Origin of the sequence: Pseudonocardia sp. TRM90224 (assembly GCF_021245725.1) — a bacterium.
Taxonomy (GTDB): Bacteria; Actinomycetota; Actinomycetes; order Mycobacteriales; family Pseudonocardiaceae; genus Pseudonocardia.
Genome location: NZ_JAJGSX010000044.1, coordinates 1 through 57,136, shown reverse-complemented (window position 1 = coordinate 57,136; position 57,136 = coordinate 1). Strand labels below are relative to the sequence as shown.

Annotated in this window: 47 protein-coding genes; 25 read left to right on the top strand and 22 right to left on the bottom strand. The window is 71.7% G+C overall.

Annotation, left to right across the window (positions count from 1 at the left end):
- Positions 1-2,693: hypothetical protein (locus LL648_RS36640; protein WP_232667435.1), on the bottom strand; the 2,693-nt coding region annotated here is incomplete at its 3' end.
- Positions 2,694-3,732: 1,039 nt separating this feature from the next.
- On the opposite strand from LL648_RS36640, the gene LL648_RS36635 reads away from it, so the two are divergent.
- The 3 genes from LL648_RS36635 (at position 3,733) to LL648_RS36625 (ending at position 6,226) form a co-directional block, all read left to right on the top strand.
- On the top strand, positions 3,733-4,479 hold the full coding sequence (locus LL648_RS36635; protein ID WP_232667434.1) for a hypothetical protein: 747 nt from the start codon (positions 3,733-3,735) through the stop codon (positions 4,477-4,479).
- Between the two features lie 94 nt (positions 4,480-4,573).
- On the top strand, positions 4,574-5,767 hold the full coding sequence (locus LL648_RS36630) for a DUF6745 domain-containing protein (RefSeq protein ID WP_232667433.1): 1,194 nt from the start codon (positions 4,574-4,576) through the stop codon (positions 5,765-5,767).
- 12 nt (positions 5,768-5,779) lie between these two features.
- Positions 5,780-6,226: a hypothetical protein gene (locus tag LL648_RS36625; RefSeq protein WP_232667432.1), complete on the top strand. Its 447-nt coding sequence runs from the start codon at positions 5,780-5,782 to the stop codon at positions 6,224-6,226.
- A gap of 655 nt (positions 6,227-6,881) precedes the next feature.
- Here LL648_RS36625 and LL648_RS36620 read toward each other — a convergent pair.
- Entirely contained in the window at positions 6,882-7,997 is a 1,116-nt protein-coding gene (locus LL648_RS36620; protein WP_232667431.1) for a CU044_5270 family protein, read from the bottom strand.
- Complete coding sequence (locus tag LL648_RS36615) at positions 7,994-8,536, bottom strand: RNA polymerase sigma factor (protein WP_232667430.1); 543 nt, start codon at positions 8,534-8,536, stop codon at positions 7,994-7,996. The genes LL648_RS36620 and LL648_RS36615 overlap by 4 nt, the downstream gene beginning before the upstream one ends.
- Positions 8,537-8,558: 22 nt before the next feature.
- On the opposite strand from LL648_RS36615, the gene LL648_RS36610 reads away from it, so the two are divergent.
- The 3 genes from LL648_RS36610 to prfH all read left to right on the top strand — a co-directional run bounded on the left by LL648_RS36610 (position 8,559) and on the right by prfH (position 10,973).
- Positions 8,559-9,047, top strand: a complete 489-nt coding sequence (locus tag LL648_RS36610; RefSeq protein WP_232667429.1) for an ester cyclase — start codon at positions 8,559-8,561, stop codon at positions 9,045-9,047.
- 148 nt (positions 9,048-9,195) lie between these two features.
- Positions 9,196-10,359: an RNA ligase RtcB family protein gene (locus LL648_RS36605; RefSeq protein WP_232667428.1), complete on the top strand. Its 1,164-nt coding sequence runs from the start codon at positions 9,196-9,198 to the stop codon at positions 10,357-10,359.
- On the top strand, positions 10,356-10,973 hold the full coding sequence (prfH, locus tag LL648_RS36600; RefSeq protein WP_232667427.1) for a peptide chain release factor H: 618 nt from the start codon (positions 10,356-10,358) through the stop codon (positions 10,971-10,973). Before LL648_RS36605 ends, prfH begins: the two co-directional genes overlap by 4 nt.
- Here the strand turns inward: prfH and LL648_RS36595 are convergent.
- The gene (locus LL648_RS36595) at positions 10,970-11,755 is read right to left on the bottom strand and encodes a sporulation protein (protein WP_232667426.1); all 786 of its coding nucleotides are present in this window, start codon (positions 11,753-11,755) and stop codon (positions 10,970-10,972) included. The two genes, prfH and LL648_RS36595, sit on opposite strands and share 4 nt — an antisense overlap.
- Before the next feature lie 390 nt (positions 11,756-12,145).
- Here LL648_RS36595 and LL648_RS36590 point away from each other — a divergent pair, with 390 nt between their 5' ends.
- Together LL648_RS36590 and LL648_RS36585 are read left to right on the top strand one after the other, a co-directional pair.
- On the top strand, positions 12,146-12,865 hold the full coding sequence (locus LL648_RS36590; RefSeq protein ID WP_232667425.1) for a hypothetical protein: 720 nt from the start codon (positions 12,146-12,148) through the stop codon (positions 12,863-12,865).
- A 109-nt stretch (positions 12,866-12,974) separates the two neighbouring features.
- Positions 12,975-16,130, top strand: coding sequence for an AfsR/SARP family transcriptional regulator (locus LL648_RS36585; RefSeq protein WP_232667424.1), 3,156 nt, complete (start codon positions 12,975-12,977; stop codon positions 16,128-16,130).
- Positions 16,131-16,152: 22 nt separating this feature from the next.
- Here LL648_RS36585 and LL648_RS36580 read toward each other — a convergent pair whose 3' ends face one another.
- A complete protein-coding gene (locus tag LL648_RS36580) occupies positions 16,153-16,977 on the bottom strand; it encodes an alpha/beta fold hydrolase (protein WP_232667423.1) in 825 nt (274 codons plus the stop codon).
- Between the two features lie 401 nt (positions 16,978-17,378).
- Here LL648_RS36580 and LL648_RS36575 point away from each other — a divergent pair, with 401 nt between their 5' ends.
- Positions 17,379-17,741, top strand: coding sequence for a hypothetical protein (locus LL648_RS36575; protein WP_232667422.1), 363 nt, complete (start codon positions 17,379-17,381; stop codon positions 17,739-17,741).
- Here LL648_RS36575 and LL648_RS36570 read toward each other — a convergent pair.
- Both LL648_RS36570 and LL648_RS36565 read right to left on the bottom strand, forming a co-directional pair.
- Entirely contained in the window at positions 17,721-19,079 is a 1,359-nt protein-coding gene (locus LL648_RS36570) for an APC family permease (RefSeq protein WP_232667421.1), read from the bottom strand. The two genes, LL648_RS36575 and LL648_RS36570, sit on opposite strands and share 21 nt — an antisense overlap.
- The gene (locus tag LL648_RS36565; RefSeq protein ID WP_232667420.1) at positions 19,076-19,972 is read right to left on the bottom strand and encodes a carbon-nitrogen hydrolase family protein; all 897 of its coding nucleotides are present in this window, start codon (positions 19,970-19,972) and stop codon (positions 19,076-19,078) included. Before LL648_RS36565 ends, LL648_RS36570 begins: the two co-directional genes overlap by 4 nt.
- A gap of 104 nt (positions 19,973-20,076) precedes the next feature.
- Between LL648_RS36565 and LL648_RS36560 the strand changes: the two genes are divergently transcribed.
- Positions 20,077-20,883, top strand: coding sequence for a FadR/GntR family transcriptional regulator (locus tag LL648_RS36560; protein ID WP_232667419.1), 807 nt, complete (start codon positions 20,077-20,079; stop codon positions 20,881-20,883).
- On the opposite strand, the gene LL648_RS36555 is transcribed toward LL648_RS36560, so the two are convergent.
- A complete protein-coding gene (locus tag LL648_RS36555) occupies positions 20,829-21,269 on the bottom strand; it encodes a VOC family protein (protein ID WP_232667418.1) in 441 nt (146 codons plus the stop codon). The genes LL648_RS36560 and LL648_RS36555 overlap by 55 nt on opposite strands.
- Positions 21,270-21,311: 42 nt before the next feature.
- Positions 21,312-22,259 (bottom strand): LysR family transcriptional regulator, encoded by a 948-nt coding sequence (locus LL648_RS36550; protein WP_232667417.1) that lies wholly within the window; start codon positions 22,257-22,259, stop codon positions 21,312-21,314.
- Between the two features lie 119 nt (positions 22,260-22,378).
- Between LL648_RS36550 and LL648_RS36545 the strand changes: the two genes are divergently transcribed.
- The gene (locus LL648_RS36545) at positions 22,379-23,344 is read left to right on the top strand and encodes a YncE family protein (protein ID WP_232667416.1); all 966 of its coding nucleotides are present in this window, start codon (positions 22,379-22,381) and stop codon (positions 23,342-23,344) included.
- A 31-nt stretch (positions 23,345-23,375) separates the two neighbouring features.
- Here LL648_RS36545 and LL648_RS36540 read toward each other — a convergent pair whose 3' ends face one another.
- A complete protein-coding gene (locus LL648_RS36540; RefSeq protein ID WP_232667415.1) occupies positions 23,376-24,476 on the bottom strand; it encodes an NAD(P)/FAD-dependent oxidoreductase in 1,101 nt (366 codons plus the stop codon).
- 324 nt (positions 24,477-24,800) lie between these two features.
- Between LL648_RS36540 and LL648_RS36535 the strand changes: the two genes are divergently transcribed.
- Both LL648_RS36535 and LL648_RS36530 read left to right on the top strand, forming a co-directional pair.
- Positions 24,801-25,805, top strand: coding sequence for a class I SAM-dependent methyltransferase (locus LL648_RS36535; RefSeq protein WP_232667414.1), 1,005 nt, complete (start codon positions 24,801-24,803; stop codon positions 25,803-25,805).
- A 67-nt stretch (positions 25,806-25,872) separates the two neighbouring features.
- Positions 25,873-27,276 (top strand): glutamate decarboxylase, encoded by a 1,404-nt coding sequence (locus LL648_RS36530; RefSeq protein ID WP_374112158.1) that lies wholly within the window; start codon positions 25,873-25,875, stop codon positions 27,274-27,276.
- 34 nt (positions 27,277-27,310) lie between these two features.
- On the opposite strand, the gene LL648_RS36525 is transcribed toward LL648_RS36530, so the two are convergent.
- Positions 27,311-27,712: a nuclear transport factor 2 family protein gene (locus LL648_RS36525; protein WP_232667413.1), complete on the bottom strand. Its 402-nt coding sequence runs from the start codon at positions 27,710-27,712 to the stop codon at positions 27,311-27,313.
- A 92-nt stretch (positions 27,713-27,804) separates the two neighbouring features.
- On the opposite strand from LL648_RS36525, the gene LL648_RS36520 reads away from it, so the two are divergent.
- Positions 27,805-28,359, top strand: a complete 555-nt coding sequence (locus LL648_RS36520; protein WP_232667412.1) for a TetR/AcrR family transcriptional regulator — start codon at positions 27,805-27,807, stop codon at positions 28,357-28,359.
- Between the two features lie 175 nt (positions 28,360-28,534).
- On the top strand, positions 28,535-29,770 hold the full coding sequence (locus tag LL648_RS36515) for an MFS transporter (protein ID WP_232667411.1): 1,236 nt from the start codon (positions 28,535-28,537) through the stop codon (positions 29,768-29,770).
- Positions 29,771-29,776: 6 nt separating this feature from the next.
- Here LL648_RS36515 and LL648_RS36510 read toward each other — a convergent pair whose 3' ends face one another.
- From LL648_RS36510 to LL648_RS36500, 3 genes are read right to left on the bottom strand one after another with little or no spacing between them, the layout of a single operon-like run.
- The gene (locus tag LL648_RS36510) at positions 29,777-30,514 is read right to left on the bottom strand and encodes a phosphotransferase family protein (RefSeq protein WP_232667410.1); all 738 of its coding nucleotides are present in this window, start codon (positions 30,512-30,514) and stop codon (positions 29,777-29,779) included.
- A gap of 5 nt (positions 30,515-30,519) precedes the next feature.
- Positions 30,520-31,809, bottom strand: coding sequence for an alpha-amylase family glycosyl hydrolase (locus LL648_RS36505; protein WP_232667409.1), 1,290 nt, complete (start codon positions 31,807-31,809; stop codon positions 30,520-30,522).
- A complete protein-coding gene (locus LL648_RS36500; RefSeq protein ID WP_232667408.1) occupies positions 31,806-32,147 on the bottom strand; it encodes a MarR family winged helix-turn-helix transcriptional regulator in 342 nt (113 codons plus the stop codon). The genes LL648_RS36505 and LL648_RS36500 overlap by 4 nt, the downstream gene beginning before the upstream one ends.
- Here LL648_RS36500 and LL648_RS36495 point away from each other — a divergent pair.
- The 3 genes from LL648_RS36495 to LL648_RS36485 are packed head-to-tail and all read left to right on the top strand — an operon-like array spanning position 32,134 to position 34,351.
- On the top strand, positions 32,134-33,411 hold the full coding sequence (locus LL648_RS36495) for an FUSC family protein (RefSeq protein WP_232667407.1): 1,278 nt from the start codon (positions 32,134-32,136) through the stop codon (positions 33,409-33,411). The two genes, LL648_RS36500 and LL648_RS36495, sit on opposite strands and share 14 nt — an antisense overlap.
- A 5-nt stretch (positions 33,412-33,416) precedes the next feature.
- Positions 33,417-33,560: a hypothetical protein gene (locus LL648_RS36490; protein WP_232667406.1), complete on the top strand. Its 144-nt coding sequence runs from the start codon at positions 33,417-33,419 to the stop codon at positions 33,558-33,560.
- An 11-nt stretch (positions 33,561-33,571) separates the two neighbouring features.
- Positions 33,572-34,351, top strand: coding sequence for an NAD(P)-binding domain-containing protein (locus tag LL648_RS36485; protein WP_232667405.1), 780 nt, complete (start codon positions 33,572-33,574; stop codon positions 34,349-34,351).
- Positions 34,352-34,355: 4 nt separating this feature from the next.
- On the opposite strand, the gene LL648_RS36480 is transcribed toward LL648_RS36485, so the two are convergent.
- Positions 34,356-35,093 carry a PIG-L deacetylase family protein gene (locus tag LL648_RS36480; protein ID WP_232667404.1) on the bottom strand — a complete coding sequence of 246 codons (738 nt, stop codon included), beginning with the start codon at positions 35,091-35,093 and terminating at the stop codon, positions 34,356-34,358.
- 78 nt (positions 35,094-35,171) lie between these two features.
- On the opposite strand from LL648_RS36480, the gene LL648_RS36475 reads away from it, so the two are divergent.
- Positions 35,172-35,789, top strand: coding sequence for a zinc-ribbon domain-containing protein (locus LL648_RS36475; RefSeq protein WP_232667403.1), 618 nt, complete (start codon positions 35,172-35,174; stop codon positions 35,787-35,789).
- On the opposite strand, the gene LL648_RS36470 is transcribed toward LL648_RS36475, so the two are convergent.
- From LL648_RS36470 to glgA, 5 genes are all read right to left on the bottom strand, one after another.
- Complete coding sequence (locus tag LL648_RS36470; RefSeq protein WP_232667402.1) at positions 35,713-37,026, bottom strand: HNH endonuclease signature motif containing protein; 1,314 nt, start codon at positions 37,024-37,026, stop codon at positions 35,713-35,715. The genes LL648_RS36475 and LL648_RS36470 overlap by 77 nt on opposite strands.
- Before the next feature lie 816 nt (positions 37,027-37,842).
- Positions 37,843-38,967 carry a DUF6585 family protein gene (locus LL648_RS36465; protein ID WP_232667401.1) on the bottom strand — a complete coding sequence of 375 codons (1,125 nt, stop codon included), beginning with the start codon at positions 38,965-38,967 and terminating at the stop codon, positions 37,843-37,845.
- 69 nt (positions 38,968-39,036) lie between these two features.
- On the bottom strand, positions 39,037-41,025 hold the full coding sequence (locus LL648_RS36460) for a HelD family protein (RefSeq protein ID WP_232667400.1): 1,989 nt from the start codon (positions 41,023-41,025) through the stop codon (positions 39,037-39,039).
- 67 nt (positions 41,026-41,092) lie between these two features.
- Positions 41,093-42,280 (bottom strand): MFS transporter, encoded by a 1,188-nt coding sequence (locus LL648_RS36455; RefSeq protein ID WP_232667399.1) that lies wholly within the window; start codon positions 42,278-42,280, stop codon positions 41,093-41,095.
- Between the two features lie 113 nt (positions 42,281-42,393).
- A complete protein-coding gene (glgA, locus tag LL648_RS36450; protein WP_441344312.1) occupies positions 42,394-43,569 on the bottom strand; it encodes a glycogen synthase in 1,176 nt (391 codons plus the stop codon).
- Between the two features lie 30 nt (positions 43,570-43,599).
- Between glgA and LL648_RS36445 the strand changes: the two genes are divergently transcribed.
- Positions 43,600-44,781, top strand: coding sequence for an ROK family protein (locus tag LL648_RS36445; RefSeq protein ID WP_232667398.1), 1,182 nt, complete (start codon positions 43,600-43,602; stop codon positions 44,779-44,781).
- Entirely contained in the window at positions 44,778-45,578 is an 801-nt protein-coding gene (locus tag LL648_RS36440; RefSeq protein ID WP_232667397.1) for an inositol monophosphatase family protein, read from the top strand. Before LL648_RS36445 ends, LL648_RS36440 begins: the two co-directional genes overlap by 4 nt.
- Before the next feature lie 12 nt (positions 45,579-45,590).
- Here LL648_RS36440 and LL648_RS36435 read toward each other — a convergent pair whose 3' ends face one another.
- Positions 45,591-46,913, bottom strand: a complete 1,323-nt coding sequence (locus LL648_RS36435) for an MFS transporter (protein WP_232667396.1) — start codon at positions 46,911-46,913, stop codon at positions 45,591-45,593.
- An 83-nt stretch (positions 46,914-46,996) separates the two neighbouring features.
- Between LL648_RS36435 and LL648_RS36430 the strand changes: the two genes are divergently transcribed.
- Positions 46,997-49,855 carry an ATP-binding protein gene (locus LL648_RS36430; RefSeq protein ID WP_232667395.1) on the top strand — a complete coding sequence of 953 codons (2,859 nt, stop codon included), beginning with the start codon at positions 46,997-46,999 and terminating at the stop codon, positions 49,853-49,855.
- A gap of 401 nt (positions 49,856-50,256) precedes the next feature.
- A complete protein-coding gene (locus LL648_RS36425; RefSeq protein ID WP_232667394.1) occupies positions 50,257-54,294 on the top strand; it encodes a serine protease in 4,038 nt (1,345 codons plus the stop codon).
- A gap of 5 nt (positions 54,295-54,299) precedes the next feature.
- On the opposite strand, the gene LL648_RS36420 is transcribed toward LL648_RS36425, so the two are convergent.
- Positions 54,300-55,283 (bottom strand): GlxA family transcriptional regulator, encoded by a 984-nt coding sequence (locus LL648_RS36420; protein WP_232667393.1) that lies wholly within the window; start codon positions 55,281-55,283, stop codon positions 54,300-54,302.
- 71 nt (positions 55,284-55,354) lie between these two features.
- Between LL648_RS36420 and LL648_RS36415 the strand changes: the two genes are divergently transcribed.
- Both LL648_RS36415 and LL648_RS36410 read left to right on the top strand, forming a co-directional pair.
- A complete protein-coding gene (locus tag LL648_RS36415; protein WP_232667392.1) occupies positions 55,355-55,504 on the top strand; it encodes a hypothetical protein in 150 nt (49 codons plus the stop codon).
- 643 nt (positions 55,505-56,147) lie between these two features.
- Positions 56,148-57,136, top strand: a 989-nt coding sequence (locus LL648_RS36410) for a DUF222 domain-containing protein (protein WP_232667391.1), incomplete at its 3' end; no start/stop codon positions are given.

Below are 57,136 nucleotides of genomic sequence, written 5' to 3'. Positions count from 1 at the left end.
GCCGTCCCGGTCGAGGTGCGCGGGCCGCCGACGGCCGCGTCGGTTCCGGTGGCCGTCGTGGTGACCGCGCCGGTGCAGCCCTTCGGGCAGTCCAGCGTCGCGTTCGAGCTCGACGTGCTCGACGGACCGGTCAGCGGCTGACCCTCGGCCGGCTTCCCGGTCGCCGGGTCGATCACGACGTGGTCGGGCGCGCTCGACGCCGCCGACGTCGTGCCGCCCTTGCAGCCACCACCGGTCACGACGCACCCCGCCGTCGCCGACGTGCCGCGCGCCTCCGGAGTGACCGCGGTGTCGCGTGCGGTGGTGGCCGACGCCGCGGACCCGCCGCACTCCGCCCTGCCGCCGGTGCAGGCGATCGTCGCCGCCGCGTCGGACACGCTGACCGGCCCGCTGACCGGCACGACCCCGCCGGCCTGGACCACCTTGGCCGCGGCCCGGTCGGTGACCTTGCTGCCGGACTGCGCGCCGCACCTGCCGCCCACACCGTTCGCGGCGCAGTCGGCCGAGGCCGCGCTGTCGCGGATGCCGACGATGTCGCCCGACGCCGCACCCGAGGTCGCGGTTGCGGCGGTGCCCTTGCATGCCGCTACGGCACACTCGACGGTCGCGCCTGCCGCGCTCGACACCACCGGCTTGATCACCACCGGCTTGATCGCCACCGCGCCGCTCTTGCGGTTGACCGGGTTCGCACCGGCCGCGCGGTTGGTCACCGACGTCCCCGACTCGGCCGAGCAACCACCGGAGGTGGCGGTGCAGGTCGCCGAGGCGGCCGTGTCACGGGCGGCGGCCGGCTCGGCTGCAGCGGCCGCGGTGGCGGTGGTGGTGGCCGCCCCACCCGTCGTGGTGTTCGCCGTGCCGGTGCACCCGATGGTCTTGCCGCACTCGACGGTGCCGGCGGCATCGGCGGTGCCGGCCTTGCCGGAACGGATGTCCGCAGCGCGGGCGCCGCTCTCCACCCCGCAACCGCCGGCGGTCACCGAGCAGCTCGCGGCCGCCTTCGTGGTCGCGGTGTTCATCTTCTCGACAGCGGCGTCCGTGTTCGCGCTGGTGTCGGCGGCGCCGGTGCAGCCGGTTGCGCCCGAGCGGCACGACACGGCCGCTTCGGCCATCGGCTGCGCCGGGTCGAGGTCGACCTCGGCCGTGATGCCACAACCCCGCGCCGTCGCGGTGCACGTCGCCGACGCCGCTGCCTTGCCGGCGCTCGTCTGCCTGTCCACCACGGCAACGGCACGCACGTCCGCGTCGGTGCCGTCCTTTCGTTCGGTGAGCGGGCCCGGCTTCTGCTCGGCGGGTCCTTCCGTGGAGCCACGACACGTCCCCGCGTCGGTCTCACACGTCATCTCCGCGCCACGCTTGCCTGCGCCGCTGGACTGCTCGCAGTCGCCTTCACCGGTCGAGCACCATGCGGATGCCGTCACGTCACCCTTGGAGGTGGTGCTGCCACAGCCCTGGTCCGCGCCGGTCAGCACGCACGACGCCGAGCCTTTCGCGTCGCCCGACTCGCTGGACGCACCACACCCGGACGACACCCCGGCAATGGCCACACACCTGTCGCGGTCCTTATCGCCGTCCGATTCGCTGACCGAGCCGCACTCGACGAACACCCCGCTCTTCCCGCAGCCGGCCGCGGCGCCGTCACCGTCCGGCGCGTGGCCGGGGACGTCCGGGCGGTCCCGGTTCGTCGCTTCCCGCAGCTCGTCGGTCGACTTGTAGAGCTTCTGCTTGTCCGCGTCCAACTGCGCGGCGTTCCGCTCGTGCTGCTCGGCCGTGACTGCGCCGGAGGCGACCTGCTCCTCCTCGGCGTCGAACGCCGCCTGCCGCACGGAGATGTCGCGGTGCCCGTCGACGACCTCGTCGATCAGCTCGGCGTTGCGCTCCGACACCTCGGCCTTGTCGGCGTCGGCCTGGTCGGCCAGCTCCTGATGGGCGGTCTCGCGCTGCGCCAGCTCGTCGGCCGTCAGCTCGCCGGCGGCTGCCTGCTTGCGGCTCTCCTCGAGCTCCGCCGCCGAACGGTCCTTCTCGATCCGGCCCTCGAGCGCCTTCTCGACCTGCTCCGCATCGTCGTCCGACCACCGGTCGGACCCGTGCTCGTGCTCCTGCTCATCGCGATCGTGGTCGTCGCGGTCCCGCGGCGGGCCCCGGGGGTCGTCCTCATCGCCCATGCGGGCGCGCAGCTGCGCGAGGACTTCCTCGCTCGACGGCGACCCGGACTCCAGCCCTGCCGTCTCCGGCTGGGCCTCGGTCGGCGCCTGGCGGTCGTTGTGGTGGTGGTCGGCGTCGTGGCCGTCGTTCACGGTGTCCGGAGCCGCTGCACCGGTCGCCGCGGTGTCCGCGTCGTCGCGCTCGCTGTGCCGGTCGGCGACCTTCATCGCCCAGTCGACGATGCGCTCGACGGCGTCACCGTCTGCCCACTCTTCGGCGTTCCCGTCGCGGTCCGCCCATTCCTTGATCCGCTCGTCCAGTTCGCCGGAAACACGCTCCCGCACCTCGTCGGCGAATGCCTTGCCCGACTCCGTGGAATCGGACTGCTCGTCGGCATCGGTCGACTCCGAAGTGCGCTGCTGCGCGTCGTCGTCCTCGGGCTCGGTGACCGGCTCTTCCGAGCGGTGTTCGCTGCGCTCTCCGGAATCCTGTTCCGTCGACTCGTACTGACGGTCGTCCTCGGTCCGGTCGGATTGTTCATCGTCGGCCACGACCGTGGGCTCCTGATCGGAACCCGCTTTCTCCTCGTCGCGATCCGGAGCTGTTTGCTCCGCCGCGCCGGAGTCCTCGGTCTCGGCATCGTCCGAGTACTCGCCCGCACCGGACGAATCCTCACCGCTCCCTGAATCAGTGCTCTCCGATTCCGGCTCGCTCGAATCATCCGAACTCTCCGCATTGCCGGAGTAGCCAGAGCCTTCCGAGCCTTCCGAGCTTTCCGCGCCATCCGAGCTGGCGGAGTCACCGGAGCTGTCGGAGCTTTCCGAGTTCTCGGATCCCTCCGAGCTGTCGCCCGACCCGCTGTCGTCATCCGATCCGGCAACACGAAGCCCCGCAGGCCGTTCCTTTCCTGCTTTCAGGAGGCCCTGCGATCCGACCATCACCGGAACCGCGGCCGCCGACGCCGGTGTCGCGAGGAGTGCTGCCCCCATCCACAGCGCCAGCACTCCGCCGGCCATGAAGAGCGTCCACCTCAGCATCCCGACGACCCGCCACCCGAGCGAGGGCCGCAACCGCACGACACAGGCGGCACCGCACACGGCAGGGCCGAAGCCCGCGCCGTGGTCGTGTTGCCTGCACATGAGGTCCGCTCCCAGCTCGATAATGGAGAATGAGGAATGAGGGCCGGCTGCGTCACGTCAGCAACCACGGCCCACGCCGGCGAGCGGCGCTGAACAAAGCGGTGCCAGTACCTCCAGGGTGCGCTGCGTCAGCAACCTGCAGAACCGGCCACGCTCACCACCCGGCTGAGCTGGTCACGCAGCTTCAGTGACCGATCAGACGGATGACCAGTGCCATCCGGAACTCTCCGGTAAGCACGCTGACTATCTAATCAGACGCTCTCCGCGATGTCCAGTCACCCCTACAGACGCCTCTGACCAGCAGAAACGACCCCGCCTGCCCGTGAGGACACCGGCGACATTAAGAGGACTGAAAACCTTCCTGATTTCCGCTGGATATCCGCCCGGCGAGTCGCTGGAGCCGGTGTGCTCATGTCCGACGATCCGGCCCCGAAGCAGAGGACGGCTGACAATGGGCACCACCAGCCTGATTACCCGACGCCTGCGACGGCACCGCGCCTGGCGCCGCACGGCTTGGGCCGGTCATGGCGGCATGGCGACGGCCATCACCGGGATGATGGCCGTCGGCCCGGTGCAAGCCGCCGGTATCGCAGCTGTCTTCGCGACGATCACACCGCTGTTGATCCTCGTGTGGCGCGAGCACCGAACACCGTCGACGGCCACCCCTTCCGTGTTCCGCAACCGCTCGATCGGCGTGGCGACAACACAAGGCGCCGGGCTCTGGCTCCTCGTCGGCGGCGCAATCGCGTGGCTGGCCGCACCGGCCGCCGCAGTGGCGCTCGCATTCCCGGCCGTCGCGGCGTTCCGGGCGGTCCGATATCCGCTGTCCGCCGAACTCGGCGAGACGGACGTCGAGATCCGCGTGCGGATACGCACCGTCGGCCTCCAGCCCTCGTGGTCGAGCCCGCATTCGGCGACGCTGACGGGTACCGATATCACCATCACCGCACAATCCAGCCCGACGCGGATCTATCAGGAGCGCATTCCGCTCGGCGACGTGCTCGACATCGATATCCGATCCGCCGACCCGACCGACGACCCGTGGTTCAGCTTCGACGGCTTCTGGCTCGCCACACCGCCTGGCGAAGTGATGGTGGTCAGGCACACGAAAGGCAAGCGGGTGCTGCCCGTCCTGCACGCGGCGGAGTTCGGCGCCGTGGCCCGCGCGCGGGCCGTTGCGGCCACGAAGACCGCTTGATCCGTCGAGGTTCCGATCGGGGTTGCGCTGCACCCGACCCGGTTGCGATCATCGCGGTCGTGACCAACGGAAAGGGCTTGAACGCCCTCGCGCGGTGAGTGCCCGTCGACGGCGGATCAGCCGTCCCGTCCCCATCCCGCACGACCCCACCCATGATCTCGAGATCTGGTCGAGAGCCGTCGACATCCGGACCGAATGGCTCGGCCACGCGCTGAGCTGCGAGCCGGCCGATCGTGATACCGCCGAGGCGGCCATCCAACGGCTGTATGCGCTGGTCGGGCGGCCCTCGCCGAGCTTCGTCTGGGCCGACTCGCCGGCCGCTGCGCTGCAGGTGCGGCCACCGCCTTCGTCGTCGGAGACGTTCGCCGACCCGTCGTCCGTGGCGCACCGGATCGCATCCGCGGTGTCCTCGATGCGCGAACGGCTGGATCGCCAGGGGCGTGTGCGGCCACCGCCATGGCCGGCCCGGCAGATCGATCCGCTGTCGGCGTTGCGGTCGGGCACGGACCTCACGACGGTGCTGGAGGCGGGCGGCGCGGCCGTGCTGCGCCGGGTGGTGCACGACTCGATCGTCGGTCATCTGCGGGCCGAACTGGCGCTGCCCAGGTTGGGTCTGCACTGGTCCGGACAGCACGACGTCGACTGGATCGCCCGCTGCGAGATCAACCGGCGGCTGTTCGGCACGCAGTTCGGGGCGGCCGACACGGCTCAGCTCGAACTCCGGGCCGCGCTGGCCCGCTCGTGCGGCTGGTGGTGGCCGCACGACGACGTGTGCATCGTGGTGGAGCGTCCGCTGGTGATGCACGTCGAACCCGTGCCCGGCCTCGAGCGCGACGAGGTGCGACCGCACCACGGGAGCGGTCCCGCGGTCGTCTACCCCGACGGCTGGGCGGTGCACTCCTGGCACGGGACGCGGGTTCCGCAGTGGGTGATCACGGAGCCGACCGCGGACCGCATCGCCGAGGAGCGCAACGTCGAGATCCGCCGGTGCGCCATCGAGCGCATGAGCTGGCCGGACTTCATCGCAGAGGCCGGCCTCACGCTCGTCGCGCAGCGCCCGGACCCCGGTAACCCCGGTCATTCGCTGCAGCTCTACGAGCTGCCCTACCACCGTTGGGCCGCCCGGACCCGGCTGCTGCTCGCCGTGAACGGCTCGGTGGAACGCGACGGCACCCGGCGCAGGTACGGGCTGCACGTCCCGAACATGTTCAGCGACCCGATCGACGCCGCTGCCTGGCCCTACGGGCTCACCGGCGACCAGTACGCGCAAATGCAACGCCGAACCTGAAACGAGGTGACCATGATGAATCTCGACGCACTGCTCGACATCACCGGACTCGACGTCCTCGACCACCTGGACCGGCAGGTCGCCGTGCCGGTGGTCGACGGGCTGCAGGCGCAGGGTGACCTGATCGTCATCCCGGCGGGGATGACCCCCACCGTCACGACCTGGCCGAGCTCCCGCTGGCGGCCACTTCCCGCCGAGGGGTTGGAGCTGGTTCGCGGGATCGCCGGCAACAACCCGCACACCCTCGTCGCCGAACCGGGCACGTGCGAGCTCACGCCCGACGTCGAGGACCCGCTGCGGCTCGCCATCGCGATGTTCACCAACACCGCGCCCGCCTACCTCATCCACCCCGAACACGGAGGCACCGGGATCGCGCCGGGCCGCTGGCTCGTCCGACGGCAGCGGGAGCGCGGGAACAGCCGGGGGCGCGGAACCGGCGTCGTCCTGGTCGCCGACTGATCAGTAGCCCGCACGGGTCGGGAAGGGCGGGAAAGTCGGCCATGGCCCTCTGGACCACCACGAGGGATGAAATTCCGTGCTGAGGTTGGGATGTGTGCGTTCCGCACGCAAGGGCAGGAAAGCCACCTTCAGGCCCTGTGAGGGCAGGAAAGTGGCTTTCCTGCCCTCAACACACACCCGGGGGCAGGTGGCCGGCCGTGCGCCATGCGCCTCATGGAACCGTGTGGTCGTCGCGGCCAGTCCGTGCGACGAGGTGGGTGCACGGACAGCAGCCGTAGGGCGCTCGTGCACAAGTTGATGCCTTCGTGCACACGTTCGAACCTGTGCAAGAGGTGGCGAACCTGTGCACGACCAACCCTCGGACGTCAGGACGGGGTGCAGGTCCAGTGGCAGATGCACTGCTCCGGCTTGCCGCCACCGCAGTACACGCACTTCCAGTAGAGACTGCAGCCGGGCCGCCTTACCTCGCACGTCGTCGTGCACTTGCCGGCGACCGCCGCGGCCTTCACACCAGGCACGATCCGGCTGAGCAACCGGTCACTCAGTGCTCCGATGATTTTCATCAGGATTCCTCCGATTCAGAACGATAACTGCAACCTTGCAGGAGTGTTTCGTTCGGTAAGGTAATTTACCAATCGAAACATCCGATCACAAGTCAGCGGCCATCTGGGACCGCGGGCGGCCGCTCGTCGGTCCAACCCACCGACTCGACGACCGTCGAGTGCCAACGCTGCCCTGCCGGTGGCAGTCCGGTGTGTCCCGGGATCGGCTCGACGACGACGGTCTCCTCGCCGAGCGCGATCCCCGCACCGACGTCGATCAGCACGCGGTGCTCCAGCACTCCGCCGCCCTCGACCGCCTGCCGCATGGACACTGCGGTGCCCGCCCGGCCCAGCACGTCGTGCGCGTGCGGGTCCACGGTCATGCCCGGCAGCGCCGCCAGCATCCGGAACGCGGCCGCCCGGACCTCGGGTCGCACCGGCTGCTTCATGATCAGCCCGGATCCGGTGGTGAACAGCCAGGTGTCGGGGTCCATCGGGTCACCGGCGGCCGCCGGGTTGTCCCCCGTGTAGCTCTTGAGCAGGTGCTCTCGCAACGCCTCCTGGTCGGTCGGCAGCTGTTGCAGCTGGGCCGGTGAGATGCCGTCGCCGGCCTCGACCGGGAAGGCGAGCGGCGGCTCCGACGCCGCCGGTACGACGCGTTCCGTGCACGGTTCTCGCGGAACGCAGAGCGCCTCGGTGAACCGATCGGGCGCGCCCGCATTGCGCCACGCCTCCTCATCTGCCGGCGACAGCGGTGCCGCGCCCAGGTTGGTGCTGATCCATGCACCCGGATCCGTCGGCGACTTCGCGGTCCAGGTGTCGAAGCGATGACGCTCCTCGACGAGGTAGCCACCCGGCCCGGGGGTGCGGAAGACGGAGCTCGACAGCTCGCTGCTGCGCCAGAACGCACCGTCCGTCGCCGGCAGGGCCTCGGCCGACATCGCGGCGGCGAGCAGCACCTGCGGGGCCGAGACCACGATCGTCGGTCCGCTGCTGGACGGAGCGAACGCACCCTGGCCGAGGAGCGGAATGCCGACCGCGGCCGCGGCGGCCAAACCGACGGCCGCGATGAGCATCGGGCGACGATTGGCCGGGCGACGCAGTCGCGACGGCCGGTCGGTGGCGAAGGCGCGCTCCAGGTCACGCCGGCGCCGGCCGGGATCCGGACGCGGATCGAGCTGCGGAGGGCGGGCGTCGGCGAGGCGCTGGAGGGAGTGGTGGGTGTTCATCGGCCCGTCCTCGTGGTCGCGGGTTCAGTGCATTCCGCCTCGTGCACGACGGCACGGTCGAAGCGACGACGGGCGCGGTGCAGGCGCACGGCGAAGGTCGCCGCGCTGCAGCCGAGCACCCGCGCGGCGTCGGCCGGGCCGAGGCCGTGCCACGCCACCAGCGTCAGCAGCTCCCGGTCGGCGTCGGACATGCGGGCGAGCGCGCGCAACACCTCGGCCCGATCGGCGACGTGCTCTGCGATGTCGCTGCCGGCCTGATCCGTCGCGTCGGCCCACCGTTCGAGATCGGACGCGAGCGCGGCGCGCCGCAGCTCTTTGCGGTAGGAGTCGTGCAGCACGTTGCGTGCCACGGTGAGCAGCCACGGCACGACGGCCGTGGCCGGGATGTCGTCGAGCCGCCGCCAAGCCACCATGAACGTCTCGCTCGCCGCCTCCTCCGCGATGTGCTGCCCGGCCCGGCCGGCGAGGTAGGCGAAGACTCTCGGATAGTGCTGGTCGTACAGCGCGGTGAAGCGTTGTGCCGGATCCTGCTCTGGCAAGGTTCGGCTCCTTCGGGTTCGGATGCCACATCCGGTAGTGGTGCCGCCCGCCGCGTTCTTACAAGGTGCCACCACCGCTGCATCAATTCCGCGATACGCCGAGTACCTCCGGACCGGCGACGACACGATCCTCTCCACCGCCTTCACCGCCGACCACCTCGACCACGTGAGCGGGCAGCGCGGCGTCGAGATCATGCGGCTGGTGCGGAAGTGGCTGGACGAGAGCTTCGCCGACGTGACCCACGAAGTGCACGCTGTGACAACCGGTAGCGACATCGTTTCTTTGTGGTTCTCCAGCACGGCGCGGCATGTCGGCAGCGCGTTCCCTCCGCTCGGTGGGCGGGCGGCGACCGGCCGGATCGTCGTCGCCGAGGCGGTGCACATGTTCCGGGTGGTCGACGGGCGGCTCGCGGAACACTGGGCCGTGCGCGACGACCTCGGGGTGCTCCGCCAGCTGGACGCCCCGGAACAACAGCCGATCCAGCGCGATCGCCCGAGGTTCAGCGCCTGAGCGGACGAAACTCGGTTGTCCCGCACGCCCGCCGCGCGGGACAGTCGTGGGCATGACGTTCTGATGGGCAGCACACCGCTCCAGGTCCAGCGTGGTCGACGCGCGCCTGGGAACCGTCCATCCGTCATACCTCCCGGAAGAGATCCTCTTGTCCGAGCACCCGTCCGCCGCCACCGTCTCCGTCTTCGCCTCTCCTGGCAGCTGGATCGAGTCCGATGCCGTTGCGCAGTGCCACCAGGTGGCCGCGCTCGACGGCATGGTCCACGTCGCCGCCATGCCCGACCTGCATCCCGGCAAGGGCGCTCCGATCGGCGCCGCAATGTTGTCGACGGTGCTGTACCCGCTGCTGGTGGGCTCCGACATCGGTTGCGGGATCGCGGTGTTCCCCGTCCGGCTCAAGCGGGCCGTGCCGGAGAAGCTGGCCGCCCGGTTCCCCGACCTCGACCGCGCGCTCGACCCGGACCTGGACGCCGACGACCCGGCGTGGGACGTGCTGGCGGGCGACATCCCGGCGGGTCACGTCGACGGCCTCGGAACGGTCGGGCGGGGCAACCACTTCGTGGAGCTGGCGCAGGTCGGCACCGTGTTCGAGGCGGAGCATTCCGCCCGGCTCGGCGTCGCCGCCGGCGACCTCCTGCTCATCGTCCACAGCGGGTCGCGCGGGCTGGGCGAGCGGATCCTGCGCGCGCACACCGAGACCCAGGGGGCGGGCCCCGCGGCCGATCCGGCCGCCTACCTCGCGATGCACGACGACGCCGTCCGCTGGGGCTCGCTCAACCGGCGGCTGATGGCCGCCCGCGTCGCGCACGCCCTGGGCGCCGAGCCCACCGCGCCGATCGTCGACATGTGCCACAACCTGGTCGAGGTCCGCGACGGCCAGTACCTGCACCGCAAGGGCGCCGCTCCCGGCGACGGCCGCGACGTGCTCGTCGCCGGCACGCGGGGCACCCCCTCCTACCTCGTGGCCACCCATGCCGGGTCGGAGGCGAACCACTCCGTGGCGCACGGCGCGGGGCGCAAGATGTCGCGTGCCGACGCGCTGCGCCGGGGCCGGGCCAAGCACACGGTGGCGGAGCTGCGCCGCACGCCGGTCGGGTCGCTGGTGGTGTGCGGCGACCGCCAGCTGCTGTTCGAGGAGGCGCCGACGGCGTACAAGCGCATCGAGCAGGTGATCAACGACCTCGTCGCCCACGACCTGGCCACCCCGGTGGCGACCACGGTCCCGCTGGTCACCTACAAGACCCCCGAGAAGACGGCAGCGCAGGCCGCAGCACCCCGTCGCGACCGCCCCCGCGTCCGGGGCAGACGATGACGCAGCCCGTCCACCTGCTGCTCTCGGCCGGGCGCGGGCCGCAGGAGTGCTGCTGGGCACTGGCCCAGCTGCTGGTCCGCCTGGAGGCCGACGCCGGCGGACGCGCGGTCGTCCGCCGGGTACACGCTGTCCCCGGCGACGAGCCCGGCACCTTCCGCTCGGTGCTCGTCGAGATCACCGGTGTCGACGCCCCGGCGTTCGCCGACTCGTGGACGGGCACCCTGTGCTGGCAGGCAGCCAGCCCCTACCGGCCCCGCCACAGCCGGAAGAACTGGTACGTCATCGCCGAGCAGTGCCGGCCCGACGCCGGGCGCACGACGTTCGCGGAGGCCGACGTCGACGTCGTCGCGTGCCGCACGGGCGGCCCGGGCGGGCAGCACCGGAACAAGGTCAGCAGTGCGGTGCGGGCTACGCACCGACCGTCCGGGATCGTCGTCGTGGTCGACACCGAACGCCATTTCGGCCTCAACCGCCGCCTCGCGATGCAACAGCTCCGCCGGCGCCTCGACGGCCGCGACGACCTGGCGGAGCAAGCAGCCGTCACCGCCCGGTGGCAGGTGCACGACCGGCTCGTCCGCGGCAACCCGACGCGGGTCGAGAGGCCGCGGCGCTAGAAGAAGCCGCGGCGGCGAGAAGCGTCCTGGAGGTAGCCGTCGAGCTGATGCTCCCAGTTCGTGCCGGCGACGGTGCCGTAGTCGACGGTGAAGATGCTGAACGAGTCGTGGCCCTCGCTGAACATGCCGCCGCGCTTGTCCACCTCGAGCACGACGTCCATCGAGTGCGGACGCGCCACGAACGTCACTTCGAGCTGCGTGATGCCGTGCGCGTAGCGCGCCGCCGGCAGGAACTCGATCTCCTGGTAGAACGGCAGTTCCTGGTGGACGCCGCGGATCCAGCCCTTCTCGCAGTCGGCGCTGCGGAACCGGAAGCCGAGGCTCGTGAAGGCTTCGAGGATGCGCTGCTGCGCGGGTAGCGGGTGCACCGCGACGGGATCGAGGTCCGTTGCGTCGATCGCCTGCGCGACCGCCAGCTCGGTGCTCAGCCCCACGGTCGTGCCGTACAGCGGCTGACCGTAGAAATGGGTCAGCGGCGCTTCCCACGGCACCCGGAAGCGGAAGGGGAACGTTCGCCGCGCCCGGTCGTCGAGGATGAACGGGCCCGTGATCGGCAGCTTGGCGTACTCCATGTCGGTGCGGTACTCGTGGTCGCCCGACTCCATCTCGACCCGGGTCTTGAGTGCGAGGCTGACGCCCTCGATCCGCGAGTCGTGGGTGCCGCCCTGGACCGTCACCTCGCCGGTGAGCATGCCGCCCGGCACGACGTTGGGATCGTGCAGCACCGTCTCGACCTCGGGACCACCGACACCGATCGCCTGCATGAGCTTCTTGAACGCCATGCCGGGCACCCTGTGGCCCGGGCCTTGCACTCCCGTTTCACGGGAGTTGCACGACTGCGTGATCGACGGCGCCGGGTCGCAGGTAGTGCCCGAAGCCCGCACGTTCGACTCGCTCGACAAGCGTTTGTGGTCCGTGCCGAGCGCGGTCGCCGTCGTCTGGAGGTGCCACACGGTGAGTCGCCACTTCCAGCACGGCGAGTCGCCACTTCCAGCACGGCGAGTCGCCACTTCCAGCACGGCGAGTCGCCACTTCCAGCACGGTGAGTCGACCTTCCCGCCGGCCGGCTCGGCAGCCGGCGGAACAGGAGTGCAGCGGGCCGCCGACGTCGCCGCACTAGACTTCGGTGCCATGACCGAGACGACGGTCGCCACTGCGCCACCAGCGGCGACGTGATCGAGGACCGGCTCACCCGCCGAGCGCTGATCACCATTTTGCTGAGCGGGCTGCTCACGGGGGTGGTCGCGCTCGTCGGCGTCGGGGCGTCCGGCGTGCTGCCGGCCCAGGTCTTCCGCGCGCAGACGGTGGTGCTGATCTCCCCCGCCGCCGACGTCTCCTACGGCGACAAGAACGGACTGTGGACGGCGCTCGAGGGCGGCACGCAGAGCCAGATCGCCGCTGCCCTCTTCGCGCAGCCGAAGTACCGGGACCTGGCAGCCGTCGCGGCCGGGGTCGCGCCGAACCAGCTGTCGGTCACCGCAGGTGTCGTCGAGAGCTCCGTCCTGATCAACATCAAGGTCGACGCCCCGACAGCGGCTGTGGCCGAGACGGTCGCCGACAAGATCGTCGAGCTGGCCCGGCCGGACATCGCGGGCACGGTCGGGAAGTTCCAGGTCAACGCGGTGCAGCCGGCGACGGGCACGGCGACGCCGGCCGGCATCCCGGCCGGTCAGGCGCTTGTCGTCGTGTTCATCGGCGGGCTGGTCATCGGCTCCGGTTTTGCGTTCGTGGCGATCCGTGCACGCCGCCGCAAGCAGGACGTCGCGGCGTACGACAGCGGCTCGTTCCCCCTGCCGACACCGCCGCGTCCGCGCCCGCCGCAGCGTTCCGCCGGGCCCGCCCGCAGACCCGACGGCAGTCCGCCCCGCCCGCGACGACCGCCGGGTACGTAGTCGCGTACGTACTGCTTCGGTCGTCCACCCGGCGACGACGTGCATAGCCTGCCGAGGATCGAAGAGAATCCGATCCGCCTGGTGCACGATCGCCGAATCAGGAGACTGCTTGGCCGCGAACCTGCGATTCCGCCTGCTGGGCAGCTTCGAGGTGACACGCGGCTCGACCCCGATCGAGGTCACGTCGAACAAGCTGCGGGTCGTCCTGGCCACGCTGCTGCTCGCCGCCAACCGAACCGTCTCGGTGAACGCGCTCGTCGAGCGCTTGTGGGGTTCGACGCCGCCGGACGGTGCCCGCGCCACGTTGCAGGTGCACGTGATGCGGCTGCGCCGGACGCTCGGCGACGACCACCCGATCCGGACGACCGCCGGTGGCTACCGCATCGTCGTCGAGCCGTCGAACGTGGACGTTGCCCGTTTCCACAGCCTGCTCCACCAGTCCCGGGCGGCATCGGATCCGATTTCCGAGGCCGACCTGCTCGCCGAGGCCTTGTCGCTGTGGCGCGGGCCGGCGCTGCTCGGCGTCGAGTCCGACGCGCTGCACGAGGCGGAGGTGCCGCTGCTGGTCGAGGAGCGGCTGCGCGCCGTGGAACGACGGGCGGAGATCGCACTGTCCTCCGGCCGGCACGCCGAGGTGATCGGCGAGCTCACCGCGCTCGTCCACGAGCATCCGCTGCGGGAACGTTCGTGGGCCTCGCTCATCGCGCTGCTGCACCGTTCGGGGCGGCGAGCCGACGCGCTCGACGCCTACCAGCGCATGTACCGGAGGTTCCGCGACGAGTTGGGCATCGGTCCGGGCGACCAGATCCGGCAGCTGCACGGCGCGATCCTCGCCGCGGAGCCCGACGCCGACCATGCCGAGCCGAGCCGGGAGCGGCGCTCGACCGATCCCGTCGTGCCGCCCGCCCAGCTGCCGGCCGTCCTCGGAACGTTCGTCGGTCGCGCCGACGAGCACGCCCGGCTGCGGCGGCACCTGTCGGGCGCCGCGCATGGAGCGCAGGTCGTCGTGATCTCCGGCGCCCCGGGCGTCGGGAAGACGGCGCTGGCGCTGCGGGCGGCCCACAGCGTGCGCGAGCTGTTCCCCGACGGGCAGCTCTACGTCGACCTGCAGGGCCATTCGACCGACGATCCGGTGCCGCCGGCGGCCGTTCTCGAGCGGTTCCTGCGGGCATCGGGTGTTCCGGCGGCCGCTGTGCCGGACGACCCGCAGGACAAGGCCAACCTCTACCGGAGTGTGCTCGCCGGACAGCAGGTGCTCGTCGTGCTCGACAACGCGTCGAGCACCCGGCAGGTACGAGCGCTGCTGCCGGGTGGCGCGGGTAGCGCCGCTGTGATCACGAGCCGCAACGCGCTGCGTGAGCTGGCCGTCTCCGGTGCCGAGACGATGACCCTGCAACCGCTCTCCGAACCGGAGGCGTACGAGCTGCTGGCCGACGTGGCCGCGCAGGCCCGCGCGGAACCGCGGGCCGCCCTCGACCTCGTCGAGGCCTGTGGCCGCCTGCCGCTGGCGCTGCGCATCGCCGGGGCCAACCTCGATGCGAACCCGCACCTGCCGCTCCACGCCTACCTGGCGGAGCTCCGCAGCCGCGGCATCAGCCACCTCCGCGTCGGCGAGAGCGAGGAGATCGCTGTCCGCAGGGCGTTCGACCTGTCCTACGAGCAGCTGCCGGTGAGCGTTGCGGACCTCTTCGGTTGGCTCGGCGTGGCACCGGGCAGCGACTTCAGCGTTTACGCCGCGGCCGCGATCGCCGGAACCGATGACATGACGGCCGCTCGCCGGCTCGACGTCCTCGTCGCCGCCAACCTCGTGCAACCGGCGGCGGACCGGCGATACCGGATCCACGACCTGCTCCGGAGCTACGCGGCCGACCGGGCCGCCGACGATCCCCCGGGCAGCGCCGCGGCGGTCACCAGGCTGCTCGACCACTACTTCCACTCCGCCCGCAACGCGATCGCCGTGCTGGAACCGGACCGCCGGCCGGATCCGCTGCCCTCGCCCGGCACGGAGGTGCGGCCGAACCGTCCCACGAGCGAGTGGGCGGCGCGGTCGTGGCTCGACGCCGAGCTGCCGAACCTGGTGGCGGCCGCCCTGCACACCGGTGCGCCCGAGGGCTCCCAGCGTTCCTTCCGGCTGGCCGAACTGCTGCGCCAGCACGTCTCGGCCTCCGGCTACTGCCTCGACGGCATCACCGCGTGGGACGCCTCGTTGCTGGCTGCGGAGCAGAACGTCGTCGCCCCTGCGCCCACCACGCTGACGACGTTCGTCGTCGACCGCTACCGGAAGGCCCTCTCGCACCGGACCGACACGGACGGTCCCCGTACCGCTTCCTCCGGGGGCGGCGATCCCGCCGCTGGACCGCTGCACGACAACCACCGCGGCTTCAGCACGTTCGTCGCCGGACGCCCTGACCTGGCGCTCGGGTGGCACCGGCAGGCGCTCGTCGCTGCGCAGGCGCTCGGGGACCGGCGCGGAGCGGTGCAGGCCTACAACGGCCTCGGGATGGCGTCGTGGGCGACCGGGCGGCTGACCGCCGCGATCCACGCGCACGAACGGGCCGCCCGGATGTCGGACGAACACCAGGACGCGCACGTCCGGGGCTTCTCCCTGCTGTGGCTGGGCGTCGCCCGCGCCGCCTCCGGTGACTACGTGCAAGCCGCCGCCGATGTCGAAGCCGGGATCCGGATCGGCGTGGCGGTGGACGAGCCGAAGCACCAGATCATGGGGCAGGTCGTCCGGGCCGACATCCTGACCCGGACCGGCCGACCGGACGCCGCGATCGGGGAGCTGCTGGAGGCGCGCCGTCGCGCGGAGGAGCTCGACTTCCGCCCCGGCATGCCGGGACTGCTGGTCCACCTCGCGGAGGCGCGGCGCGCCACCGGCGACCCGTCGGCGGCGCTGCGTGACGTCCGGCTCGCCCACTCGCTCGCCGGCGATGCCGGCGTGCGGAGCTGGGAGATCCCGGCGCTGATCGAGCTCGGTCGTTGCCAGCTGGCGCTCGACCAGCCGGTGCAGGCGGAGGAGTCGCTCCGTCGTGCGCTGGCGGACGCCCGCGTGGGACGGATGCGGCTCGCCGAAGCCGACGCGCTGTTCGCGTACGGGCTCGCCGCGGTGCGGCTCGGCGACGACGTCGGCGCGTACCGGTACTGGCGCCAGGCCCGCCGCATCCACAAAGGCATCGGGACGCCTGGAGCGGCGCACGTCGGGAGGCAGCGCGCCGTCGCGGACACCTTGACCTTGCTGCCGCCCCTCCGGCTCAGCAGCTGACGAGCGGCGGCCACGTCCGCGGTCATCCGGCTCGTCCGGCGTTGTCCAGGATCTCGGCGGTCACCGTTGGCCACAGCGCCCGCGGCACGTCGTGTCCCATGCCGGTGACGTGCAGCCACCGGGCGCCCGGCACGGCCTCGGCCGTGGCGCGGCCGCCGCTCACGTCGATGACGGGATCGGCGTCACCGTGGATCACCAGCGTCGGTACGCGGATCCCGCGCAGTTGCTCCGTGCGGTCGGTCGCGTCACGCAACGCGCGCAGCTGGCGGGTGTACCCGGCAGGACGGAACGCACGACGGACGCTCGTCTCGATCACCTCGCGCACGTGGTGCTCCTCGTCCGGGAACCGCCTCGACCCGGTCACCCGCCACACCCGCAGCGCGTGGTCGACGGCGGCGCACTGGTCGCCCGGAATCCGCTCGGCCAGCACCCGCCGAGTCTCCGCCGTGCTCCCGCCGACCCCGGACGCCCCCGTGGTCGCGAGCGCGGAGCACAGGCTGAGCACGCGCTCCGGCGCCCGGATCGCCACCTCCTGGGCGATCATCCCGCCCATCGACGCGCCCACGAGGTGCGCCTGCCCGATCCCGAGCACGTCGAGCAGCCCGATCGTGTCGCCGGCCATCTCCGCCAGCCCGTAGCGCTCTCCCTCGTGGTCCGACGACAGGCCCGCGTCCCGGTTGTCGTAGCGCACCACGTGGAACCCCCGCTCGACGAAGGGCCGGCAGAACTCGTCGGTGCATTGGACGAGCTGGGCGCCGAGCCCCACCGTGATCACGACCGCCGGGCCGCGCGGATCCCCGAGCGTCTCGTATTCGAGAACGGCTCCGTCGACCACCGCACGCGCCATGACCCGACCGTGCAGGCCGGCCCTCACATCTCACCAACGGCCGGCCAACCGCACGCTCACCCTCCCCGCACCCCGAGCCGTCACGGTGGTGCCAGGAAAGCCACTTTCCTGGCACCACAGGACAGGAAAGCCACTTTCCTGGCACCGCCCTGACCACCTCTGGGTCGCCCCGGGGTCGGGTGCCCGCCGAGCCGCGCCGTAGGTGCGCCCGACGGGTGGGGTGCCCTAGGGAGGGCAGGAAAGCCACTTTCCTGCCCTGTGAGGGCCGGAAAGTGGCTTTGCTGCGCTCGCGTGCGGAACGCACGCATCCAGCACCAGCGCAGCCTATCGGCCGCCTCCCGACCGGCCGATAGGTTGCGATCACACCCGCAGAGGCACGAACGGCGATCGGGGGCAGCGTTGTGCAGTTCTGGCCGGCACTGATGTGGACGATGGCCTGGCTGCCGGCGAGCGTGATCGTCCGGGTGGCCGGGCTTGCCCTCGGGTTCGGTCTGGTGGCCGCGCTCAAGCGCACCCGGCTGCGCCGCCCGGCCATCGCGGTCGGGGAGGCGGTCAACGTCGGTTCGCTCGTGCTGGCTGCGGGGCTGCCGGTCGTCGTGGCGCTGGCCGGGTTGGGCCTGGCGATCTACCTGCTCGTGACGGAGAACCCGATGGCTTCCGCGACCGCCGTGCTCATCGGTGCGATCGCGACCGCCGTGATCACGCCGTTCTACCTGTTCATCATGGTGTTCACCGCGGACCAGTCACCCCGCGACGTCGCTTGACGGGGCCGCCGTTTCCCCCACCTCGGGCGCGAGTACGCGGAACCCGCGCGTCACGATGCCGAGCACAACGATCCCCACGGCCAGCCAGACGAGGCCGAGAACGATGGCGTGCTCGTCGAGCCGGGTCAGCAAATAGGCGCTGACCAGCGCCCCGATCGCCGGCAGCACCAGGTTCAGCAGGGGGTTGAGCGCCATGCCCCGCCGCCGCTCGCGCACGAAGTGGACGATCACCGAGACGTTCACCATCGTGAAGGCGACGAACGCCCCGAAGTTGATGAACGAGGTCGAGGTGGCGACGTCGAGGAACAGCGCGGCGAGCCCGATCACGCCGACCACCACCAGGCTGCCGATCGGCGACCGGTAGCGGCTGCTCAGCCGGCCGAAGACGCTGCGGGGCAGCGCGCCGTCGCGGCCCATCGCGTAGAGCAGGCGGCCGGCCGCGGCCTGCGCCGCCAGTCCCGAAGCGAACTGCGCGATCACGAGGCCGGCGATGAAGAACGCGCCGAACAGGTTGCCGCCGATGACCAGCGCGATGTCGAGGGCCGCCGACGACGGGTCGTCGAACGCACCACCAGGGTGCACGAGCTGCGTCGTGTACGCGACGAGCACGAACACGAGCCCGCCGATCAGCGCGACCAGCAGGATCGCGCGCGGGACGGTCTTGCGCGGCTCGATCGTCTCCTCCGTGAACGTCGTCACCGCGTCGAAGCCGAGGAAGCTGTACGCCGCGATCGCCGCACCCGCGGTCACACCCGCGAACGTCGACGTCGGGTTGGTGAACGGCGCCGAGCTGAACAGCCCACCCGCGCCCTGGCCGGCGACCACCGTGCCGATCGAGAGGCCGACGAACGACAGGATCACGAGCAGCTGGAACGCCATCAGCAGGTAGTTGGCGCGGTCGGCGGCCTTGATTCCGAAGACGTTGAGGACGGTCGTGATCGCGATGAACCCGATGATCCAGACCCATCCCGGCACCGCGGGGAACTGCGCCTGCAGGTAGGCGCCGCCGATCAGCCAGATCACCATCGGCAGGAACACGTAGTCCAGCAGCACCGCCCAGCCGACCAGGAAGCCGGCGCGGGAGTCGATGGTGCGTCGGACGTACGAGTACGCCGAACCCGCGACGGGGTAGGTGGCGGCCATGCGGCCGTAGCTGGCCGCCGTGAAGATCATCGCGACCAGCGCGAGCAGGTAGGCCGCCGCGCTCGCCCCGCCGGTCGTCTCCGCGACCACCCCGAAGATGCCGAGCACGATCAGCGGGGTCATGTACGCGAGCCCGAGCAGCACCAACGAGGGCAGGCGCAGCGTGCGGGCCAGCGCCGGGACACCTGGGGTCATGGCTGTCCTTCACGGTCAGGAGGGATGCGGACGGCCGACGGCGACCACGTCGCCGGATCGATCCGCCCGTCGTAGAGGGGAAGTCGGATGGGCGCGTCGCCCGGCCGGAACGGGTCCCACATGCGGCTGACGCCGGCCGTGCCGCGCTCGCGGGTCCGGTGCACGTGGTCGACGTCGAGCTCCAGGTCGAGCGCGGTCTCGCCGGCGTCGGCCGACTCGTCGAGGATGCCGCCCTCGGGATCGACGACGATGCTGCGCCCCCGCCCGATCGGGCCCGCGCAGTTGACGCTGATCATGAAGACCTGGTTCACGATCGCGTTCGCGCGGGCGAGCACAACCTCCTGCTCGCGGTCCGGCGTCGTCGTCTTCACGAGGTTGAGCACAACCTCGGAACCCATCCACGCCAGGTGGCGGGTGACCTCGGGGAACCAGGCGTCGTAGCAGACGTCGATGCCCAGCCGGACGCCGTCGACGTCGACCACGACGAACCGGTCGCCCGGGTCGTAGGGCTCGGTCGGGCGCCAGGGGAAGACCTTGCGGTACGTCGCCGCGAGCCTCCCGTCGGGCGAGAACACGAGCGCGGTGTTGAACAGCTCCCCGCCCGCGCCGCGCTCGCAGACGGTGCCGGGGACGAGCCAGACCCCGGCGTCGGCCGCGGCGGCGGCGAGCTCGGCGACGATCGGGGCGTCGAGGCCGATCGCCGAGGCGCGCAGCACGTCGTTCCGCTCCTCTACCGGGTGCAGCTCGGAGCCGAAGAGGTGCAGCTCGGGGTAGGCGACGAGGCGCGCGCCCACAGCGGCGTGCCGGGCGACGTCGTCGACGAACGGGCCCAGGTCGGCCCCGATCGCGCGCGGCGCCGCCTGCACCGCGGCGATGGCGAGCGAGCCCGGCATGTCGGGACCTCCGGTGGTCGGTTCGACTGGCACGAGCAAAATAGGTCAAACTGATCGGAAAAGCTACCCTGCGTCGCCAGAAGATGGCTTGAGAGGATGAGCACGTGGCCCGCGACCCGTCCGACCCGACGCATCCGGCCCCGACGCATCCAGCGCTCCCCGTGCTGACCGGTCCGGCCGTTGGTGGCATCACGCGGCTCTCGGCCGTCGACACGGTGCGGGCCCGCATCGGGCTCGCCGTCGACCTCGGCCTGCTGGCGATCGGCGAGCAGCTGCCGTCCGACGCCGAGGTCGCCGCAGCGCTCGACGTCAGCGAGATCACCGCGCGGCGCGCGCTCCGCTCACTCGCCGAGGAGGGGGTCCTGCGCCGCGTGCGCGGCCGGACCGGGGGAACGTTCGTCGCGGACGCCCGGGCGGCGGCCCGGATCCCGGCCGTGCAGACCTACCGCGCGGACGCCGACGAGGTGCACCGGCTGATCGACGTCCGCGTGCTGTTCGAGACCAGCCTCACGCACTTCGCCGCCGTGGAAGCGACCGCCGCCGACCTCCGCGCGCTCGACGCCGCGATCGCCGACGCCGCGGCCGCCGAGGACTGGGCGGGCTACCACGCGGCCGACGAGCGGTTCCACCTCGCCGTCGCGGCGGCCGCGCACCGGCCGCGACTGCTCGCGCCCTACACCGACACACTGCACCGGCTGTACGCCTACTACGTGCCGTACCCGATCGAGTACCTGCACGCCGTCAACGACGAGCACGCGCAGATCGCGGCCGCGATCCGCAACGGCGACACGACGGCCGCGGTGGCGCTCGCGGAACGCCATGTGGCCGTCCTGCACGAGAGCATGTTCGTCGGCATTCAGCCGAGCTCCTCGGAGAGCCCGACGACGATCCCTTCGGGACCGCGCACGTAACAGAGCCGGTAGAGGTTCTCGTACGGCACGATCTCGCCGACCAGCTCGGCGCCGTGACCACGCAGGCGGGCGACGACGTCGTCGATGTCGTCGACCAGGAACATCATCCGACGGATGCCCAGCGTGTTGACCGGCGCGTCCTCCGGCTCGGACCGGATGGCCGCCGGCCGGTGGAACTTCGCCAGCTCGACCCGCCCGGGGCCGTCCGGGACCCGCAGCATGGCGACGTCCTGCTGGACACCTTCGAGCCCGATGATGCGTTCCGCCTCGGGCCAGTCGAGCGGCCCCTTGCCCTCCAGCTCCATGCCCAGCTCGACGAAGAACGCGATGACGGCGTCGAGGTCGTCGACGCAGATGAGGACGTTGTCCATCCGCTTGATCGCCACGGTGGATCTCCTTTTGCCCGATTCGGCCGCTGCCGGCCCTGCCTACCCCGGAACGGAGCCGATTCTGCTTCCTCGACATCCGGTGCCGGCGGCGGCCCGGATGCGGTCGCGGAACCAGCGCTGAGCGGGGTCGGCGTCGGTACGCGGGTGCCACGCCATCCCGATGACGGCAGGCGGCAGGTCGAGCGGGACGGCGAAGGTGTGCAGGCCCAGCGTGCGTGCAGGGTCGACGCCGAGCCCGCTCGCGGCGAGGCAGACGAGGTCGGTCTCGGCGGCGAGCAGGAGCGCCGCGGTGTGGCTCGGCAGCACCGCGGCGACGTGCCGGCGCAGACCCAGCTCGGCGAGCCGCACGTCGACGGGACCGTGCACCCGCCCCTTGCGCGAGACCCCGATGTGCCGCGCTTCGGCGAAACGCTGAGGGGTGACCTCGCCGCGCGTCAGCGGATGATCGGCGCGAACGGCGCCGACGAAGCGCGTGCGCAGCAACTCGGCGGTCCGGGTCTCCGGGTCGACGTGGTCGAGCACCCCGATCTCGACGTCGACGAGGCCCTCGCGCAACGCCGGGCCCTCCTCGACGACCTCGGGCAGGAACCGCACCGTGACGCCCGGCGCGATCCGGGAGAGCTCGGTGAGCAGCGGCGTCGACAGCTCGGCGAGCACCGCGTCGCTCGCCTGCACGGTGAAGGAGCGGACGAGGCCGGCGGGGTCGAGATCGGGGCCGGGAGCGAGCAACGCCCGACCGGCCTCGACGAGCGCGTGCGTGTCGTCGCGCAGGGCGACCGCGCGGGGCGTCATGACCATTCGCTGGCCGGCGCGGACCAGCACCGGGTCGCCCACGGTTCGCCGGATCCGGGCCAGCGCCCGGCTCATGGCGGCCGGCGACGTATGCAGCCGTGCGGCGGCACCGGTGACGCTCTGCTCCTGCAGAAGGGCGTCCAACTGGACGAGGAGGTTCATGTCGAGCTCCGGCACCGCGTCCTCCACCTGCATTGTTCCGATGCAGGCAATAATAAGATGCCAACGTTACGATTGCGGCAAGGCCGGTCGCCGATGAGCCTGGAGACAGCCCGCGGAACGACGCGGGCTCGTCCGATCCCAGGAGAGCCACCATGCCCGACGTCCTCGCCGTGGTCAGCCAGAGCGGCCCCACGATCACCTTCTTCGACGCACACGACCACACTCGGCTCGCCGTGCTGGAGCTGCCGGCCGAGCCGCACGAGCTGCTGTTCGACCCCACCCGGCGCCTGCTCTACGCCACCATCACCTACGCCGGCGGCTACTACGGCGCCAACACCGGCCGCCGCCACGAGGTCGTCGTGATCGATCCCGACCGTCGGGTCGTCGTCGACACGCTCGACCTGAGCCCCGAGCACGCGCCGCACGGGATGAGCCTCGACCAAACCCGCGGCCTGCTCTACGTGAGCGTCGAGGAACGTGAGGACGTCTCCGGTGGCGTGGTCGTCGTCGACACCGCGAACCGCGCGGCGATCGCCAGGATCGACACCGGGGCGCCCGGCCCGCACTGGTTCGTCAGCACCCCCGACGGCACCCGCGGGTTCGCCACCAACAAGGAGGCGCCGTTCGTCTCCGTCGTAGACCTGGTGGAGCGGCGGATGGTCGATCGGGTTGCGGTGCAGCGCAGCGAGGGCGCCGCGCCCACCCCCGACGGCAAGCAGGTTGTCGTCGCCGCCCCACCCGGCCTGCTGGTGCTCGACGCCACCACCGGCCGGCCGGTGCACGAAGTGCGGATCGACGGCGACGTGCTCCCCGTCCACACGACGGCGAGCGGCGACGTGCTGGCCGGAGAGCTGCGCAGGCAGTCGGGCTCGCTGGTGCCGGGCCGGCTGCACGTACACGAGGCGGGCAGCTACGCGCTGCGCGGCACCGTCGACGTCGGGCGCTTCCCGCTGACGATCACCTCGTCGCCCGACGGCCGCCGGGCCTACCTCTCGGCGGTGATGGACTCGACGGTGACCGTCGTCGACCTGGAACGCCTGGAGGTGCTCGACACCCTCACCGTCGAGCGGGCCGGCGAGCCGGGCGCGCACGGGCTCGCGTACATCCCGGCCCCTTGACCTCTTCTGCAGGCCCCTTTGCCACCGCCACCTACGGCCGGTCGAACCGCTCCGGGCGGAAGTCCGCCAGCAGCTCGTCGCGCTGCCCGGTGACGATCTCCGCGGCGAGCAGCCGGCCGAGCACCGGCCCGAGCGTGATGCCGCTGTGGGTGACGGCCTCGTAGTAGCCCGGCACCGATGGCACCGCTCCCACTGAAGGGAACCCGTCGGCCGGGATGGGCCGCTCGACCACCCGGGCCTGCGCGACAGGAAAGTCGCCGAGCACGGGGACGACCCGCCGCGCCGATTCGTGGAGCAGCCGGGCGAGCTCGGCCGGCTCCTTGCCGGTGTCGATGAGAGCGTCGATCTCGCGGCTGTGGAGGACCACCGAATCGGCTCCGTCGGGGCGGAGCTCGATGTGCGGCGCGTGCATCGCCCGGTGGATCGGCACCTGGGTGCAGGCGAGCCGGGTGACGACACCGGGCTCGCGGCGCATCGGGAAGGTCCGGCCAAGGAGCCCCGCGATGCCAGCGGCGCTGGGGCCGGCCGCGTTTACGACGATGTCGACGTCGAGCCGGCTCCCGTCGGAGAGGGCGACGGTCCGGACGCTTCCGTCGGCATCAACGCCGATCTCGCGGACCGCAACGCCCGACCGGAGCTCGGCGCCGGCAGCAACGGCCTCGCCCACCAACCGGCCGACGAGGTGACGTCCGTGCACCCAGGCCTCGTCGGGGTAGTACAGGACGGGAGCCTCGGCGGGCAACGCGAGCGCGGGTTCGAAGCGGCGGCAGACCTCAGCCCCCGTGCACACCTCAACCCGGTAGCCCGAGCGCGCCAGCAGTTCGGCTTTGGCGAACAGCGCCGTCGGGTCGTCCGCCCAGCGCAGGTGTCCGGTGGGAAACCACCACGGGTCGGGCCCGATGGCTCCGGCGAGCTCGCGGTGCGCGTCGATGCCGGCGACGTTCAGGTCGAAGTACGACCTGCGCTCGGTCTTGTTGCTGGCATTGACCCAGGAGAACGACCAGTTCGTGACCCCTTCACCGGGCCCGCCCGCGTCGATGAGGATCACGTCGGCCCCGAGCCGGGCGAGGTTCCAGCCCACGCAGGCCCCGAGGACGCCCACCCCGATGACCGCAACACGTCCAGCGCTCACCAACCGATCCTCACACTTCCCCACCGTTTTGTGCACTTGCGCGCCGTGGCGGCGCGCATCCACCCAAAACGATGGGGAAGTTGAGCCACGTCGACCCCCTTGGGGTACCGCAGAGCACGCTCGGCCGTAGAAGTTCCCCACCGGTTTGCCAATCTGCACGGCGTTGCAGGTGTGCAAGTTGGCAAAACGGTGGGGAAGTTGCGGTTCGCGGCCACGAACTTCCCCACCGTTTTGTGCACCTGCGCGCCGTGGCGGCGCGCATCCACCCAAAACGATGGGGAAGTCGGGCGGCGCTGGAGGGCCGGACGGCCGACAATCGTCCACATGAGGGCCACGGCGGCAGGACGCGGGAGCGCGGCGGCCTTCTACGTCGTCAACGTGCTGCTGTGCCCGATCACGTTGCTCGGCTACGCGATCTGGCTGGCCAGGATCTTCCTGGCCGGCCGCAACTCGAACGTGTCGATCACGGCGCAGGGCCCCCTCTCGGCGCGTTCGCTCATGCACATGCTCGGCCTCCGGCGCGACGAGGCCGCCCACCGGTTGTTGCTGGCGCTGCCCAGCACGTCGCGGCCGGCGCTGCTGCTGGCGGGCGGGCCGATGCTGCTGGCCCACCGCCTGACGGGCTACGTGCCCAGCGCCTTCCGGTACCCGTTCGAGGGTGACGTCCCCCCGCAGTACGAGGCGTCCGCCCGCGTGACGTTCGTCGATGCTGCCGTCGAGCGCCACCTCGCCGACGCCGACCAGTTCGTCATCCTCGGCGCGGGTTTCGACACGCGCGCGTTCCGGGCGGGCGACGTCCGCTGCTTCGAGGTCGACATGCCGCAGACGCAGGCCAGCAAGCGGCAGCTGCTGCAACAGGCCGGGATCGACCCGGGCGACGTCGTGTTCGTGGCCGCCGACTTCGGGACCGAGGACTGGTTCGCGCGGCTCGTCGACGCCGGGTTCGAGCCACACCGCCGCACGGTCTTCCTGTGGGAAGGCGTGATCATGTACCTGGACCGGGCAGCGGTCGATAGCACCTTGCGGAAGATCGCCGGCACGGCGACCGGCAGCGTGGTCGTGTTCGACTACTTCACCACCGAGCCGCTCGTGAGCCGCAGCCTGTACTGGCGCTACGGCCGCGCCGCGACCCGGGCCGCGGGCGAGCCGCTCCGCTTCGGGATCGACAGCGCACCGCCGTCCCGCGATCGGCTCGCCGAGCTGCTCCGCTCGTGCGGCTTGACCCTGGTCGAGCAACGGACGCTCGGCCACGAGACGGCCCGCGAGCGCGCCTGGGGCGGCTTCGCGGTCGCTGCAGTGACTGCGGTGTCCGATCAGGTCACACCCTGACCCGCGCCGGTCAGCCGTTCGTGGCTGATCGGGCTGACGCGACCGCCCACCGTGGCAGGCTCGCGCCATGGCACTCCGCGGTGATCGCGCGCCCCGCAGGCACACCTCGCGCAGGGTGGACCCGAACCCGTTCCTCGGGTCGGCGAACCCGGCCGTCGAGAACGTCATCCACGCCCCGATGGCCGCTCTCGCCGACGATCCGGTGCCGCCGGACGTCGCCTACCAGCTCATCCACGACGAGCTGCTGCTCGACGGCAGCGCGCGGATGAACCTCGCGACCTTCGTCACGACCTGGATGGAGCCGCAGGCGCGCACGCTGATGGCCGAGGCCCTCGACAAGAACATGATCGACAAGGACGAGTACCCGCAGACCGCTGCGATCGAGAACCGCTGCTTGGCGATCCTGGCCGACCTCTGGCACGTCCCCGACCCGCAGGTGGTCACCGGCTGCTCCACCACCGGGTCCAGCGAGGCCTGCATGCTTGCGGGCATGGCGCTCAAGCGGCGCTGGGCGGCAGCGGCCGGTCGGGACCCGCAGCGCCGCCCGAACCTCGTGATGGGCGCGAACGTGCAGGTCTGCTGGGAGAAGTTCTGCAACTACTGGGAGGTCGAGCCGCGGATCGTGCCCATGGAGGGCGACCGTTTCCACCTCGGCGCCGCCGAAGCCGTCGCGCAGTGCGACGAGAACACCATCGGCGTCGTCGCTATCCTGGGCTCCACCTTCGACGGCAGCTACGAACCCGTTGCCGAGATCGCCGCCACGCTCGACGAGCTGGCCGCGAGCGGTGGGCCGGACGTGCCGATCCACGTCGACGGCGCGTCGGGCGCGATGATCGCGCCCTTCCTGGACCCCGACCTGGTGTGGGACTTCCGGCTCCCCCGGGTGGCCTCGATCAACACGTCGGGCCACAAGTACGGCCTGGTCTACCCCGGTGTCGGCTGGGTGCTCTGGCGCGACGCCGACGCCCTGCCGGAGGAGCTCGTCTTCAAGGTCAACTACCTCGGCGGCGAGATGCCGACGTTCGCGCTGAACTTCTCCCGCCCCGGCGCCCAGGTCATCGCCCAGTACTACACGTTCTTCCGCCTCGGCCGCTCCGGGATGACCGCCGTGCAGCAGGCCGCACGTGAGGTGGCCACCGACCTCGCCGAGCGGATCGGCGCCATGGGTCCCTACCGGCTGCTCACCCACGGCGACCAGCTGCCGGTCTTCGCCTTCACCACGACCGACGACGTCACGGGCTGGGACGTGTTCGCCGTGTCCCGCGGGCTGCGCGAGCACGGCTGGCAGGTGCCCGCCTACACGTTCCCCGAGAACCGCACCGATCTCGCCGTCCTGCGGGTCGTGTGCCGGCACGGGTTCTCGCAGGACCTGGCCGAGCTGTTCCTCCGCGACCTGCGGTCGGTCACGTCCCAGCTGGTCGACGACGCCGAGCGGGCCGGCCGCTCCGGGCCCAGCGGCTTCCACCACTGAGGGGTCGCCGACGGGCCCGGAGCCGCCCAACCCGTCAGCCGGCCAACGCCGCCTGCATCGCGAGGCCGTCGACGTAGGAGTGCTTGGCCTTGACCCGGTCGCCCTCGACGGTGACGACGTCGACGAGATCGACGACGACCGGCCGGCCGTCGCGGCCGGTCGCGTGCAGCCGCCACTCCGCGACCCAGTAGTCGGCGCCGAACCGCAGCGACACCTCCTCGAAGGTGAGGTCGGGGACGAGCGCGAACGTCTCGGCCGCGGATTTGCGCACTTCCTCGGGGCTGCGGGCGGCCGGCTGCCCCGCGTGGACCTGGAACACGGTCTCGGGGGTGTGCAGCGACGCGATCCGGTCGGCGTCGTGGGCCACCCAGGCGTCGTGGTAGGTCGTGAACAGTTCGCGGGTCCGGCCTGTGGCATCGGATTCGTCCGGGTTCATGGCTATACTATGACGTATAGTATAGCCGCTGAGGAAGACCGAATGCACCGCGAACGACCCCGGTCGCGCACCGGGTCCGATAATCGTCAGCCATGACCTCACGGAGCGGATGGCTCGATGCCGGCCTCGCCGTGCTGTCGACGGACGGCTGGGGCGCCCTCACGATCGACGTCTTGAGCGAACGCGTGGGGCGGAGCAAGGGCTCCTTCTACCACTTCTTCGGCGGGGTCCCGGGATACCGGACCGCGCTCATGGAGCACTTCGAGCAGCTGCGGACGCAGACCTTCATCGACCAGCTCGCGGCGATGCCCGCCGACGACGGCGTGCGGACTCTGCGCCGGATGACCGAGATCGTCGGCGCGGACGCCGAGCGGACCCGCGACCTCGAGGTCGCCATCCGCTCCTGGGCCGGCCGCGACGAGCAGGTGCGCGAGGCGCTGGAACGCATCGACGCCGCCCGCATCGAGTTCCTCCAGTCGCAGTGCCGCCGCGTCGTCGCCGACCCCCAGGTGGCAGACGACGTCGGGACGATGATCTACATGCTGATGATCGGCGCGAACCACCTGCTGCCGACCCCGACCGCAAACGACCAGGTCCGGATGTGGAACCAGCTCGTCACGTTCCTCGAAGCCGCAGCGCCCGACTGACCCACCAACCCAACTTCCCCACCGTTTTGCCAACCTGCACGCCGTTTTGCGTGTGCAGGTTGGCAAAACGGTGGGGAAGTTCGGGGAGGGTCGAGGCGGAGCATAGTCAGTGGCGATCGATTCGATCGGGAAGAATCGCTTTTCTTGATGCTCTGGCGAACCTAGCGTCGTCGGCATGACGACGATCCAGGACACCCGGACCCCCGCCACCGCGACTGCCGCGCCCCGCCCGCGCCTCGCGCGGTTGCTGCAGCACCCGAGCGTGGTCTGGGCGCTCACGGCGACGCAGTTCGTGAGCCGGGCCGGTGGGCTCGCGCGGGCGTTCCTGGTGCTTTACCTGACCCAGGAGCAGGGGCTCTCGCCGACGACGGCCGGCGTCGTGATGGCGGCGGTCGGCGTCGGCGACATCGGGTCGCAGCTGCTGGGCGGCTGGCTCGGCGACCGGATCGGTCGACGCAACACCATGCTTGCCGGCTTCCTGGGTTCCGCGGTCGCGCTGATCGCACTCGGCTCGACGGAGTCGGTGCCCACGCTCGTCGCGGCGGCCGCCGGGGTCGGCCTGACGGGCGAGCTGTTCCGTCCGGTGGCCTCGGCCTCGGTGTCGGACCAGCCCGCGGAGCAGCGCGTCCGCGCCTACGGCCTGCTCTTCTGGGCCGCGAACGTCGGCTTCACGGTCTCGACGGTCGCCGCCGGGGTTCTGGTCCAGCACGGGTTCGGCATCCTGTTCTGGATCAACGCCGCAACCTCGCTGATCGCCGCCCTGATCGTGTGGCGCTTCATCCCCGAGACCCGGCCGGCGACCTCCAAGGCCATCCGGCGCGCGGTGCTGCCCGTCCTCCTCCGGGACCGGTTGATGCTCGGCATGGCGGCGATCCACATCGTCTACTTCACGACGTTCCTGCAGTCGTTCTCCACGCTCCCGCTCGTCATGGCCGCCGACGGCCACAACCCGGCGACGTTCGGCGGGCTGCTCGCCCTGAACGGGATCGCGATCGTCGTCCTGCAGCCGCTCGCGGTTCGGCTGCTCGACGGCCGCGACACCGCCTCGGTCCTGGCGGTCTCGATGCTGCTGGTCGGCGTCGGCGGCGGGCTCGGCGCCGTCGTCGGCGGCGTCGCGGGCCTCGCCGGCTCGGTCGTCCTTTGGACCCTCGGCCAGATCGGCGTCTCCGTGATGTTCGGCGCCACATTCGCCGCCATCGCGCCGGCCGACCTGCGCGGGCGCTACATGGGCATCGCCTCCACCACCTGGAGCCTCGGCGCCGTGCTCGGCCCGCTGGCCGGCACAGCGGTGCTCGACCACGCCGGACGGCCCACGCTGTGGGCGGCGTCCACCGCGATCGGGATCGCGCTGTTCGTCGCGCAGCGGGCGCTGGCCCCGGCGCTGCGCCGGCGGTCCGGCGCCTCGGCCTAATGGGCCTCACATCCGAGCGCGGAGCACGTCGACCTCGCAGCCCGGCAGGAACGGGTCGAAGCCGTGCTCGACCAGCCAACGGACGTTCTGCAGGCTTCGCTGCGACCACCACCCGTGGATCACGTCGAGGTCGACGTCCACGCCGTAGCCGCTGAGGACATCACCCAGACGTTCCTCGTGCCCGAGCGTCAAGGTGGCGAGGTCGTACATGGGGTCGCCCCGGCCCGCCTCGGACCAGTCGATCACCCCCGTGATCTCGTCGCCTTCGACGAAGACGTGGGCGAGCTGCAGGTCGCCATGGGTGAACGCCGGTGTCCACGCCCGGAGCGCGGCGTCGGCGACCCTGCGGTTGCGTGTGACCAGCTCGGCGGGGAGGACACCCTCCGCGATGAGCCGCTCGCACTCGACGTCGAGATCCGCTGCGATCCGGTCGCCCGTCGGAAGGGGCCATGGCGGCAGCGGCGCGTCGTGCAGCGTCCGGACGGCAGCACCCGCTGCTGCCCAGGCCGCCGGGGACGCGGGCGACGGTCGGCCGAGGCGGCCGAGCGCGGTTCCCGGGACGGCGGCGATCGCGAGCACGGACGGCTTGCGCCACAGCACCTCAGGGGTCGGAACCGGCGCCATGGCCATCGCTTCGGCCTCGACGTCGATGCGCGCCTGATCGGCGTCGATCTTCAGGAACACGTCACCGACCCGCAGCGTCGCGCGCTCCCGATGGGCGACAACAACCTGAACGTCCTGCATGCCGCTCAATCCGCGCCCACGCCGATGATCGCCCAGCCGTGCGGGGGCACCGTCACCGTCGCGCCCTGCAAATCCGCCGCTCCGGCGAGCACCTCCCGCGCACCCTCGACCCCGCAGCCGAACGGTTGATCGGCGAGGTTCAACGCGACGGCGAGCCGGCCGTCGTCGTGTTCGGCGAGGAAGAGCCACTGCTCGTTGGCCAGGTGGACGGACCGCGCGCGGGCCTCGTGCAGCCACGGGTGTCGCCGACGAAGGCCGATGAGGTCCTGGTGGAGCCGGTAGGTCGGCCAGCCGTACGGGGCGAGCTGCGCGGGGCCGTCGGATGGGAACTGCGGGCGGACGGCGTCGTCGCCCCCGGCCCGGTCCTCCTTCACCCCGCGGAAGGCCTGCTCGTCGCCGTAGTAGACGGCCGGCGTGCCGCCGACCGTCATCAGGACGACCAGAGCATGCGGCAGGTGGCGCTCGTCGACGACCTGCGACGCGATCCTTGTGACGTCGTGGTTGCCGACGAACGTCATCGGCACGAACGCGTCCAGGAGGGCGTTGTGCCGCCGCATCGCCCACTCGAGCTCGAAGAAGTTGCCGTCGCCGATCGAGCTCCAGATCGCCTTCCACAGCTCGTACTGCGTCACCGAGTGCAAGCCGGATTCCTCGACGATCCCGGCGTAGTCGCCGTGGATCACCTCGCCGACGAGGTAGGCGTCGGGGTGCGCGACCCGGACGGGTTGCAGCGCGCGATCCCAGAACGGCCGGGGCACGGCGTACGCCGCGTCCAGCCGCCACCCGGCCGCGCCGCGGTCGAGCCAGTGGCACATCACGTCGCCCACGTACTCGGCGACGGCCGGGTTGTCGTGGTTCAAGGCCGGCAGGTCGGAGTGCCCCTCGAACGTCGTGTACTCGGCGCCGTCGAAGCGGAACCAGGCCGCATCGGCCGCCGAGCCCTCCAGCGCACGGGCGAAGGCCGGGAACTCCTGGCCGACGTGGTTGAACACCCCGTCGAGCAGGATCCGCAGGCCGCGCTCGTGAGCAGCGGCGACCAGCTCGTCGAAGTCCCGCTCGTCGCCGAGCCGCGGATCGATGCGGAAGTGGTCGACGGTGTCGTAGCCGTGCGTGGTGGCGGCGAAGATCGGGCCGAGCGCCAGCCCGGAGGCGCCGAGTTCGACGGCGTAGTCGAGCCACTTCAGGAGCTCGGAGAGCCGGTGTGCCGGCCCGGCGGCGGGATCGGCGGCGCCGACGAAACCCAGCGGGTAGACGTGCCACCAGATCGCGTGCCGCACCCAGTCCGGTTCCCTCATGACGCATCCCCTTCCGCCAGTCGCTCCATCAGCCCGGCCGCGAGGTGCAGTACCCCGATCTCGGTCGTGCTCAGTCCCGCGAGCGCTCCGGCCAGCCACTCGTCCCGGCCGGCCAGATCGGCGACCAGCGCTTCGGAGCCCGCCGTGGTGATCGTCAGTATCGATCGGCGGCCGTCGGTCCCGCTCGGCGAGCGCTCCACCAGGCCTGCCTCCTCCAACTCGGCGAACACCCGGGTGAGCGATTTGGGTTGCTGGTGCTCCGCCGCGGCGACGTCGCCCGGCGTTGCGGGACCCCGCTGGTGCAGGTGCGCCAGCACAGCGATCTTGCCGCTGCTCATCGCGCCCGGCGGGCGCTGGGCCCGCAGCCGACGCGCCAGCCTGCTCGCCCCGCGCCGGAGCAGGACGGCTGGGCGGGTGCTCGTCGTCGCACTGCTGAGCTTCTGGACCGTGCTGCACCTGATCACCGACGCACCGCCGGCGCTGGCGTTCGCCGTGGCGCTGGCCGTGCTGCTCCACCGCGCGACAGCGGATGCCGATCTCACGACGTCGTGCCTCGGCGCCGTGGTGGTCCCAGCAGGTGCCGCGGCGGCCGCCTGCGGCGCGCTGTGGGACGGCGCTTTGGGGGACGGCGCCTTCGTCGCGGGCGCCGCGCTCTTCGTGCTGGCCGTCGGGCTCGGCACGTGGCTGCGCCGGTTCACCCTGGCCGGCCTGCTCGGGGTGGTCCCGTTCGTCGCCGTGCTGATCGTCCCACCGCAGGTCGGCACCCTGCTCTCGCTGGAGGTCGGCGCGGTCGTGCACGGCTGGACGTCGCTGGTCCGATGGCTGGCCGCGCCCCGAACCGCCGCACGCCGGCGCACGACGCCACGCACGGCCCTTCGCATGGCGGTGCAGCTCTCGACGGCGCTCGCGGTGGCGTTCGCCGTCGGTGCGGCGGTCTTCGGCGAGCACTGGATGTGGCCCGTGCCGACCGCCTACATCGTCTGCGGCACCGGCGGCAGCCGGCTCGACGCGCTGGGCACCGGCGGCAGCCGGCTGGGTGGCGCCGCGCTCGGCACGCTGCTGGGATCAGCGGTCACGGCGACCGCGCTCCTGCACGGATCCTCGACGATCGTGGCGATCCTCCTCACCGTCGGCGCGGCGGTCGCGCTGCGCCCGCACAGCTACGCGGCGTGGGCCGCCGGGATCACCATGGCGCTCGGGCTGTTCTACGACCTCACCGCGCCCGGACACCTCGGGCTGCTCGTGGACCGGCTGGCCGGAATCCTCGCCGGCGGTCTCATCGGGATCGTGGCCTGCTGCGTGATCCTGCCGCTGCGCTCCTCCGACGCGCTGCGCCACCGCACCGCCACCATGCTGGCCACGCTGGACGAGTTGCTCGCGGCGTGGCCGGCCGCCGGCGCAGATCATGCAGATCATGCAGATCATGCAGTGCACCGCTCCGCGGCCTGCCTGCCGTGCTGCGCCGGCTGCCGTCGGCGCGCGACCACACCCACCTCGTCACCGTCGCTGGCCGGTGCGCCGCGGGCGTCGACCGGCTCGGGCGCACGACCGCCGCCGACCCCGCCGACCAGGCGCTTGCGGTCGCGGTCCGGAGGAACGTGACGGCCGTGCGGCGGACGCTCGCGAGCGGCATCGCCCCGGCGTTCATCGCGCTCCCGCCGAGCGACACACCGGCCGGTGCGGCGCTGGCCGAGATCGACGCGGCCGTCCGGGCCATCGCGCCGGCGGGCACCGTCGCCGGTTCGGATTAGGCTCCGCCGCCGTGACACCTCTCGGGTTCATCGGAGTCGGTGAGATCGCCGCCGCCATCGTCGACGGCGTCCGCGGCGGCCCCGGTCCGCACCCCGACATCCACCTCTCCCCGCGAGGCGCGAGCACCGCCGCCGCGCTCGCCCGCCGTCATCCCGGCGTGCGGGTGTGCCGGGACAACCAGTCCGTCGCCGATGCGGCCGACCTGGTTGTGCTCGCGGTGCGCCCCGGATCGGTGGACGAGGTGCTCGGTGACGTCCGGATGCGGCCGGGCTCGATCCTCGTCAGCGCCGTAGCCGGGCTCGACCTCGGCCGGCTGGCGCAGCACGTGGGGCCGCACGTCGAGGTCGTGCGGGTGATCCCGCTGCCGGCGGTGCGGCACCGCGAAGGGCTCACCGCCGTGCACCCTCCGCACCCGGCCGTGGTGGATCTGTTCACACCGCTCGGCGGCGTCTGCGAGGTGCCCGACGAGCACGCGTTCGCAGCTCTCTCGGCGTCGACTGCCACGATCTCCGCCCAGCTCGCCTACCTCTCGTCGGTGGCCGGCTGGCTGACCGAGCAAGGAGTAGAGCCCGCGGTGGCGGACAGCTACGTCCGGAGCGTCTTCGCCGGCGTGGGACGCGGGCTGAACGGCGACAGCTCGTCCCTTGGCGAGCTGGTGGCCGCCCACGAGACGCCCGGCGGAATCAACGAGCAGCTCCGCCGGGCGTGGTTCGACGAGACGGCGCGTACTGCATTGCACGACGCGCTGGACGGCATCCTCGCCCGTGTCACCTCATCGAGCGGGGATTGACCGGTCAGAGCTCCGGTCGCGTCATGAGGTCGTGTGCACGGAAAAGGACCGCGTGCTCGACACCCATGGCCTTGCCGCTCATCGCCGCGAACGTCGGGATGAACTCGGCGGGGGCCGGGTGGTCCGGCAGCGCGGCCAGGTACGCGGCGTGCGCTTCGAGCGAGGCGACGCCGCGGCGCAGCGGCTCACCCGTGACGTCGACGCTGTGCGTCGCGGTGGCGGCGAGCGTGGGAACGATGTACCAGCGCACGGAGTGCGGCGTGAGACCCTCCTCGTCGACCTGCTCCGGGAAGACCCACCGATTGCCGGCATCACGCAACGCGTCGAGCGTCGCGAGCCCGGCCGCGCGGTGGTCGGCCTGGTCGAACCCGTAGGGCGTCTCGATCTCGTAGCTGGCGCCGAGCACGACGTCAGGCTTGAACCGGCGGATCTCGCGGCAGATGTCCCGGCGCAGGTCCAAGCCGTAGACGAGCACACCGTCGGGGTGTTCGAGGACGGTCAGCCGGCTCACGCCGACGGCGTCGCAGGCGGCGCTCTGCTCGGCCACACGCAGCCGGGCCGTCTCCTCGGGCGGGTTCGGCATGCCCGCTTCGCCGCGGGTCAGCAGGAGGTAGCCGACCTCGATGCCGCGCGCGGTCCAGCGGGCGACGGCCGCGGACGTGCCGTACTCCATGTCGTCCGGATGCGCGACGACGCAGAGGACGCGCTGGAAGTTCTCCTCGGGGAGGGCAGGCAGTGTCATATCGACATCCTCGCGTGTCCGAGGCGGCGATTCGCGATTCGCTAGAGTCGGGACCGTGGGTCGAGCCGAGGTTGTCCGTTGATCGTCACCTGTCCGCGGTGCTTCTCCTTCGATGACGTCCGGCCGCCCCGACGGATGCCGGACGGTCGGGTCGAGTACACGTGCACCGACGACCACGACGGCACGGGTAAGCACGTCTGGTCGGTCGCCCCGGCCGTGGTGGAGGCGCCTGCCACGCGGACGTCCTCGGGGCGGAAGGCCGCCGGGGCGCCGGCGACCCGCCCCACCGCCGACGACGCCGCCATCGTGGAGCTGCTCGAACCGCTGCTCGCCTGCGTGAAGGCCGGTGAGCCGTTCGTGGAGTACGGCGTCGTCGAGCACCGGTTCCGGATCGCCCGACCCGACCTGTTCGTCGCGCACGTCCGGGAGCGGGGCCACGTCATGCTCGGCGCGCGCCGCAGCGCTCCATCGGCGTCGACCGCCCGGTTCGGGAAGGCACTCGCCCGGCTGGAGCGGGCGGGGCAGCTCGTGATGGTCAAGGGCCCGGGCACCGGAGCGTGGCGGTACGACCAGTCGATCGGCTACTGGGCGCGCCCGCCCCGCCCGTCGGGGCCGCTGCTTACCTGGTCCATGTACTGCGCCACTCAGGGCCGGTCGCTGGAATGGACCGACGCCGACCGGGCTCTGTTTCAATAAATGCACGGCGGGGTTTCTGATCCGGATCCACCCACCTGGGCGGAATGAACTCCGGCAGGCCATCAAGTATTCGCACAAACCATTCCGTGGCATGGACTTCTCGGTGATGCATCCTGCACAACATCACCAGATTGTTGATTTCGGTCGGTCCACCGTTCTGCCATTCGATGATGTGGTGGATGTCGCACCAACTCGGCGGACGGCCACACCTCGCACATCCCCGGTCACGGGCGGCGACGGCTCGTCGCATTCCGTCGGGAATCACGCGGTTCGCGCGGCCGATGTCGAGTGGTTGGCTGTCGCCGTTCATGACGATCGGGATGACTGCGGCGTGGCAGGCGAGCAGTCGCAGATCCTTGGTGGTGATAGTGCCGCCGAAGTCGAGGATCGCGGTCCGGACCCGGTTCTCCAGCTCTTCGAGTGGGATGTGCACGTTGAGGTGCGGGCGGTGCCCGCCGGCGTGGGGGACGTCGCCGTGGTCGAGCACGTAGCCACAAACATCAGCGAGTGCTTCGGCCTGCCGTTGCCCAGCACTGCGCTGATCATCCGCAGTGCTCGGCTTCGACTTCGCATCGATCAACGTGGCGATGGTCGCGAACAGGACCGGGTTGTCGAACCGTCCCTTGATCGTCCCGCCGGGCCGGTCGGAGTTGCGGGTGATCGTCAGCTCGTTGACCTCGGACTCCGGGCCGTCGTCGGGCTCGGGTCCGTCCTGGTCGAACGACCGGACCACCCGCATCCCCAAGACGTAGAGACCTTGCGGGTCGAACACCGCCGCCTGTTCAGCAAGCTGGGCTTCGACGTAGGCACAGTCCGCCGGCGTCAACCGCCCCGCTTCCTTGGAGCCGAGGACGTGGACGATCTTCTCGACGTGCCGCAGGCTCATCGTTCCGGCCTCGAACGCCGTCGCCGTGGCAGGCATCCGGGGTGGCAACACCTGCCCGTCCAGGGTGATCTGCGGGCAGATGTGCTCGGCGGCGGTCACATACCGCCTGGCATCGTTGTGGTCGAGGTTCCACAGGTCCCGGATCGCGTGGATCGACGACTTGTACCCCCGCGCATGAAAGCCGCCCTCACGAACGAAAGCGCTGATCGCGCAAACCCTCGCGAAGTCCACCCGGCGCCCGAGAACCTCCAATTCACGGGTCGCACTACAGCGTTCTTCGAACGTCCCGACCAGGGTGTCTGCCTGCAGTTGTGCCACCCCGTCGAGGGCGACCTGCAGGGTCTCGGACATGCCTCCATTTTAGACGTGGGGAAGATCCATAGCCACTCCAATTTCGCCATCTTCCCCTGTTTCTGGGGTGGCCGGGTTGGGTGAAGAGCGTATTTCCTGGTTGCGTCGCCTGCCGTCCCCGACCTGCACTCGAGTCCCGATGATCGGCCTGCGGGAAGAGGGTGGTCCTCTTTCCTGTGGTGCCGTCTAGAGACGGTTTTCGCACCGCACACACCGGATGGCTTCGGCACACATGTCACAACATGTGTGCCGACACCACCACGTGTGTGCCGTCGCACCAACGGCGTGCCCGCCACCCACAGGTGAGGCAAGAGTGCCATCCCGTCGACCTGGCAAAACCCCACCACACGGCCGCCCGTGGGCGGCCCTCCAACAAACAGTGAGAGAACAAGCAAGCTCCGCCCACGGGCGGCCGTGTGGTACCCCCAAGGGGGTCGACGGGATGGCACGACCCGACCATCCCGGAGACTTGCCCGCCCGGCGAGGGCGCCCTTGAAGAACGCGACCACCAAGCCCGCCAGGACCACCGCCGAGAGACCATCCGCCACGAACCCACCCAACGAACCACGTCGAGAACCCACCTCCACCCACTCAAACGCGCGACTCACCGCTTCCCAAACGCGAGACTCGCCCACCGAACCGCGGGACTCGCCCACCGAACCGCGGGACTCACCCGCCGAAACGTGGGACTCGCCCACCGAGACGTGGGACTCACCGTGCCGAAGGTGTCGACTCACCGTGCCGAAGGTGTCGACTCACCGTGCCGGAAGTGTCGACTCACCCGCCCCGACTCGCGCACGCGTGGAGCCGTCGACGTCACGACGCCCGCTGCGCCACCGCCCGCAGCGCGTCCACGACCGCCAGGAACACGAAGACGTCCGGCACTTTCGACACCTCGACGGTCTCGGCGCGGTCGGCGCCGAACACCCACACCCGCACCTCGCCGTTCTGCAGCTCGACGGCGCGCAGCTCCGACCAGGCGATGATGCCCTTCCGGGTGGTCAGGGCGGCGTGGTCGACGGCGAACGGGCCGTACTGGACCTGGTGTCCCGCCACGATGGCGTCGAGGTCGACGGGCACCCGCTCGACGGTGAACCGCTGCTCCATCTCCGGCCCGAACTCGTCGAGCTCGAGGCGGGGGTGCAGCTCGACGGTCGGTCCGCCGGTGCGCTGCAACCAGTACCGGAATGCCGGCTTGGGCGCGTCCCGCTCCTTCACGACCGACCGCCGGATCTGCGTCTCACGCCACGGGAACGCCGTCAGGACGTCGCCGCGGGCGTGCACCAGCCCGTGGTCGAAGAGATACAGGTCGGTGCGGGCCGCGATGAACGCTCGGCCCGCCTGGCCGAAGCACATGAGCGCGATCGCACCGCAGAAGAGGACGGCGAGGATCAGCCAGCCGCCGTCCTTCCCCGGTCCCACGAGCAGCGCGAACGTCACGGCAGCGAAGATCACGCCGGCGATCAGCACGCCCCACACACCGTTGGTCTCGGCGCGGTGGGTCAACGACCGGCCGCCGAACCCGTGCTCCGCAGCGAACGCCGCCACCTCCGGCGGCACCGCCGGCATCGCGGCGAGCTCCGCCCTCAGGCCAGTGTCCTTCCGCCGCACGCCGGCGACGACCCCGGCCGCGGCAGCCAGCGCACCTGCGCCGATGAGCACCCAGCCGACGAGCTCGTCGCCAGGCTCGTCCCGCCAGCTCGCCAGCGTCGAGGCCCGCCGCGCCTGCTCCGACTCGTAGGTGAAGTCCTCGCCGCCACCTCTGATCACGACGCACTTGTCGCCGGGCCCCATGACCTCGCCGTCGCACTCGATCGCGCCGTACGTCGGCGGCGAATCGGGCTGGGTGAACCACCCGCCGATCCCGACCAGTACGAGGCCCACGACAAGACCCCACACGATGCGGGCCAGGCGTCCCTGCTTGTTGTCGGCGCTGCTCACGGCTCCCCCACGGCGACGATCGGCGTGCTGTCGGGAGGGATGACCCCACGGCGCTGCCGCCGGTTGGGGTCAGGATTCGAGAACCTCGGGCAGCTGCTGGGCGTGCACGACGGTGAGGCGGGTGATGGCGCGCGTCAGCGCGACGTAGAGGTGGCGGGGGCCGAGCTCGCCCACCGCGAGGATCTGCGCGGGTTCGACCAGCACGACGTGATCGAACTCCAGGCCCTTCACCTGGCTCACGGCCACGAGCGCGACCCGGTGCGCGCGGTCGACGCCGTCGACGGCAACCGTCTCGATCCCCTTCGTCCGCAGCCCGCGGCGCACCCGAGTGACGTCGGCATCGGCGACGATCACGCCGACGCTGCCCTGCTCCGCGGGCACCGCGGCCACGACGTCCGCGGCGGCCGCCACCACGTCCACCGCCGGGACGAGCGTCACGGCGTCGACGGCCGTGCGGGCCGATGTCGTGCGCGGCAGCTCCGGCGCGATCACGTCGAGCAGCCGGTTCGCCAGCTCCAGGATCTCCGCGGGCACCCGGTAGCTGGTGTTGAGCTGGACCACGTCGCCGGGCAGGCCGAGCACCGCGAGCACGTCCGGCCACGACGGCCGACCCCAGGCGGTGGTCTGCTGCGCGAGGTCGCCGAGCAGCGTCGCCGTCGCCGCGCACCGCCGACCAACGGCACGCAGCTGCATCGCCGACAGGTCCTGCGCCTCGTCGAGCACCACGTGCCCGTACACCTGCGGCGGCTCCAGGTGCGCGGCCAGCTCGTCGAGCAGGACGTGGTCGAACACGCTCCAGCGGGCCCGGGCCGCGCTCGCCGGCGGCTCGTCCCACCACAACGCCTTCTGCTCGGCCACGCTCAGCACGCCGTCGGCGCACCGGGCGAGGAACTCGGGCTCGCTCCACAGCCGCAGCAGCACGTCGCGCGCCTTCACCGCCGGCCAGATCCCGTCGACGACGGTCCGGACCGGCTTCCCCCGGCCGATCCCGGACGTCTCGGCGTCGGTCAGCGTCCGACCGCGCTCCTCGACCGTCCGGCGGACCCGTGCCGCGATCCGCTCCCGCATCAAGGCCCTGGCCTGCCCGAACGGCACCCGCTGCGCGACGAGATCGGCCGAGAGCTCGTGCAGGTCCTCGCGGTGGACCCGCACGTACGGGCTCGTCTGCGTGATGCGCAGGTCCTCCGGCCACGGCTGCACGATCGACCACATAGCGCGCTCCAGCACGGTGGCCATCCGCGCGTCGCCCTTGAGGGTCGCCACCGCCTCGTCCTCGGGTACCCCACGCTGCGCACCGGCCAGCTGGGCCATCGACATGTGCACCGTCTGCACCTCGCCCAGCGCCGGCAGCACCCGCGAGATGTAGTGCACGAACGCCTCGTTCGGCCCGACCACCAGCGCGCCGCGTTCGCGCACCAGCTTGTTCTCGTACAGCAGGTATGCCGCCCGGTGCAGCCCCACCGCCGTCTTCCCCGTGCCCGGACCGCCCTGCACGGCGACGCACACATCGGCAGCGGCCCGGACGACGTGGTCCTGGTCGGCCTGGATGGTGGCCACGATGTCGCGCATGGGGCCGAAGTGCGCCGCCTCGATGGCCTCCCGGACGACCGTGCTGAGACCGGTATGGGCGGGGACTTCGGCGAGCACCTCGTCGTCGAACCCGGTGAGGGTGTGGTCGTCGTCGAACCCGAACCGGCGCCGGCGCGTCACCTCCATCGGGTCGGTGCCCGTGGCCCGGTAGAACCTGGCCGCCATGTCGGTGCGCCAGTCGATCACCACCGGGAAGTCGTCGAAGTCGGCGACGTGGCGGCGCCCGATGTAGAGCGGATGCGACTCCGGGCCGTCCAGCCGCCCGAAGAACAGCGGGGTGTCGAACGGGTCTTCCAGCTGGCGCGCCCTGCGGGTCAGCCAGAAGATCAGCTGCTCGTCCTCGCCCCGCCGCACCGCCTGCTCCGCCATCGCGCGGATGCGATCGCGGTAGTCCGTCAACGAATCACGTGCACGTACCAGATATCGACGTTCGGCCTCGATCTCGGCGACCGCCCCCGATGTGCTCACCCGTTCCCCCCAGATCCGATGCGGCCGAAGACCGTACCAACCTGGAGCGCGGCAACCGCACCGGTTTTCAGCCCCGGTGCGCCCGCACCATCGCGCGGGTGGCGAACGGGGAGTAGCGCGGCGCCCACCGCGCCAGCCCTGCGGCGGCGAGCAACCCGACCCCGCCGACGGCGACGATCCCCGCCGCCAACGCCCACACCCCGGCGATCACCGAGACCACGACGGGGCCGAGCGCGTTGCCGGTGTCGCTCATCAGCCGCCACATCGACAGGAACCGCAGCCGGTTGCCCGGTGGTGCGGCGTCGGCCCCGAGGGTCATCATGATGCCCGACCCGATGCCGTTGCCGAGGCTCATCACCATCGCCACGACGGTCAGCCCGACGATCTCCCCGGTCAGCGGCAGCACCGCGGTCGCGGCCCCGAGGATCAGCATTGACGGCACCGCGACGGCCAGCCGCCCGAACCCGTCCATCACCTTGCCCGCCGGGTAGAACAGCGCCATGTCGACGGCGCCCGCGATGCCGAAGACGATGCTCGTCTCCGCCGCACCGAGCCCGAGGTGCACGGCCCACAGCGGCAGCACCACCTGACGCGCCGCCCGCGTGGCGCCGACCGCCAGCACGGCCACACCCAGCGTGCCCAGCAACCGGCGATGCGTCCGCAGGGTCTCCAGCAGCCCGACCCCGCCACCTGTTCGCAACGCTGCGGGCCGGGGCGTGGTCTCGATGTCCGGCACCACCACCAGCAGCAGGATGGTCAGCGCCCCGGTGACGATCGCAACGACGTAGGCGGCGTGCAACGTCGTCATCGCGATCACCGCCGCGCCGACGAACGGCCCGATGAACAAGCCGACCCGGTGCGATCCTCCGAGCATCGACATGGCCCGCGCCCGCAGGCCCACCGGCGCAACTTCCGTCAGGTACGACTGCCTGGCCAGGTAGAACGTCGAGTTGCACCCGCCCAGCAGGAACAAGCAGGCGCCGAACAGGACCAGCGAGGGAGCCAGCAGGCAGCCCAGCATCGCCACGACCGACAGCGAGCCCGCGACGACCATCGCCCGCCGGTCTCCCACCCGGGCCGCCAGCGAGCCCGCGGGCAGGTCGCCGACCAGCTGCCCGATGCCCAGCAGCGCAACCAGGAACCCCGCGACACCGGGCGACGCACCGAGCTCCAGCGCGGTGATCGCGACGATCGGCGCCACCGCTCCGTTGCCGATCTCGAAGACCATCGCGGGCAGGAACACCGACGGAACCATCGACCGCAGTGTCCGGACGGGCGGCTGCTTCCCTGATGCGTTCATCGGGCTCCGGCAGTAGTTGGCATGGCTAAGAGCCCCCAGAATGCCACCCGGGACCCGGCAACACCGAGTCAGCCCGCGCGGGTCCGGCGGTAGAGCGCTGCCGTCCGCTCGGCCACCACGTCCCAGCTGAAGGTGCTGCGAGCGCGGTCCCGGCCCGCGCGCCCCATCGCCCGCGCCCGCGCGGGATCGGCCACGACCTCGTTGATGGCGGCCGCGAGACCCTTCCGGTAGCCGACCGGATCCCGCTCGTCGTACGGGACGAGCACGCCCGTCCCACCATCGACGACAACCTCCGGAATGCCACCCACGGCACCCGCGACCACCGGCGTCCCGCTAGCCATCGCCTCCAGGTTCACGATCCCCATCGGCTCGTATATCGACGGGCAGCAGAACACGGCGGCGTGGGTGAGCACCTCGCGGACGAGCTCACCCGGCTGCATGCCGTGGACCAGCACGACCCCCGCCCGACCGCGGCGCAGCTCGTCGGCAGAGCGGTCGATCTCGGCCGCCAGCTCGGGGGTGTCGGCAGCCCCTGCGAGCAGCACCACCTGGATGTCCCGGTCCAGTTCGGCGGCGGCCCGCAAGAGATGGTCGATGCCTTTCTGGCGGGCAACGCGGCCGACGAACGCGACGTAGGGCCGGGCCGGGTCGACCCCGAGGCTCTCGACCAGGTCGGTATCCGGCACCGGCCGGTAGAAGTTGGTGTCGACGCCATTGTGGATCACGTGGACGCGATCCGGATCGACCTGCGGGTAGCACGCCAGGACGTCCGCCCGCATCGCCGCGCTCACCGCGACCACCGCGTCGGCCGACTCGAACGCGGTCCGCTCCGCCCAGCCCGACACCCGGTATCCGCCGCCCAGCTGCTCGGCCTTCCACGGCCTGCGGGGCTCCAGCGAGTGTGCCGTGACGACGTGCGGCACGTCGTGCAGCCGGCCGGCCAGGAACCCGGCCAGGTTGGCGTACCAGGTGTGCGAGTGCACGAGGTCGACGCCTGCGACCGCGGCGGCCATCGAGAGGTCGGCCGACAGGATCGGCAGCGTCGGGTTGGCCGCGCGCAGGCGGGCGTCGTCGTCGCGGTGCGCGGTCGCCCCGGGCCGCGCCTCACCGATGCAATGGACCGCGACCTGGACGTCGCGCCGGCGCAGCGCTCCGACGAGGAACTCGACGTGCACGCCGCCACCGCCGTAGACGTGTGGTGGGAACTCCCTGGTCAGCATGCCGACCCGCATGATCTCCCCCATTTTGTTGACGCCATGAGCATAATGGGCGACGTGATCCCGTCAACCGCCGCGGACCTGCGCCGAGCCGGCCTGGTCCGAGCGCTCCGAGCCGTCCACGAGGCAGGCGGCGAGATCTCCCGCGCCGAGCTGGCGCGCACCCTCGACTGCACGCGCGCAACCGCCGCCGCGCTCGTGACCGACCTGGCGGACATCGGGCTGCTCACCGAACGGCCGTCGCTGCCGACCGGTCGCCGAGGCCGGCCCACCCCACTCGTGACGCCGGTCCCGGACGGACCCGTCGTTGCTGTCGCCGAGGTCGGCGTCGACGGGGTGCGGGTGGCGACCTCCGGGATCGGCGGGCGCCTCTCGGCGATCCACTCGATCCCGCTCCCGGATCACGCGGTCGAGGCCGTCGCCGCGGTCGTGCGCGGCGCGCTCGACCGACGGCTGTCCGATCTCGGGGCGCGCTGTCGGGGGGTCGGGATCGGTGTGTTCGGGCTCGTCGACCACACGTCGCGGACGATCGTCGAGGCGCCGAACCTCGGCTGGACCGATGTGGATCTGCTGGGCATGCTCGGGCTTCCCGAGCACCTCCCCGTGCGCATGGGCAATGTGGCCAACCTGATCGCGCTGGCCGATTCGGTGCGCGGGATCGGCCACGGCCGGTCGACCGTCCTCCACATCCACGCCGGCGTCGGCGTCGGTGGCGCACTGGTGGTCGACGGCCGTCCCATGCCCGGACGGTCGGGGCTGGCCGGCGAGTACGGCCACCTCCCGTTCGGTACGACGGCCGAGCTCTGCCGGTGCGGGGCCCGCGGATGCTGGGAGACCGAGGTCGACCAGCTCGCGTTGGCGCGTGCGGCCGGCGTTGCGGCAGATGCGGCCACCGCTGCCGCCGCGGTCCGGCGGATCATCAAGGGCGCTCGGGCGGGCGACGCAGCGGCGGTGGCTGCCACCCGTCAGGTAGGCGTCGCGCTGGGCCGGGGGATCGGCGCGGTGGTGAACGTGCACGACCCCGATCTCGTCGTGCTGGCCGGCCACGCCGCGCAGTTGCACACCCTCCTGCCCGACGTCGTCGAACGCGCGGCCGCGGCCGCGGCGCTCCGGGCCCACCGGCGCCGCATGCCGCCGATCGCCAGCACCCCGATCGGCGGTGACGCAGCGCTGATCGGCGCAGCCGAGCAGCTGTTCGTCGAGCTCCTGAGTGATCCGTGGTCGCTGGCGACGCGATGACCGCCACGAGCACAACCGCCGAGCTGGACTTCGCGCGCGGGTTCGCCGTGGCCGCGGGCGAGCGGATCCGGGCGATCCGGGCCACGGACCTGCAGGTGACGACCAAGGCGGACCGGTCGCTCGTGACCGCTGCCGACCGCGAGGTCAACCTGTCGTTCATCGATCACGTTCGTGGGCGGTTCTCTGGCGACGGGGTGCTCGGCGAGGAGGCGAGCCACCTCCGGCCCGGGCCCCGCACCTGGGTGATCGACCCGGTCGACGGCACCCAACAGCTCGTGCTCGGCATTCCCGTCTTCATGATCTCGATCGCCCTCGTCAGCGACGGCGTCCCGCAAGTTGCCGTGGTCCACAACCCGTCGACCGGCGAGACCTACTGGGCGACCGCCGGGGGTGGCGCCTACCGCGACGGGCAGCGGCTGCTCGTCTCCGCCCGGGACGGCCGCAGCGAGCCCGCGATCGTCAGCGGCGGCGGCCGTCGACCCACTCCGGGCGGGCTCGACTCCGACGGCCTGCAGCACGTCACGATCGATCCCGACCTGCAGGCGAGCAGCGCCCGCTTCCCCTGGCCGAGTGCTTTCTCCGGCTGCAAGGTCGCCGAGGGGACTTGGGACGCGGACCTGTACGGCCAGACATCGGCGCACGACGTTGCCGCCGTCTGCCTCCTCGTGCGTGAGGCGGGCGGGACCGTGACCGACCGGTGGGGCCGCGACCAACGCTACGACCGGCCGGTGCACGGATGCGTTCTCTCGAACGGCCGGCTGCACGACGCACTCGTCCGGCACTGGCGGCCGGCGTGACGCGGGCGCCGCTCAGGATCCGATCTTGCCCTCAGACACTTGCACGTCGAGTCGTTCGAGATCGACTCCGCTCGTCTCCGGCGCGCTGAACACCGCCGCGGAGGCCACCAGACAGCACAGTGCCCCGAGGATCGCGACCGGCAGCCAGCCGTTCGGCCCGGGCCGGAGGATGGCATAGGACAGCGTGGGGCCGAATCCGCCCAGCAGGTACCCGACCTGGGTGCCGACCGCGACCCCCGAGAAACGCACCTTCGTCGCGAACATCTCCGCGCAGATCGAGAGTTGCGTGGCGTAGCCGGCCATGAAGAAGAACACGAGGACGCACTGGGCGAGCACCAGCATCGGCAAGTTGCGTTCCGCGATGAAATGGAACTTCACGAACAGCACGGCGCCACCCATGAGCACGCCGCCGATGAAGACAGGTCGGCGGCCGATCCGGTCGGCGAGCATCGCCCAAAACGGAATCGTCACCGCTCCGACGCCGAGACTGATGGTGGTGAGCGCCACCACCACGCCCGCGTCGAGCCCGACGATCCGGGTGGCGTAGGAGAGCCCGAACACCGCGGAGATCGCCGTCGGGGCCGCCATCAGGCAGCAGAGCACAACCCGGATCAGGTTCTTCCAGTTCTCCCGGAACAGCTCACCGAGCGGTGCGGGAGCCCGTTTCGCGGCTTTGACGGCCACGAACAGGTCGGCGTCGCGCAGCCTCCTGCGGAGGAACACCACGACCACCATGCCCGCCGCGCTGCCCAGGAAGGGCAGCCGCCAGCCCCACGCGAGCAGGGCATCCTCGGGCATCGCCAGCACCGGGATGAACGCCGCGTGCCCGAGGAAGTTGCCGAGGAGCGTGCCCGCATTGGTGAAACTGGTGTAGAACCCCCGCGATCCGGGCGGTGCGTGCTCGGTGGTCAGGGTGCTCGACCCGGCTTGCTCACCGGCCGCGGAGAAGCCCTGTGCCAGCCGGAGCGCCACGAGCACGACAGGAGCGAGGGGTCCGATCGACGAATAGCCGGGCAGGCAGCCGATCAGGAATGTCGACGCCCCCATCAGGACGATGGTGAAGAGCAGGATTCGCTGTCGCCCGAGCCGGTCACCGAGGTGCCCGAGCACGAGGGCGCCGATCGGGCGGGCGATGTACGCGGCGCCGAAGGTCGCCATGGCGCCCATCTCCGACGCGAACGAATCCCCTCCTGCGAAGAAGACACGCCCCAGGACGACGGAGGCGACGATGCCGTACAGCGTGAAGTCGAAGTACTCCAGCGCTGTACCCAGGAAACCCCCGATCGCCGACCGTCGGGTCTGGCTCAGCTGATCGTCAGGAGCCGGCTCGGACATCGTTGACCTTTCCGTGTCGAATGTGTTCGCGCCCAGGTGTGATTGTGGTGGTCCAGGCGCGCACTGGGACAGAATCACCCGCGATGGTGACCAGACCGCTTTCCGCGAGCGCGAACCGTGCGCCGCTCCTGCTCGATCGCGCAGGCGAGCTGGACGAGCTGAGCGCCACGATCGGAGAGGTCGTGGAGGTCGGCGAGGGCCTGCTGCTCGCCATCGAGGGGCAGGCCGGGATCGGGAAGACCGTCCTGCTCGCCGAGCTGGCCCGGCACGGCCGGGACGCGGGGATGCAGGTGCTCTCGGCGCGGGCCGGCGAGTTCGAACGCGGCTACGGCTTCGGGATCGTCCGACAGCTCCTCGAGCCCGTCCTGCTGGGCGTCGGAGCGGGCGAGCGCGACAAGCTGCTGGACGACGCGGCCCGGCTCGCCGAGCCGGTCTTCGACGTCGCCTCGGCCCCCGAGGACGGGGCGCAGGCCGAGTTCGCCCGGCTGCACGGCCTGCACTGGCTGGTGGCGAACCTCGCCGAACGCGGCCCGGTGCTGCTGGTCGTCGACGACGTCCAATGGGCCGACGAGCCGTCGCTGCGGTTCCTCGACCACCTCGCCCGCCGGCTGTCCGGACTCCCGGTGCTGGTGGCGCTGGCGATCCGCACCGGGGAGGACGCCGAGCGACCGCTGCTGCAGTCGATGGTGCTGGAGGCACGCACGCGGATCCTGCGGCCGCGACCGCTCGGCTCGACCGCCGTGCAGACCCTCGTGCGGACACGGCTCGATCCCGCAGCCGGCGACGAGCTCTGCCTGGCCTGCCAGGAGGTCAGCCTGGGCAACCCGTTCCTGCTGACCGAGCTGATCGCCGAGCTGCGGCACGACGTCCGGCCCGTCGACGCGCTCGACCCGGCGAGCGTGCGGCAGATGGCCCCCGCGCGGGTCGGCGCGGCCGTACTGATGCGGGTGGGTCGGATCGACCCCGACGCGCCCGCGCTGGCCAGGGCGCTGGCAGTGCTCGGCGAGCACGCATCGCTCGTCACGGCAGCGGCGCTGGCCGAGCTGGCCCCCGCACGGGCCGCCGAGGTGCGGGACGCGCTCGCCGGGGTGGCCGTGCTGGAGCCGGGTGAACCGCTCCGCTTCGTGCACCCGCTGGTGCGCACCGCCGTCTACCAGGACATCGCCCCGGCCAGGCGCTCCGACCTGCATGCCCGCGCGGCCGTGCTGCTGACCGGGCAACATGCGCCGCCCGAGTCCGTCGCCGTGCATCTGCTGGCCACCCATCCGGCCGGCGATCCGCACGTCGTGGACGCGCTGCGCGCGGCCGCCCGCGCCGCCACCACCGCCGGCGCACCGGACACCGCGCGTGCGCTGCTGCAGCGGGCGCTGACCGAGCCCCCTGGCGCTGACCAGCGGTTGCACGTGCTGTTCGAGCTCGGCCGCGCCGAGGCCGGCTGGGGCACGCCGGCGGCCGGCGACCACCTGCGCGAGGTGTACGAGACCGCCGACGACCCGGTGCTGCGGGCGCGGGCCCTGATCCTCCTCGGCGACCACCTGGTGCCCAACGCCCCGCGCTTGCGGGACCTCTTCCCGCTCTACGAGACCGCTGCCCGTGCGGTCGCGCCGCACGATCGCTCGCTGGAGCTGCAGCTCGAACTCGCGCGGCTGGTCGCGCTGCAGATGCACCCCGACCTACCGGCGCGGATCGAGGACGAGGTCGAGCGGTTCCGCGACCTGCCCATGACCACCGTGACCGAGATCGACATCCACTCGTTCTTCGCCCGGACCGCGCTCGCCACGGGCGACGCCGCTGCGGCCGTCGCCATCGCCGAGCGGGTGGCCGTCCAGCCCACGATCAGCGGACAGGTGGGCTGGGCCCGCCTCAACACGACGCTGTGCCTGATCGCCACCGAACGCTACGACCTCGCCGAACGTGAGCTCACCAGGGCCGTCCACGCCGTGGCCCTGCAGGGTCTGCCGAAGCTGGTCGCCGCCGCCCGGTGGCAGCGCTCGCTCGTCCGGCACAGCCGCGGTGACCTCCGGGGCGCCGAGTCCGACGCCCGGACCAGCCTGGACGCACGTGACAAGTCGGTTCCCTACACCGTCACGATGGCGGTGTCGCGGCTGATCTGCCCGCTGATCGACCAGGGACGCACCGCGGAGGCCGAGGCGCTCGTCGTCGAGCACAAGATCGACGGCGAGCTGCCGCGCGCGCAGTCGGCGATCTTCCCGCTCATCATCCGCGGCCGGCTCCGCGCCGCCGCCGGTGAGCCGGCCGCGGCACGCGCCGACCTCGAGGAAGCGATGCGCCGCCTGCGGGCCGGGCGCTGGCACAACCCGTCCGAGTTCGACGCCCGGATCCCGCTGGTGACGGTGCTGCTGGCACTCGGCGACACCGACGGCGCCGCGACGCTGGCCGAGGAGACCCTCCAGCGCGCCCGAGCCTTCGGCGTCGCAAAAGCGGTGGGGGGCGCGCTGCGCGTCGCCGGACTCGTCCACGGCGGACAACCCGGCCTCGCCCTGCTGCAGGAGGCGGTCGACGTCCTCGCGGAATCACCCAGCCTGCTGTGGCGCGCCGAGGCACTCGTCGACCACGGCGCCGCACTGCGTCGCGCCGGCCGGCGCAGCGCCGCCGGCGCCCAGCTGCGCGCCGGAATGGACCTCGCCCACCGGTGCGGCGCCACCCCGCTCGCCGACCGGGCCGCCGACGAGCTGCGCACCCTCGGACACCGCATCCACCGCCGCGCCACCACCGGCGCCGAGGCGCTGACCAGCAGCGAACGCCGCGTCGCCGAGCTCGCCGCCGACGGTCTGACCAACAAGCAGATCGCGCAGGCCCTGTTCGTCACCCTCCGCACCGTCGAGGTGCACCTCTCCCACAGCTACACGAAGCTCGGCATCACCTCCCGCGACGGCCTCACCACGGCCCTGGCAACCACCCACCCACCCCACCCCGACTGACGGCACCCGCCCGCCCGGCGCGCGAGTCGGGCCCACACCGTGCGCGAGTCGGGGCCACCCCGTGCGCGAGTCGAGGCGGGCGGGTGAGTCGACACTTTCGGCACGGTGAGTCGACACCTCCGGCACGGCGAGTCGACACCTCCGGCACGGTGAGTCGACACCTCCGGCACGCGAGTCCCACGTTCCGGCGCGCGAGTCCCACGATTCGGCGCCGCGCCGCACCGGGCTGAAGGTGTCGACTCACCGTGCTGGAACCGTCGACTCACCGAGTTGGAACCGTCGACTCACCGTGCTGGAAGTGTCGACTCACCGAGTTGGGACGTGGGCGACCGGCCCGGCGGGTCGGGGCATCGCGGCACGTCCGCCTATGCTCCGCCACGAGTCGTCGGGGGAGCTGAAGCGTGCCGCTGAGCAGCCAGGACCACAGCCTCGCCATGCGCGCGGCAGCCAGGGTGAGAACGCCTGCCGGGGAGGTCGTGGGCGCCGGCTTCCTCATCGGGTCGGATCTGGTGGCGACGTGCGCCCATGTGGTGGCGAGCGCCGCCGGCACCGATCCGTACTCGCCCGAACCGCCCGACGGCCCGATCAGCTTGGACTTCCCGTTGCACGACGCCGCCCCGGTGCGGGCGGTCGTTCGGCGCTGGCTGCCGATCGCCGAGGACGGCACCGGGGACGTCGCTGTGCTCGAGCTGCTCGAACCGGCGCCGGCCGGGGCCCGGATGCCGCCGCTGCGGCGCGTCGACCAGCTGTGGGACCAGCGCTTCCGGGTGCTCGGCTTCCCGGAGGGCATGACCGACGGCGTGTGGAGCACCGGACGCATCCGCGGCGAGCAGGGCACCCGCTGGTTCCAGCTGCAGAGCGACGTCGGCGACCAGCCGATCGTCGAAGGTTTCAGCGGCGCCCCGGTGTGGCACGAGGAGACCGGCGCGGTGGTCGGCATGACCGTCGCAGCCGATGCCAGCGGGCGCACGACCACCGCGTACCTGATCCCGGTCGAGCACGTCCTCGGTGTCGATCCCGAGCTGCTGCCCTGCCCGTACCGCGGCCTGGAACCGTTCGACGAGGAGCACGCCGAGTTCTTCTTCGGCCGCGACACCGACGTCACCGTGCTCGTCGATGCGCTTGGCGCGCACCCGCTCGTGGCGGTCGTCGGACCGTCGGGGGTCGGGAAGTCGTCGCTGGTGGGTGCTGGTCTCGTGCCGCGGCTGCGCGCCCAGGGCGCCCGGATCGCCCGCCTGACGCCGCTGCCGGACCAGCCCGTCGAACCGGCGCTCGCCGCCGCCCTTTCGGCGAGCACGGACGGGGACGGGCGGCTCGTGCTCGTCGTCGACCAGTTCGAAGAGCTCGCCGCGGCCCAGCCCGACAGCGCGCGCGAGCTGCTGCACCGAGTGGGTGAGCTGGTGACGGCCCCCGAACCGATCGGCGCCGTGCTCACGCTGCGCTCGGCGACGCTCGACGAGGTGCTGGTGCCCGAGCTCGCCGGACTGCTCAGCGCCGGCACCGTGCTGGTCCCGCCGATGCAACGCGGCCAGCTGCGCGATGCCATCGTGGCGCCGGCCGAACGAGCCCCCGGCCTCTCCTTCGAGGCCGGGCTCGTCGACCGAATCCTCGACGACGCCGCCACCGAGCCCGGCCAGCTGCCCCTCGTCGAGTCGTTGCTCACCGAGCTGTGGTCACGCCGCGACGGCGGCTACCTCACCGTCGCGGCCTACGAGCAGACCGGCGGGGTGGCCGGCGTGATCGCCACGCACGCCGAGGCCGTGCTGGCCGGCTTCACCGATCCCGACGACGCGCCGCGACTGCGCCGGCTGCTCACCGCACTGGCCCGCCCCGACCGCGAGGGCAGGTTCATGCGCACCTCGCTGGCCTGGGCCGATGTGGCCGCCGACCTGCGTCCGATCGTCCACCGCCTCGCCGCGGGCCGGCTCGTCGTGCTCGCGCGCTCGGCCAACGGTGCCGAGCACGTCCAGCTCGCGCACCAGGCCCTCATCGCGCACTGGCCCCGCCTGCGCGACTGGCTGGGCGAGGACCGCGACGTCATCGCCTGGCGGGCGCAGCTCGACGAGCAGCGCGAACGCTGGGAGGACGCCGACCACGACGACGGCGCGCTCCTGCGCGGCACCTCGCTCTCCGCAGCCCTCGACCGCCTGCCCGCGGCGGGCGCCGACCTCTCCCCCGCCAACCGCGAGTACATCCGCCGAAGCCGCGCGCTCCAGCGTCGCAAGGTGCGTCGCTGGCGGGTGCTCACCGCCGTGCTCGCCGTGCTCGCGCTCGCCGCCGGCACCCTCTCCGTCGTCGCCGTCAACCGCGGGAACCGCGTCAACGACCAGCTCCGCCTCGCGAACGCCGAGCTCGTCGCGCAGGCGGCGCTCGCCCGCGCCGGCTACGACCCCGTCACCGCGACGCAGCTCGCGCTCACCGCGTGGCAGCTCGACCCGGACAACGCCGCCGCCCGCACGGCGCTGGTCAACCAGTACCTCTCCATGCGCTCGGTCGACGCGATCATCCCCGACGTCAACGGCGAGGGCCTGGACAGCCTCGCCAACGCGGACGGCACGGACCGCGTGCTCGTCCGCCACGGCAAGGGGCTCGCGGTCATCGACGGGCTGGCCGCCGGCCGGCCGGATCGGTGGGACGTGCCGGTGCCCGACGGTTTCCGCAGCGGCGGTCTCGTCGACGGCGGGGCCGCGCTCGTCGCGATCACAGCCGACGGCGACCTGCTCCGCTGGGATCTCACTTCGCGCACCGGCCCCGAGCGGACGCATGTGGGCGCGGTCCTGCCGGCGACGGCCACGACGGGGTTCGACCCTTCAGGAACGCGCGTGGGCTGGACCCACCAGGTCCGCCCGGGTGTGAACGTCATCGAGCTGCGAGCCGCAGGAACGGGAGCGGAGGTCCCGCACCGGATCGCACCGATCGAGGACCCGAGCAACATCGAGATGGAGCAGACCCTCGACCCGGATCTCGTGGTGATCCAGCTCGGCTGGGAGGCACGTGACCTGGGTCCGCTGCAGGTCCGTTCGCTCTCGGACGGCGGCATCCGGCACACCTACCCGCCCGGCAGCGCAACCGCCGCGACCGTCCCGGGCACCGTCGTGAGCTGCGAGCAGGACGGCGACCGCTCGGTCGCGGTGCTGCGCGCGCTGGCCGACGGGACGCAGATCCGGCGCCTGCCGCTGATCACCCGCTGCTCCGCCCGGGAGCCGCTGGAGGTCTCGAAGGGCGGGCGGTACCTCGTCGAGGTCAGCACCATCGATGGCGCGATCGACAGCCGCGTCGCGCGCATCACCCGACTCACCGACGGCCGCACCTTCGACCTCGCCCTACCGCCGAACTCGCGCAACGCACTGACTCCCGGGCGGAACCTGGCCCTCGCCGTGATCGACGGCCCCGGATCGCCCACCGTGATCCTCGCGCACGGCACGTCGGCCCTGCGGCTGCGCGCCCATCCCGTGGTGACGTCCGGAGACGGGACCGCATGGCCCGCCGACGACGGACACGTCATCGCGTTCGACCAGGGAGGCGTGGCCGTCTACGACCAGGACTTCCGCCGGACGGTGGCGCTCACGAACCAAGAAGCCGGGCTGGGACCCGCTGGCTCCGTGTTCATCGGCGACGGGTTGGTCGTGTTGGACCAGCACCCAGCCGGCTGGACGATCACCGACTTCGCCGTGCCCTCGCTGCAGCGCCGATCGGTGCACGAGCTGCCCGCCACGGCGCAGGGTTTTCGGCCCGCGATCCGGCTGCTGCCCGACCGCCTGATCGTCTTCTCCGGGTTCCGCGTGACCACGTGGGACCGGGCGACCGGCGCACAGCTGTACGAACCGATCACCTTCCCCGAGCAGACGTTCCACGAAGCCACGCTGTTCGCGGTCCGGCCCGATCGCCCCGACGAAGTCGCGTTGCCACGGAACCTCGGCGGCGAGCTGTGGGATCTGCGCGAGCGCCGCCACCTCGCCGACGTCCCGCTGGTCGGTTCGCAGCAGCCGGTCGCGTACGCATACTCCCCCGCGGGGGACCGGCTGGTCGGCGTCACGATCGGGCAGGACCTCGACGTGCGCGACCGGTCCGACCTGCAACCCGTCCGGTCCGTGATCCCGGTGCCCGGCGCAACAGGGCTGCTCGGCGTCTCGCAGGACGGGCACGCGCTCACGACGCAGACCACGGACGTCCGGACGGTCGCGTTCTGGGATGTCGACCGTGGCGCTCAGGCCGGCTCGTTCAGCCTGCCCCTCATCTACCGGATCGCCACCGTGAGCGACGACGGGCGCTACCTGCGCGTCGGCACCGGGAGTGGCTGGCTCCCGTTCAACCTGCCGCTCACCGCCGACGACTGGGCCACCCGGCTGTGCTCGCTGGTCGACGGTCCGTTCCCCGACCCGGTCCGCACACTGCTCCCACAGGGCGTCGAACTCGACCGGCCCTGCGCCGGGGACTGACGGATTCAGCCGGTCCGGGCGCGGAACGCGCGCCGGTAGGCCAGCGGCGACGTCTTGGTGTGCCTCGCGAAGTGCTGCCGCAGGTTGATCGACGTGCTGAACCCGCTCTGGTGCGCGACGGCCTCGATCGGCAGGTCGGTGGTTTCGAGCAGCTCCTGGGCGTAGCGCAGCCGCTGCTGCAAGATCCACTGCAGTGGGGACTTGCCGGTCTGCTCGCGGAACCACCGGTAGAGCGTGCGCTCGCTGACACCCGCGTGCTCGGCGATCTCGTCCGAGGTGAGGGCCTGGTCGATGCGCTCGCGCATCCACCGCATCGTCGGCTCGAGCGAACCGTCGCCGACCCCGGGATCGCGGTGCCGGATGAACTGCGCCTGGCCGCCGTCACGTTGCGGCGGCACCACCATGTGCCGGGCCGTCTCCGCCGCGACCGCCGAGCCGTGGTCCCGGCGGATCATGTGCAGGCACAGGTCGAGGCCGCTTGCCGCGCCGGCCGACGTCAGCACGTCACCGTCGTCGACGAAGAGCACTCCGGCGTCGACCTCGACGAGCGGGAACTGCTCGGCGATCACCATCGCGTCGGTCCAGTGCGTCGCCGCGCGCCGCCCGTCGAGCAGCCCGGCGGCAGCCAGCGTGAACGCTCCGCCGCAGATCGACGCGATCCTGATCCCGCGCCGGTGCGCCTCGCGCAGGACGTCGATCACGTCCGGCGACGGCCACCGGTGCCCGGCCGACCCCGGCACGACGATCGTGTCGGCGTCCAGCGCGACGCGGAGGCGGTGGGCGGGCGTGTACCGGTACATCTCGGCGCCGCCGACCCCGGTGACGACCATGTCCTCGCCGTCACCGCACACCACGACCCGGTAGAGCGGCTCGCCCAGCACGGCACCCGGCTGCACCGGCACGGAATGCGCGGTCGTGAAGACCTGCAGCGGCGTGGCGAGGTCGAAGCTGTGCGCGTGATCGACGGCAAGGACGGCCACGACGTGCATGGCGGTAATCTATCGGAAGTCGACATTCCCGCCACTGTCGACGACCCCGGGAGCGGCCGGACCATCGCGTCGTGTTGTTCACCGCGTTCATGTGCGTTCCCGTTGTCGTCAGCGTGCCCGTGACGCTGGCCGCGCTCGGCCTGCTGGTCCTCGCCGGCCGGCTGACCGACCAGCTCCTCACCCGGTCCGGCTCCGGCGTGTGCACGAGACGCCGGGCGTGACTGGCACGCCTTCGGCGCCGGCCGGGCTTGGGCGTCGACAACGACGTTTTGGCTGTTGTTAGCGCTCACAAACGACCAGAACGTCGTTGTCGACGCTTACCCCACCAGGTCCAGTCGCGCGTTTCGGAGCGGTGAGTCGCGCGTTTTGGGCGGGTGGCGGGTGGTTCTCGACGTGGTTCGTTGGGTGGGTCTGTGGCGGATGGTCTCGTGGCCGTGGTCCCTGTTGGTCTTGGTGGTCGCGTTTTTTAAGGGCGCCCTCGCCGGGCGGGCAAGTCTCCGGGATGGCACTCTTCAGCTCCACCTGTGGGTGGCGGGCACGCCGGCTGCGCCGGCCGTCGACAACGACATTTTGGCTGTTGTTAGCGCTCACAAACAGCCATAACGTCGTTGTCGACGCCTTTGTCCAGGAGGTGGGCACGTCTTGGTGCGACGGCGTGCGCGGTGGGAATGTTCTCTGGACGGCACCACAGGACAGAGGACCACCCTCTTCCCGCAGGCCGATCGTCGGGACTGGAGTGCAGGTCGGGGACGGCAGGCGACGCAACCAGGAAATACGCTCTTCACCCAACCCAGCCACCCCAGAAACAGGGAAGATGGCGAAATTGGAGTGGCTATGGATCTTCGCCGCGTCTAAAATGGAAGTATGTCCGAGAACCTGCAGGCCACCCTTGACGGGGTGGCACAACTGCAGGCAGACACCCTGGTCGGGGCGTTCGAAGAACGGTGCACTGCGACCCGTGAGTTAGAGGTTCTGGGGCGGCGGGTGGACTTTGCGAAGGTTTGCGCGATCAGTGCTTTCGTTCGTGAGGGCGGCTTTCACGCGCGGGGGTACAAGTCGCCGATCCACGCGATCCGGGATCTGTGGAATCTCGACCGCAACGATGCCAGGCGGTACGTGACCGCCGCCGAGCATGTCTGTCCTCGGATCGCCCTGGGCGGTCAGGTGTTGCCGCCCCGGCTGCCCGCCACGGCGGCGGCGTTCGAGGCCGGGGCGATGAGCCTGCGCCACGTCGAGAAGATCGCCGAAGTCCTCGGCTCGAAAGAGGCCGGGCGGTTGACCCCGGCGACGTGCGCGCACGTCGAAGCCCAGCTCGCAGACCAGGCGGCGGTGTTCGACCCGCAAGGTCTCTTCACCCTGGGGATGCAAGTGGTCCGGTCGTTCGACCAGGACGGACCCGACCCCGACGACGGCCCCGAGTCCGAGGTCAACGAGCTGACCATCACCCGCCATCCCGACCGGCCCGGTGGGACGATCAAGGGCCGGTTCGACAACCCGGTCCTGTTCGCCACCATCGCCACCTTGATCGACGCCAAGTCGAAGCCGACCACCAGCGATGATCAGCGCAGCATGGGACAGCGCCAAGCCGCAGCACTCGCTGATATCTGCGGGTATGTGCTTGACCACGGCGACGTCCCCCACGCCGGCGGCCACCGCCCGCACCTCAACGTGCACATCCCACTCGCAGAGCTGGAGAACCGGGTCCGGACCGCGATCCTCGACTTCGGCGGCGCCATCGCCACCAAGGATCTGCGGCTGCTCGCCTGCCACGCCGCTGTCATCCCCATCGTCATAACGGCGACAGCCAACCACTCGACATCGGCCGCGCAAACCGCGTCATCCCCGACGGAATG

What these genes read in the sequence shown, in the direction of transcription:
- LL648_RS36620 (WP_232667431.1), bottom strand. Translation starts at nt 7,997, where the DNA reads ATGAACACCCACCACTCCCTCCAGCGCCTCGCCGACGCCCGCCCTCCG.
- LL648_RS36535 (WP_232667414.1), top strand. Translation starts at nt 24,801, where the DNA reads ATGAGGGCCACGGCGGCAGGACGCGGGAGCGCGGCGGCCTTCTACGTC.
- LL648_RS36550 (WP_232667417.1), bottom strand. Translation starts at nt 22,259, where the DNA reads ATGCAGGTGGAGGACGCGGTGCCGGAGCTCGACATGAACCTCCTCGTC.
- LL648_RS36580 (WP_232667423.1), bottom strand. Translation starts at nt 16,977, where the DNA reads ATGGCGCGTGCGGTGGTCGACGGAGCCGTTCTCGAATACGAGACGCTC.
- glgA (WP_441344312.1), bottom strand. Translation starts at nt 43,569, where the DNA reads ATGGGGGAGATCATGCGGGTCGGCATGCTGACCAGGGAGTTCCCACCA.
- LL648_RS36510 (WP_232667410.1), bottom strand. Translation starts at nt 30,514, where the DNA reads ATGCAGGACGTTCAGGTTGTTGTCGCCCATCGGGAGCGCGCGACGCTG.
- LL648_RS36455 (WP_232667399.1), bottom strand. Translation starts at nt 42,280, where the DNA reads ATGGTTCCGTCGGTGTTCCTGCCCGCGATGGTCTTCGAGATCGGCAAC.
- LL648_RS36595 (WP_232667426.1), bottom strand. Translation starts at nt 11,755, where the DNA reads ATGGCGTTCAAGAAGCTCATGCAGGCGATCGGTGTCGGTGGTCCCGAG.
- LL648_RS36500 (WP_232667408.1), bottom strand. Translation starts at nt 32,147, where the DNA reads ATGAGCAGCGGCAAGATCGCTGTGCTGGCGCACCTGCACCAGCGGGGT.
- LL648_RS36515 (WP_232667411.1), top strand. Translation starts at nt 28,535, where the DNA reads ATGACGACGATCCAGGACACCCGGACCCCCGCCACCGCGACTGCCGCG.
- LL648_RS36570 (WP_232667421.1), bottom strand. Translation starts at nt 19,079, where the DNA reads ATGACCCCAGGTGTCCCGGCGCTGGCCCGCACGCTGCGCCTGCCCTCG.
- LL648_RS36625 (WP_232667432.1), top strand. Translation starts at nt 5,780, where the DNA reads ATGATGAATCTCGACGCACTGCTCGACATCACCGGACTCGACGTCCTC.
- LL648_RS36480 (WP_232667404.1), bottom strand. Translation starts at nt 35,093, where the DNA reads ATGACACTGCCTGCCCTCCCCGAGGAGAACTTCCAGCGCGTCCTCTGC.
- LL648_RS36505 (WP_232667409.1), bottom strand. Translation starts at nt 31,809, where the DNA reads ATGAGGGAACCGGACTGGGTGCGGCACGCGATCTGGTGGCACGTCTAC.
- LL648_RS36470 (WP_232667402.1), bottom strand. Translation starts at nt 37,026, where the DNA reads ATGTCCGAGACCCTGCAGGTCGCCCTCGACGGGGTGGCACAACTGCAG.
- prfH (WP_232667427.1), top strand. Translation starts at nt 10,356, where the DNA reads ATGACGCAGCCCGTCCACCTGCTGCTCTCGGCCGGGCGCGGGCCGCAG.
- LL648_RS36430 (WP_232667395.1), top strand. Translation starts at nt 46,997, where the DNA reads ATGGTGACCAGACCGCTTTCCGCGAGCGCGAACCGTGCGCCGCTCCTG.
- LL648_RS36530 (WP_374112158.1), top strand. Translation starts at nt 25,873, where the DNA reads ATGGCACTCCGCGGTGATCGCGCGCCCCGCAGGCACACCTCGCGCAGG.
- LL648_RS36520 (WP_232667412.1), top strand. Translation starts at nt 27,805, where the DNA reads ATGACCTCACGGAGCGGATGGCTCGATGCCGGCCTCGCCGTGCTGTCG.
- LL648_RS36420 (WP_232667393.1), bottom strand. Translation starts at nt 55,283, where the DNA reads ATGCACGTCGTGGCCGTCCTTGCCGTCGATCACGCGCACAGCTTCGAC.
- LL648_RS36525 (WP_232667413.1), bottom strand. Translation starts at nt 27,712, where the DNA reads ATGAACCCGGACGAATCCGATGCCACAGGCCGGACCCGCGAACTGTTC.
- LL648_RS36435 (WP_232667396.1), bottom strand. Translation starts at nt 46,913, where the DNA reads ATGTCCGAGCCGGCTCCTGACGATCAGCTGAGCCAGACCCGACGGTCG.
- LL648_RS36610 (WP_232667429.1), top strand. Translation starts at nt 8,559, where the DNA reads ATGCCACATCCGGTAGTGGTGCCGCCCGCCGCGTTCTTACAAGGTGCC.
- LL648_RS36545 (WP_232667416.1), top strand. Translation starts at nt 22,379, where the DNA reads ATGCCCGACGTCCTCGCCGTGGTCAGCCAGAGCGGCCCCACGATCACC.
- LL648_RS36635 (WP_232667434.1), top strand. Translation starts at nt 3,733, where the DNA reads ATGGGCACCACCAGCCTGATTACCCGACGCCTGCGACGGCACCGCGCC.
- LL648_RS36440 (WP_232667397.1), top strand. Translation starts at nt 44,778, where the DNA reads ATGACCGCCACGAGCACAACCGCCGAGCTGGACTTCGCGCGCGGGTTC.
- LL648_RS36565 (WP_232667420.1), bottom strand. Translation starts at nt 19,972, where the DNA reads ATGCCGGGCTCGCTCGCCATCGCCGCGGTGCAGGCGGCGCCGCGCGCG.